This is a genomic window from Streptomyces sp. NRRL WC-3742 (assembly GCF_000720635.1).
Lineage (GTDB): Bacteria > Actinomycetota > Actinomycetes > Streptomycetales > Streptomycetaceae > Kitasatospora.
Genome location: NZ_JOCF01000030.1, coordinates 1 through 57201, shown reverse-complemented (window position 1 = coordinate 57201; position 57201 = coordinate 1). Strand labels below are relative to the sequence as shown.

Below are 57201 nucleotides of genomic sequence, written 5' to 3'. Positions count from 1 at the left end.
AGAAGGTCACCCGCTTCCCGGTGATCCTCTACGGCAGCGCCTACTGGGGCGGCCTCTACGAGTGGCTGAAGGACACCCTGGTCGCGCAGGGCAAGGCGGCCCCGCACGATCTGGAGCTGTTCCACATCACCGACGAGATCGACGAGGTCATGAAGATCCTCGCCGAGACCCGTAGGCCGTCCGCCGGCGGGATCTAGCGCGAGCGAGCGCCCGAAGAAGGTGCCCCCTCACGCCAGCCCCCGGCGGGCGACCGCCGGGGGGCGGGTTCCGCGGATCGAGGCGACCATGTCCAGCACCTGCCGGGTCTCGGCGACCTGGTGCACCCGGTACACCTGCGCGCCCAGCCAGGCCGAGACCGCGGTGGTCGCCAGGGTGCCCAGCAGGCGCTCGTCCACCGGCTTGTCCAGGGTCTCGCCGACGAAGTCCTTGTTGGAGAGCGAGACCAGTACGGGGAAGCCGGTCGCCGTCATCTCCGGCAGCCGCCGGGTGGCCTCCAGGGAGTGCCGGGTGTTCTTGCCGAAGTCGTGCCCGGGGTCGATGATCACCGACTCCCTCGGCACGCCCAGCTCCACCGCCCGCTCGGCCAGGCCCACCGTGACCCGCAGGATGTCCGCCATCACGTCCTCGTACCCGGCCCGGTGCGGCCGGGTGCGCGGCTCGGCGCCGCCCGCGTGGGTGCACACCAGCCCGGCGCCGTACCGGGCGGCCACCTCGGCCAGCCGCGGGTCCACGCCGCCCCAGGCGTCGTTCAGCAGGTCCGCGCCCACCTCGCAGACCGCCTCGCCGACCTCGTGCCGCCAGGTGTCCACGCTGATCACGGCCTCGGGGTGGCGCTTGCGCAGCTCCGCGACGAAGGGCACGGTGCGCCGCAGCTCCTCCTCGACGGTGACCTCGTCACCCGGCCCGGCCTTGACCCCGCCGATGTCCAGGATCGCCGCGCCCTCGGCCACGGCCCGGTCCGCGGCGGCGAACGCGGCCTCGTCGGCGAAGGTCGCACCCCTGTCGAAGAACGAGTCGGGCGTCCGGTTGACGATCGCCATGATCACCAGCTCGTCGTCGCCGAATTCACGCGGTCCCAGGCGCAGTGCCACCGATGTCTCCTCCACAGCTGCTGCGGGTGCGATGATGGCCCCCGGCCTCACCGGGAACCATGCTGTCATGATCAGTTTGATCCCGGGCACCGCAGCGGAGGGCCGTCCGGGAGTTCGGGAGGAGAGCTCGTGTTCTGGGTGATCGTGGTCGCCATGGCCGTGGTGGTCGGCGGCGCCGCGCTGGTGGCGCTCGGCGGAGGCGGCTCGATGCCGGAGGCGGTGCCGGACCGCATCGCCGCCCGGCTGCCGCAGGACCGTCCGCTGAGCAAGGCGGACGTGGACGAGCTGCGCATTCCGATGGCCGTGCGCGGCTACCGGATGGACGAGGTGGACGACGTCCTCGACCGCCTCGGCGCCGAACTCGCCTACCGCGACTCGCGGATCGCCGAACTGGAGGCCGCCGCCCACCTGCGCGGCTCCGTCGAGGCCACCGGCCGCCCGGACACCGACGCCGAGCCGCTGCCGGGCCTGGAAGCCTTCGCCAAGGTCGTCGAGCCGGCCGGGGCCCCGGCCGAGGCCGCGCCGCCGGTCGAGGACGCCAGGCCGGCGGGCGAGAAGTGACGGACGGCGCCGTCCTCGGCGAGGACGGGCTGCGCCGCTGCGGCTGGGGCGAGTCGACGGACGACTACCGGGTCTACCACGACACCGAGTGGGGTCGGCCCGTGCACGGCGACGACGCCCTGTTCGAGCGGATCAGCCTGGAGGCGTTCCAGTCCGGGCTCTCCTGGCTGACGATCCTGCGCCGCCGCGAGGGCTTCCGCGCGGCGTTCGCGGGCTTCGAGATCGCGAAGGTCGCCGAGTTCGGCGACGCGGACCGGGAGCGGCTGCTCGCCGACCCGGGCATCATCCGCAACCGCGCCAAGATCGACGCGACGATCGCCAACGCGGTCGTCGCCCGCGACCTGGACGGCGGCCTGGACGCGCTGATCTGGAGCTTCGCCGCCGACCCGGGCCGGCCGGCCCCCCGCACGCTGGGCGAGGTCCCGGCCGTCACCCCCGAGTCGACGGCGCTGTCCAAGGCGCTCATGAAGGCCGGCTTCCGCTTCGTCGGCCCGACCACCGCCTACGCCCTGATGCAGGCGTGCGGTCTGGTCGACGACCACCTGGCGGACTGTCACGTCCGCACGGGCCGAAAGAACTAGGCCCTGTCCGGGCGCTAGCGGCCCAGGTACTCCGGCTTCTCCTTGGCGATGAAGGCCCGCACCGCGATCCGGTGGTCCTCGCTCTCCCCGGCCAGGGTCTGCAACTCGTCCTCCTTGTCGAGGAGTTCGTCCAGCGAGTGCGAGGCGCCGTAGGCCAGGGACTCCTTGATGGCGCCGTAGGCGACGGTCGGGCCCGCGGCCAGTTCCCGGGCGAACGCCCGGGCGGTGGCGGCGAGTTCCCCGGCCGGCACCACCTTGGTGGCCAGGCCCAGCTCCATCGCCTCGGGGGCCTTGACCGTCCGGGGCAGCATCAGCAGCTCGGTCGCCCGGGCGTGCCCGACCAGCCGGGGCAGCGTCCAGGAGGCGCCCGAGTCGGCCGTCAGGGCGATCCCGGCGAAGGCGGTGTTGAAGCCGGCCTTCTCGGAGAGGATGCGGAAGTCGCAGGCGAAGGCCAGCGAGGCGCCCGCCCCGGCCGCCACCCCGCCGACCGCCGCCACGGTCGGCTTGCGCATCCCGGCCAGCGCCCGCACCAGCGGGTTGTAGTGCTCGGTGACGGTGCGCAGCGCGCCCTCGCCCGTCTCCTCGGCGAGCTTGAGCTGACCGAGGTGCTCGTTGAGGTCCTGCCCGACGCAGAAGGCGCGCTCGCCCGAACCGGTCAGCAGCACCGCCCGCACCGCGGTGTCCTCGGCGGCGCGGACCATCGCGTCGCGCAGGGCGACCTTGGTCGCGACGTCCAGGGCGTTCATCGCCTCCGGGCGGTTGATGGTGACGACGGCCAGGCCGCCGTCCAGTTCGTACAGCACGGAATCGGACATGGGCGAGGGTCTCCCTTGGCGTGTGACGGCTCGGTCACCGGTCATCGGTAGCTGTCAGGATGCCGCAGTGCCCGGGCGGCTGGGGAGTGTGAGCTATCGCACCTTCCGGCGGTGTCCGAACCGCAGCCGCGCCGGGGCTTATGACGCCAAATACGGCGGTTGGGGACGATCCGGCCCTGGATGCACCGAGCGTGATGTTGGTCATCAGGCCGTGGCATGCGGGATAATGGCCTCCGATCAATGCGTTCGATACCGGCGGTGGACGGACTGCCGGTGCGTAGCTGAGCGGTTGCAGGAAGGGGAACGAGCATGGCGGCCATGAAGCCGCGGACGGGTGACGGCCCGCTCGAAGTCACCAAAGAGGGGCGGGGCATCATCATGCGCGTTCCGCTCGAGGGCGGCGGGCGCCTGGTGGTGGAGCTCACGCCTGACGAGGCCGCAGCCCTGGGCGACGCCCTGCTGTTGGTCACGGGCTGAGTCAGCGGGCGCTTCTCAGCCCCCGATGTGTACCGGCGGGCCCGGGTGCGACGTCATGTCGGCCCGGGCCCGTCCGGTGTTCGAGGGCCCGGCGTTCGAGGGCTTGGTGCTCGAGGGCCCGGCGTTCTCGAGGGCCTGGGCAGCCGGGGCGCTCAGCGCTTGACGGCGCAGAGCAGCCCGTCCGAGACGGGCAGCAGCGCCGGAAGCAGCGCGTCGCTCTCCCGCACGTCCCGGACGAGGTCGCGCACCGCGCCCGTCTGCGGGTCCTGGAGCTCCGGCTCGGCGAGCCTGCCCTCCTGGAAGACCCCCTCGAAGCAGACCATCCCGCCCGGCCGCAGCAGCCGCAGCGCCTCCAGCAGGTACTCCCGGGACTCGGCCGGATCGCCGTCGCAGAACACCAGGTCGTACTGGCCGTCCGCGAGGCGCGGCAGCACCTCCAGCGCGCGGCCCGGTATGAACCGGGAGCGGTTCGCCGCGAACCCGGCCGCCTGGTACGCCTCCCGGGCCAGCTGCTGGCGCACGGGCTCGGAGTCCACGGTGGTCAGCACGCCGTCCGGCCGCATCCCGCGCAGCAGGTAGACCCCGGAGACGCCCGTCCCGGTGCCGATCTCGGCCACCGCCTTGGCGTCCAGCGCGGCGGCCAGCAGCCGCAGGCAGGCGCCGCCGCTCGGTCCGATCGCCCGTATGCCGGTGCGCGCGGACTGCGCCCGGGCGTAGGTGAGCACCGCGTCCTCGCCCACGTAGGTGTCGGCGAGGGCCGCGTGTGCGGGCCCGAACTCGCTGATGGCTGCCTCTTTCGGAGCCCCGGGTGGCGGCCCGGTGCGGAGGATGTCGATATTTCCTGCCACAGGTTACTGGCCGGGCGGGAACCGCGTACCGCGGCGGGCCGTTGTCAGTGAGGACCGGGTGTGCAAGAGGTCCCGGGCACTTTTATCCGGGCTTGACGGGTGAGGTGGATATGGTGGTGGCCCTGCTGGGCAGAAGAGCCGACCGAGGAGGTGTGGCCGAGGGCGACGTCCCTGTGCGGCGGCACCACCGCAGCACCGCGTCGGCCCGTACGCCGAAGCCCGTGATGAACCAGCCCGCGCACACCGACATGGACCAGCCCGCCGCCGCCGAGACGCCGGCCGCCGGTACCACCGAGGCGCCCGTCCTCGCGACCTTCGCCGAGGGCCCCGACGCGCAGAGCTGGACTCCGCCCACGTGGGAGGAGATCGTCGAGGCTCACAGCGCCCGCGTCTACCGCCTGGCGTACCGCCTGACGGGCAACCAGCACGACGCCGAGGACCTCACCCAGGAGGTCTTCGTCCGGGTCTTCCGTTCGCTGTCCACCTACACCCCCGGCACGTTCGAGGGCTGGCTGCACCGGATCACCACCAACCTGTTCCTGGACATGGTCCGCCGCCGCCAGCGCATCCGCTTCGACGCGCTCGGCGAGGACGCGGCCGAGCGGCTCGCCTCCCGCGAGCCCAGCCCGGCCCAGCACTTCAGCGACACCCACTTCGACGCCGACGTGCAGCAGGCCCTGGACACCCTCGCCCCCGAGTTCCGCGCCGCCGTGGTGCTCTGCGACATCGAGGGCCTCTCCTACGAGGAGATCGCCGCGACGCTGGGCGTCAAGCTCGGCACCGTCCGCAGCCGCATCCACCGCGGCCGCTCCCACCTGCGCGCCGCCCTCAAGCACCGCGCCCCCGGCCAGGCCCCCGGCCGTGAGCGCCGCGGCGGCTCGGCCGAGCCGGAGCCGGTGGCGGTCGGTGCCGCTGCCGAACCGGCCGTCGCGCCGGGCGGGCGCGGACGGAGGCGATCGTGAGCGGTACCGGCCGGTCCGGGCCGGGCCAGCCGGAGGCGTCCGGCCGGTCCGCCGCCCGACGGGGCTGGGCCCTGCCGGGGCGCCGTGGCGATGCTGACGGCGGCCCCGCCCTCCCGCTGCCCGCGGAGACCTCGCTGCGACCGGTGCCCGTCCGCCCGGTCGAGCCAGGTGCCGAGGAGCACCACCTGGGCGAGCGGCTGTCCGCCTTCCTGGACGGCGAGCTCGGCCACGACTCGCGCGAGCGCATCCAGGCCCACCTGGCGACCTGCCCCCAGTGCCTGGCCGAGGCCGACGAGGCCCGCGCCGTCAAGCACCTGCTGACCCGTACCAGCCCCCCGGGCCCCTCCTCCGGGCTGATGGCCCGGCTGCTGGCCGTCGGCAGCCTCCCCGAGGACGGCCCGGCGGACGGCCCCGCGGGCCGCGATCGGCACACCGGCCGGGGCCGCCGCGACGATGACGACGACCTGCCCGGCGGCGGGGTCGCGGCCGCGGGCACGCTCGGCGGCAGCCGGCTCACCGGCGGCTCCTTCGGCCGCGGTGCGGGCGCCTCCTTCGGCGGCGGCGCGCTCGGCGCCGGCGCCCCGCTGCCCGGCGTCGACCCCCGCGCCTTCGGCCGCGGCGGCTCGGTGCTGCGCCCGCTGATCGGCCGGCGCTCCCCGCGCCCCGGGACGGGGCACGACGACACCGCCGTCCAGCCGCGCGCGGCGGCCGCCGCCGCCGTCCGGAACCCGGCCGCCCGGGGCCGCAGGCTGGTGTTCGCCGCTGCGGGCGCCTTCTCCGTCGCCGCGGTCACGCTCGGCGGCGTCGGGGGCATCGGCGTCCAGGGCGAGGAGGCGCCCGGCACCTCCGTCAGCCCGGCCGGCGGCAACGACCGCAGCGGGTTCGTCCCGATGAACGCCCAGGTCCCCGTGGACTTCCCCGGCCGCCCGGTCGCCGCCACCCGCGCGGCCACCCCCGCACCGACCCCGGAACGGTACGCCGGCGGCCTCGCCGTCCTGCGCCAGCAGACCCGCTGACGGGGCCACCGGCCGCCCGGCCACCGGCGGTTCTTCACCACGGCTTCATCACACCGTGGGCCCTGGACCGACCGGCGGCCATTACCCTGTAGGGACGTCTACCTGTAGGGACGTCGTCCGATTCGCGAGGGAGCCTGGGTGTTCACCGATGTAGGCGGGCTGAAGCTCCTGACCCTCGCCGTGTTGGCGATCATCGTCTTCGGTCCGGACAAGCTGCCCAAGCTCATCCAGGACACCATGGGCTTCATCCGGAAGATCCGTTCCTTCGCCGACACGGCGAAGGAGGACATCCGCAGCGAGCTGGGCCCGGAGTTCAAGGACTTCGAGTTCGAGGACCTCAACCCCAAGACCTTCGTCCGCAAGCAGCTCATGGGCGGCGACGAGGACCCGCTGGGCCTCAAGGGGATGAAGGACAGCCTCGACATCCGCTCGGTGCTGGACGACAGGCCCGCGGCCGCGGTGAACGCCGGCAGCGTCAGCTTCGAGAAGCCCGCCCCGGCCGCCGCGCCCTCCACCGGCTCACCGCTGCAGGCCGGAGAGCGCCCCCCGTTCGACCCCGACGCCACCTGAGAACCCCCCGGATACCCCCCCCGGACTCCGCCCGCATACCCCCTCGCCCCGCGAACCGCCCCGCACGGTTGAGCGGGGCGGCGGCGTGTGCGCCGCTATTGTGCTGATTGCGCACCGCGCAGGCACACAGGCGTTGAGGAGGCCCGGGGATGGACGCGACGAGTCAGGCGGGAGGGGCGACGGCCACGGCCGGGGGCCCGGTGGTCGGCGGGCAGGCCGGTCCGGCGGACCCGCTGGTGCCCTACCTGTCCGCCGACTTCCCCTGGTACGGCCTGGACGAGGGCTGGACCGGCCGCCGCTACCTGATGCAGGCCGGAGCCGGCGGCCCGCGCCCCGGCACGGCGCCCGGCGGCGTCGACTACGGCACGCTCGGCCACGGCGAGGAGCCGGCCCGGCAGTACGAGCCGCGCGACATGCGCCGCTTCGCGGTCGTCGTCACCGTGGCCCGCCGCGACAGCCGCCGCAGCGCCGACAACACCGGCACCCTGGAGGCCACCTCGGCCTCCTCCGCCGCCTGGCTGGCCGGCTCAGGACTGCTCGCCGCCACCTGGCCCGGCCAGCTGGACCGCGCGCTGCGCCAGGACTGGCTGGACCAGCAGAGTTCCCTGGCCTGGGACCTCGCCGACGACCTGGACGGCCCCGGCTGGTCCACGCTGAGCCTGCCGGTCAACGGCCTGCCGCAGCCGTTCCGCTACCGCGAGTCCGAGTACGGCTGGGTGCTGGCCGGCGAGGCCCCCGGCGTGATGCTCGGCGCGTTCGGCCGCGGCGTCAGCGCGTACGGCGCCGGCTTCGCGACGGTGCCCGACCTGGGCGCCTACACCCGCTCCTAGACGTGACGACGGGCCGGGTGCACCCGCACCCGGCCCGTCGTCACGTCTGCGCAAGCCTGCGCACGTCCGTGCGGCGTCAGAACTTGTTCTTCGGGGTCAGCCCCAGCGACAGCCCCGAGAGCCCGCGCTGGCGGCCGCCGAGCTTGCCGGCCACGGCGCGCAGCGCGGCGCCGGCGGGGGAGTCGGGCGCGGCGAGCACGACCGGGCGGCCGTCGTCGCCGCCCTCGCGCAGCCGGACGTCGATCGGGATCGAGCCGAGCACCGGGACGGTCGCGCCGACGGTGCGGGTGAGCGCGTCCGCGACGGTCTGGCCGCCGCCGGTGCCGAAGACGTCGATCATCTCGTCGCAGTGCGGGCACGGCATGCCGGACATGTTCTCGATCACGCCGACGATCTTCTGGTGGGTCTGCACCGCGATGGTGCCCGCCCGCTCGGCCACCTCGGCGGCGGCCATCTGCGGGGTGGTGACGATCAGGATCTCCGCGTTGGGGACGAGCTGCGCCACCGAGATCGCGATGTCGCCGGTGCCGGGCGGCAGGTCCAGCAGCAGCACGTCCAGGTCGCCCCAGTACACGTCGGCGAGGAACTGCTGCAGCGCGCGGTGCAGCATCGGGCCGCGCCAGACCACCGGGGCGTTGCCCGGGGTGAACATGCCGATCGAGATGACCTTCACGCCGTTCGCCTGCGGCGGCATGATCATGTCCTGGACCTGGGTCGGCCGGCCCTCGACGCCCAGCATGCGGGGCACACTGTGGCCGTAGATGTCGGCGTCCACCACGGCGACCTTCAGGCCGTCGGCGGCCATCGCGGCCGCCAGGTTGACCGTCACCGAGGACTTGCCGACGCCGCCCTTGCCGGAGGCGACCGCGTAGACGCGGGTCAGCGTGCCGGGCTTGGCGAACGGGATCTCCCGCTCGGGGGCGCCGCCGCGCAGCAGTTGGGAGAGCTCCTTGCGCTGCTCGTCGCTCATCACGTCGAGCTCGACCTCGACACCGGTCACGCCGGCGACCCTGCCGACCGCCTCGCGGACCCGGGTGACGATCGTCTCGCGCATCGGACAGCCGGAGACGGTCAGGTAGACCGCGACCCGCACCGCGCCGTCCTCGGCGATCCCGACCGATTTCACCATGCCGATCTCGGTGATCGGGCGGTTGATCTCCGGGTCGTTGACGGTCGCCAGCGCCTGGCGTACGGACTCCTCCGTGACGCCGGCCGCGACCTCTGTCTCGTTGGCCATGCCTTGATGGTACGGCGCTGAGGGATTCCCTTAACCCGCCGGTAGCGTGCCGCCGGTCACAGCGTGCTCACCGAGGCGTCACAGCGCCCCGGAGGTGTCCCGGCGCTCGTCCATCTCCTTGAGCAGGGCCTGGAGTTCCGAGCGGACGAAGTCGCGGGTGGCGACCTCGCCCAGGCCCTGCCGCAGGGCCGCGACCTCGCGGGTCAGGTACTCGGTGTCGGCGATGCTGCGGTCGCCGCGGGCCCGGTCGTGCTCCATGTTGACGCGGTCCCGGTTGTCCTGGCGGTTCTGCGCCAGGAGGATCAGCGGGGCCGCGTACGAAGCCTGGAGCGACAGCACCAGGGTCAGGAAGATGAACGGGTACTCGTCGAAGCGCGCGTCCGCCGGCAGCATCGTGTTCCAGAAGACCCAGATGATGATCACCACCGTCATCCAGACGATGAACCGGCCGGTGCCCAGGAAGCGGGCGATCCGCTCGGAGAGGGCGCCGAAGGCTTCCGGGTCGTAGGAGGGCAGGCTGAGCAGGCCCGGGCGGGCGGTGCGCGGCTGGTCGAGCCGGGTGCGGTTGGAGCCGGTGATGGGGGAGGTCTCCAGGCGCTCCCTGTCCCGGCTGCGGCTGTCGCGCCCGCGCAGGTCGCGCAGCTGGCGCAGTTCCCCCTGCAGGCGGCGGCGTACGGAGTCGTCCGGCCGTCCGTTGCGGTCAGTGTCCACCGGCCACCTCTTCCTCCCTCTCGTCGTGCCCGGCCGCCTCGTCGTGGACGTGGTGCGCGGCGTCGCGCCAGTCCTCCGGCAGCAGGTGGTCCAGTACGTCGTCGACGGTCACCGCGCCGAGCAGGTGGTCCGCCTCGTCGACGACGGGTGCGGCGACCAGGTTGTAGGTCGCCAGGTAGCTGGTGACCAGCGTCAGCGGGGCGTCCGGCGGCAGCGGGTCCAGGTCGTCGTCGACCAGCGAGCCGACCAGGACGTACGGGGGCTCGCGCAGCAGCCGCTGGAAGTGCACGGTGCCCAGGTACCGGCCGGTCGGGGTCTCGTTCGGCGGGCGGCACACGAACACCTGGGCGGCCAGCGCCGGCTTGTGGTCGCGCACCCGCACCCGGGCCAGCGCCTCGGCCACCGTCGCGTCGGGCTCCAGCACGATCGGCTCGGTGGTCATCAGACCGCCGGCGGTGTCCTCCTCGTAGCTGAGCAGGCGGCGCACCGGCGCGGCCTCCTCGGGCTCCATCAGCTGGAGCAGCCGCTCGGCCTCCTCGCCCGGCAGCTCGGAGAGCAGGTCGGCGGCGTCGTCCGGGTCCATCGCCTCCAGGACGTCGGCCGCGCGCTCCTCCTGGAGCTTGCCGATGATCTCGACCTGGTCGTCCTCGGGCAGCTCCTCCAGGACGTCCGCGAGCCGCTCGTCGTCCAGCGCGGCGGCGACCTCGCCCCGGCGCTTGGCGGAGAGGTGGTGCATCACGCTCGCGAGGTCCGCCGGGCGCAGCTGCTCGAAGGTGGCGAGCAGGTTGGCGGCGCCCTGGTCCTGCTCGGGCAGCGCGAAGCCGGTGACGTCCTGCCAGTCCAGGGTGAGCCGCTCGCCCTTGGCCTTGCGCAGCCGGCCGGCCCGGCCGATCTGGACGAAGACCTTGCTGATCTCCCACTCGCGCAGCCGGCTCTGCACCATGCCGACGTCCAGCACGGTGACGTCCTCACCGGTCTTCGACCAGGTGACGGTGCGGTCCAGCAGCTCGCCGAGGACGAGGGTCTCGGACGGGCGCTGCTCGAAGCGCCGCAGGTTGATGACGCCGGTGGTGAGCACCTGGCCGGACTCCAGGCTGGTCACCCGGGTCATCGGCAGGAAGATGCGGCGTCGGCCGACCACTTCGACCACCAGGCCCAGCACGCGCGGCGGGCGGCCGCCGAGGCGCAGCGAGACGACCACGTCCCGCACCCGGCCGACCTGGTCGCCGTTGGGGTCGAACACGGCGATCGCGGAGAGGTGGGAGATGAAGACCCTGGTGCCCGGACCCGCCATGAACTCCCTCGACTCGCTCGACGCCGTACGTGCAGGCGCAGCAGCGCACCGCCGCCCAGGCTACCCGTGTGCCAGGAACCCGGCCCGGCGACGGACGTTATCGGGCGCAGGAGTCCTTGGCGTGAACCTTTAACGTCGCTTGAACAGCAGTTTGGGCAGGCCCGCGGGGATCGGGCGGCGGGTCGTGGCCGGGGTCGGCATCGGCGAGGCCGCCTGCGAGCCGTCCGGCATCGCGCCCGGGCGCTCGTCGAGGGCCCCGGCGGGCTCCAGCCGCAGCACCCGGCACTCGCGCGCCCAGCGCTCCGTGATCGCGTCGGTGTCCGGGGCGTTGAGCCGCTTGCCCTTGAGCTCCTCGACGGCCCCCGACCAGGCTTCGCCGCCCGGCGCCAGCTCCGACACCCGGGCGCGCCAGCCGGTCAGCCGTCCGCCCTTGTCCTTGCTGCGCACGGTGACCTGCGCCTCGGCGCCCGCCGTCAGGCCGTGCAGCGGCTGCTCGGCGCCGTCGCCGACGACCACCACGGCGCCGTCGTGCCAGGCGTGCCAGAGCGGGCGGGAGTGCTCCTGGCCGTCGGCCCGCACCCACAGCAGGCCGGACTTCTTCGCGGCCTCCTCCAGCAGGGCCCGGTCGAGGAAGGCGTCGGCGGTGGCGGCGGGCGTACGGTCCATGGCGCACAGCGTACTGGGGCGGTCCGGGTGCCGGGGCCGCACGGGACGGAAGGTCTCAGTCACTGAGAGACAGTTCCATCGGACCGTCACGGGCCTTACGGTATGAGCGCCCGATCCACGTGACCAGCGAAGGAGCGCCGTGCCCGCCGCCCGGCCCGCCACCGCCCCCGCAACCGCGACCGCCACCCCCGCCGCCCACCGGCCCCCGGCACACCCGCTGCCCACCGCCGACCTGCTGCTGCTCGCCGTCTCCATCGCGGGCATCTCCCTGTCCGGCCCGCTCATCAGCGCCACCGCCGCGCCCGCCCTGGCCATCGCCCTGTGGCGCAACGTCATGTCGGTCGGCGTGCTCGGCCCGTACGCGCTGCTGCGCCACCGCGCCGAACTGCGCGGCATCTCCCGGCGGGCCCTGCTGCTGGCCGTCGCCGCCGGGGCGCTGCTGGCCGTGCACTTCGCGCTGTGGATGCCCAGCCTGCGGATGACCTCGGTCGCCTCCGCCACCGCGCTGGTCACCACCACACCGCTGTGGACGATCCTGCTGATGCGGCTGATGGGCCACCGGGCGCCGCGGATGGTCTGGCTCGGCACGAGCGTGGCCTTCGCCGGGGTGCTGGTGCTCACCGGCGTCGACCTCTCGCTCTCCCCGCGCGCCCTGCTCGGTGACGCCCTCGCCCTCGCCGCGGGCCTGGCCGCCGCCGGGTACATGCTGCTGGGCGCCGAGGTCCGCAGGAGCGTCAGCACCACCGCGTACACCCTGGTCTGCTACGCCACGACCGCGGCGGGACTGCTGGTCATCTGCCTGGCCACCGGCACCCGCCTGTCGGGCTGGCCGACCGGCGTCTGGTGGCAGATCGTGCTGCTGATGGCCACCGCCCAGCTGCTCGGCCACTCCCTGAGCAACCGCGTGGTGCGCACCCTCGGCCCGTCGATCACCTCCACCGCGATCCTGCTGGAGACCCCGGGCGCGGCGGCGATCGCCGCCGTCTGGCTCGGCCAGTGGCCCCCGGCGGCCGCCTACCCGGCGGTGGTGCTGATCCTGCTCGGCCTGGTCCTCGTCGCCCGCGGGGGCAGGCGCTGACGGCTCAGAGCCAGCCGTTGCGGCGGAAGCCCCGGTACATCCCGATGCAGATCAGGACGATCCCGCCCAGCACCGTCGGATAGCCGTACGGGCTCTTCAGCTCGGGCATGTACTCGAAGTTCATGCCGTACACACCGGTGATCATGGTGGGCACCGCGAAGATCGCCGCCCAGGCGGTGATCTTGCGCATGTCCTCGTTCTGCGCCACCGAGACCTGCGCCAGGTTCGCCTGGAGCAGCGAGTTCAGCAGCTCGTCGAAGCCCTGCACCTGCTCCGTCACCCGGGCCAGGTGGTCGGCGACGTCGCGGAAGTACTTCTGCACCTCCGGGTTCACCAGGCTCTGCTGCGGCTCGGACAACTGCTGCATCGGGCGCAGCAGCGGCACCACCGCGCGCTTGAACTCCAGGACCTCGCGCTTGAGTTGGTACACCCGGCCGACGTCCGCGCTGCGGCCGCCCTTGGCCGAGAAGACGCCGTACTCGATGTCGTCCACGTCCGTCTGCAGCCGCTCGGCGACCAGCAGGTAGTTGTCCACCACGTGGTCGGCGATCGCGTGCAGCACGGCGGAGGGGCCTCTGGTGAGCAGCCCCGAGTCGTCCGCCTCCAGCCGGTGGCGCAGCTCCTGCAGCGAGCCGTGGCCGCCGTGCCGGACGGTGATCACGAAGTCGCGCCCGACGAAGGCCATCAGCTCGCCCGTCTCCACCACCTCGCTGGTGGGCGTGAGTTGGTCGTGCTCGACGTAGCGGACGGTCTTGAAGACGGCGAAGAGGACGTCGTCGTAGCGCTCGACCTTGGGGCGCTGGTGGGCGTGCACCGCGTCCTCCACCGCGAGCGGGTGCAGGCCGAAGCGCTGGGCGATCCCCTCGAACTCGGCCTCCGTCGGCTCGTGCAGCCCGATCCAGCTGAAGGAGCCCGCGGCCTCGGGGAACTGGTGCGCCGCCTTGACCCGGCGGGCGGCCTCGCGGGGGCTGCAGCTGTCGCCGGTCCGCCGACCGTGCTGGTAGACCGCGCAGTCCACGACGGCCGAGCCGGCGCCCTCCGGAAGGGCGTCGTACGAACCGGCCACCGGACGGCGGCGGTTGGGGCGGACGGCGGCGCGCAGGTTGTTGATCATCGACAAGGCAGGCTCCCTGGGCAGGAGCCGTCGCACGGCGCGGCACGGAGAAAGCTCGGGTGGCGGCGGGACGACGGCGAGGAACACCGGGTGAAGGGACGAAAGTGCTCTCCCGACCGGGTCGTTCGCCGATCAGCCGCCCGGGCCTACCGCAGGATCAGCCTGCGGAGCGGGGGGTGCGGGGACGACGGGGCCGGGCAGAGCTGCCGGTACTGCATGGTCGGCCGGTATCCACCGCAACCACCTCCTTCGCGCCGCCGCCCCGGGGGCAAGGCGTCCCGGTGGCCAGTCGCTCACCCTAACACCCGAAGGCGCCACCCCGCTCCGGGGTTTACCCAGCCTTGACGCGGCCCGCCCGGAGCAGCCCCTCGGAAGGGCCGCGGGTTACGCTCACCGGCATGGCGCACGACTTCCCGCTCTTCGGCGACTTCCACGGCGACTCCCCGGACCTGACCAGGGAGGCGGTGCTGGCCGCCGTCGAGGCCCGGCTGATCGCCACCCTCGGCGAACCGAGCGGCCGCGCCGCCGTCACCTTCCTCGGCGCCGACCGCATCGAGGTGCTGCGCTTCGGCCCGGACGCCGAGGGCCTCGTCCGGTACTCGACCCTCGGCATGGCCGCCGCGCCGATGGCCGACCCGACCTCGCCTGTCGCCGACCAGGTGCGCGGCCCGCGCGTCGAACTGCTGCTGACCGTGCGCGGCGGCCGTGACGACGTGCTGCGCTCCCTCGCCACCTTCGCCGCGACCCCGCAGGTCGAGGGCCTGGTCGTGGCCCCCGGCGGCTCGCTGGACCTCGGCGCCCCGCTCTGGGAGGGCGCCCCCTTCACCTCGGTGCTCGCCGCCGAGCCGGGCGGCCTGGTCGAGGACCTCGAACTGGCCGAACCCGCCGAGCCCGTACGGTTCCTGCCCCTGCTGCCGATGACGCCCAACGAGGCCGGCTGGAAGCGGGTGCACGGCGCCGCCGCCCTCCAGGAGCGCTGGCTGAACCACGGCACCGACCTGCGCGACCCGCAGCGCCGCGGCGTCCCACTGGACTGACGGCCCTACCTTTCGATCGGCTTCGCGCCGCTCGCCTGCGCCAGCAGGGCCTCGTACACCGCCGGGTCGGTGGTGTGCTCGCCCAGGCGGACGGTCTTGCGCTCGCCGTGGTAGTCGCTGGAGCCGGTGACCAGCAGCCCCAGCTCCCCGGCCAGGCCGCGCAGGTGCGCCCTGGTCTCCTCGTCGTGGTCGGTGTGGTCCACCTCCAGGCCGCCGAGCCCGGCCGCCGCGAGGTCGGCGATCACGTGCTCCGGCACCGTACGGCCGCGCTTGACCGCGCCCGGGTGGGCGAAGACCGGCACCCCGCCGGCCGCCCGGACCAGCCGCACGGCCTCCAGCGGATCGGTCTCGTGCTTGCGCACGTCCGCCCGGCCGCCGTTGGCCAGCCACTCGGGGGTGAAGGCGTCCGAGACGGTGGCCACCACACCCGCCTCCACCAGCGCGCTGGCGATGTGCGGCCGCCCGACCGAGCCGGCCCCGGCGATGCGCTGCACCTGCTCCCAGGTGATGTCGGCCCCCAGTTCGCGGCAGCGCTCGACGACCGCCCGCCCGCGCCGGAACCGGTCGGTGCGCACCAGCTCCCGCTCGCGCGCGAACTCCGGCTCCTCGGGGTCGAACAGGTACGCCAGCAGGTGCATGCTGACGCCGTCCACCACGCAGGACAGCTCGGCGCCCGGCACCACGGTCAGCCGGGTGCCGGCCGGCAGCGCGTGCACCGCCTCGGCGGCCTCGGCGTGGCCGGCCACCGTGTCGTGGTCGGTCAGCGCGACGACGTCGAGTCCGGCGGCCACCGCCGCCGCGACCAGCTCGGCCGGGCTGTCGGTGCCGTCGGAGGCGTTGCTGTGGGCGTGCAGGTCGATGCGCACGGGGCGTACTCCTGGGGCTCGTGGAATGCCGCCCAGGATAGGGGAGCCGGGCCGTGTGCCCCGGCCTACCCCAGCAGCCGGGGGGAGAGGGCTCCGCAGGGCAGCAGGTCCAGCTCGGCGCCGGCCTCGCGCAGGTCGGTGAGCACCAGTTCGTCGTACATCACCAGCGCCGACTGCTCGGGCCAGGCGACCGCCCAGAGCCAGAGCCCGCGGGCCTCGCCGACGAACACCGCGCGGTCGGCGGGCGCGTCCGGGACGTGGAACATCGGGGTGGGCCGCCCGGCGGCCATCAGCTTGGCGTCGGCGGGCTTGTACAGGCCGACGGAGTCGCCCGGGTCCGGACCCGGGAGCCCGGCGTAGCGGGCGCCGAGCCCGACCCCGAGCTCCTCGGCGACGAGCACCAGCTCCCCGAAGCCGCCCAGCGGCGCGGGCCCGGCGCAGGCGACGGCGGTGGCCCGGGCGCCCGAGACGTCGTCCCCCACGTGCGCGATGCCGGTGTAGAGCCAGCCGACCGGGAGCGGCCAGGGCATCCAGACGGGGACCTGGGAGCGGGCCACGGCGACGCCGAGGGCCTCCACGCTCGGAGGCAGCACGGGCTGCATCGGGTGCACGGCTCCGTGCCGGTCGCACTGCCAGGTGTCCGAAAACAGACCGGGGGCGCGGACCCGACCGGCGCACCTCGGGCAGCTTGGCTCGCCCCTCATAGCCGACAACGCTCCTCCCTCCGGACCGCCGCGTCAAGGACGATCACCCGTACGGAGGGCTCGGCCGCACCTGTCGGTGGCACAAGCCCGGTCGGCGCGGGGTGGGCGAGGTCCGGGCGGTTCCCGTTGGGGGATGTCCCGTCGCGGAGGGCGGCAAACGTCGGGGGCGGCGGGGACGGCCGGGGTTCGAGCGGGCGTCGAACGCGCCCCGAACGCACTGACGCCCCGTCATCGGCGATTGCGGTGACGGGGCGTCAGTCGGGTATCGGCACGTCCGGGTCGGACGGCCCCTGCTCATCGGCGGCGGGTGTGACCTCCCGGTCGCGGGCGCCGCGCAGGGTCAGACGGTCGGGCACGGACGGATGAGCAGGCGCTCGCCGGTGCGGGCGGCGGCCTGGACGACCTCGCGGACGGTCTCGGCGTCGGCGATCTGGCGGCCGGTGGCGGAGCCGTTGGCATCGTCCAGTCGGACGATCTCGAAACGCATGGACTTGGTCATGGGCGTCTCCTTTCCTGTCCCCGTCGGGCGGGGAGATCGGGGCTGAGTCGGGATCAGCCCTCTCGGGGTCCTGCGGGTCCGGCGAAGCGGCCGGACCGGACGATTCGTACGTTCGGCGGTCTGCTGCGGCAAGGGCTCCCCCTGGGCTTGCCCGGTGCGTCTTCTGCCTCGTGAACCACGATGACGTGGCGGTGCTGCCGGGCCGTTGCCCGTCCGTTACGTCCAGGTTTCGACCCGCGGGCGACCTGGTGCGGGCAGCGATGATTCCCGGACAGAATCAAAGATTACCGTAACTAACGAATTTTGTCGCGCGAACAAGAACGATCGGATCACGAAAGTGGTTCAGACCACTGCGGCGACGGTGGAGCTCAGCCCCAGAATCCGGCCAGCGCCCGCGCCGTCTCCACCGGCCGCTCCGCGGCGGGGGAGTGCCCCGAGTCCTCCACCACCACCCGGCGCGCGCCCAGCCGCTCGGCCATCTCGCTCTGCTGCGGCACCGGCCACGCGTAGTCCCGCACCCCCGACATCACCAGCACCGGCAGCGCCCGGGCCCGGACCGCCCCGGCCAGCTCGGCCACCCGGTCCGGCGCGGCCATGAGATGGCCGCCGGTGACGCTCAGCGAGGCCGGCACGTTCGCCACCCAGCGGCGGTGCATGAACTCCGCGATCTCCGGGGCGAGCTCCGGCTTCGGCTGCGGGCTCTGCGCGTCCAGCTGCTGGATCACCTGCCAGATCTCCTCCAGGCTCATCACCGGCAGCACGTCCAGCAGCAGCTTGGTACGGGCCGCCTCGGACGGCTCGATGGCGCCCGGGCCGGTGGACATCAGCGTCAGCGAACGCCACGGCACCGGGCCCGGCCCGGCGGCGAGCACCGCCTCGCGCACGACCTGCCCGCCGAAGGAGTGCCCCAGCAGGTGCACCGGGCCGCCGCCCTCGGCCGCCAGCGCCTCGGCCAGCGCCCGCACGTCCTCGCCCAGCGCGGCGACGGTGTAGGCGGCGGGATCGTCCGGCCCGCCCGTCTCGTACTGGCCCCGCTGGTCCACGGCCGTCACCCGGTACCCGGCGGCCGCCAGCGGCTCCAGCAGCGCGATGAAGTCCTCCTTGCTGCCCGTGAACCCCGGCACCAGCAACGCCGACCCCCGCACCGCCCCCGCCGGCTCCGCCCGCAACGCCGCGAACGCCCCCCGGCCCGTCCCCACCCGCTCCGCCCGCGCGCACCCGGGCAACACCAGAAACGGCGGCGTACTCATCCCCCGCACCTCCCACCTCGACGACCCACCTTGTTCGAGCCTAGAGCCGCGAACGACCGCGCCGCCCGACACCAGGGGGTGTCGGGCGGCGCGGGGGTGGGGCCGAGGGGGTGCTCAGCTCTCCGTGGCCGGGGTGGCCTTGCGGGTGCGGGTGCGCTTGCGGGGGGCCGGGACCTCGGCGGGGGTCTCGGTGGCCGGGGCCGCCTCGGGGGCGGTCTCGGCCGTGGCCTTGGGCTTGCGCGTACGCGTCCGGGTGGCCGGCTTCGGCTCGGCGGCCTCGGTGACGGTCTCGGCGACGGCCTCGGTGGCAGGGGCCTCGACGGCCTCGGCCTTCGGCTTGCGGGTCCGGGCGCGGGTCGCCTTCTTCGCCACCGGGGCCTCGACGGCCTCGACGGTCTCGGCGACCGCGGTGGTCTCGACGGCCTCGACCACGGCCTCGGCCTCGGTCTCGGCCTTGGGCTTGCGGGTACGGGTCCGGGTGGCCCGCTTCGGCTCCGCCGCCTCGGCGACGGCCTCGGCGACCGGCTCGGCGACCGCGACCGGGGCCGCAGCCTCGGCCACCGGGGCCTCGGCCGTCACGGCGGCAGCCTCGACGGCCTCCGCCGCGGCCGAACCGGCGCGCGAGCGGCGACGACGACGGCGCGGCGCTGCGGCCTCCTCGGCGTCGGCGCCCTCGACGGCCGGAACCGTCTCCGCGGCCACCGCGATCTCGGCCGCGCCCTCCTCGGCGACCGTCGAACCGCGGCGGGTGCGACGGCGCTCACGGGTGCGGCGCGGCTTCTCCTCCGCCGCCGGGGTCTCGACGGCGGGGCCGCTCGTGCGGTCCCGGCCGCCGCGACCGCGGGCGGCGCCGGTGCGGGCACCGCGTCCGCCGGTCTCGCCGAGGTCCTCGATGACCTCGGCGCCGAGCCCGGCCCGGGTGCGCTCCGAGCGGGGCAGCACGCCCTTGGTGCCCGGCGCGATCTTGAGCAGCTCGTACAGGTGCGGCGAGGTGGAGTAGGTCTCCTCCGGCTCGTTGAACGGCAGGTCCAGCGCCTTGTTGATCAGCTGCCAGCGCGGGATGTCGTCCCAGTCGACCAGGGTGACGGCCGTGCCCGAGGCGCCGGCGCGGCCGGTGCGGCCGATCCGGTGCAGGTAGGTCTTCTCGTCCTCGGGGCACTGGTAGTTGACGACGTGGGTCACGCCCTCGACGTCGATGCCGCGGGCGGCGACGTCGGTGCAGACCAGCACGTCGACCTTGCCGTTGCGGAAGGCCCGCAGGGCCTGCTCGCGGGCGCCCTGGCCCAGGTCGCCGTGGACGGCGCCGGCGGCGAAGCCGCGCTGGGTCAGCTGGTCGGAGACGTCGGCGGCGGTGCGCTTGGTGCGGCAGAAGATCATCGCCAGCCCGCGGCCGTCGGCCTGCAGGATGCGCGAGACCGTCTCGACCTTGTCGAGCGAGTGCGCACGGAAGATGTGCTGCTCGATGTTGGCGACGGTCGCGCCGGTGTCGTCCGGGGCGGCGGCGCGGATGTGGGTCGGCTGGCTCATGTACCGGCGGGCGAGGTTGATGACCTGGCCCGGCATGGTGGCCGAGAACAGCAGGGTCTGCCGCTTGGCCGGCAGCATGGTGATGATCTTCTCGACGTCCGGCAGGAAGCCGAGGTCGAGCATCTCGTCGGCCTCGTCGAGGACCAGCGCGCGGACCTTGGACAGGTTCAGCTTCTTCTGCCCGGCGAGGTCGAGCAGACGCCCCGGGGTGCCGACGACGATGTCGACGCCCTTGTTGAGCGCCTCGACCTGCGGCTCGTACGCCCGGCCGCCGTAGACGGCGAGCACACGGACGTTGCGGACCTTGCCGGCGGTCTGCAGGTCGTTGGTGACCTGGGTGCACAGCTCGCGCGTCGGGACGACGATCAGCGCCTGCGGGAAGTCGGAGAGCTGCTCCTCCGTGGCCCGGCCGGCGTCGACGTCGGCGCGCACGATGGCCCGCTCGATCAGGGGGAGGCCGAAACCGAGGGTCTTGCCGGTGCCGGTCTTGGCCTGGCCGATGACGTCGTGGCCGGTCAGGGCCACGGGGAGGGTCATCTCCTGGATCGGGAAGGGATGGACGATGCCGACGGCCTCCAGGGCCTCCGCGGTCTCGGCGAGGATGCCGAGATCTCGGAACGTCGTCTTGATGGGTTCAGCGGTGGTGGACAGGGTGCTGCCTCTTCCGTGTGGGAGGGGCCGAGAGCGAGCGGCGGGCGGGCGCGCGCGGCTGCGTACGGGCCTGGTCGGCCCGCAGTACAGCTGCGCGGACGCACAACCGCGCCGGTCCCTGCGGCCGGCCGGTGCGCGCGGCCCGGAGTGCGGGGCGCGTCGCCGGCGGCGTCGGGGAGGAATCCCGTGAGGGACCTGCGCGGGACCTCCGCGGGGGGCGGGGTCTCGGCGGCCCTCGCTCGGCCACTGATGCGGTGCCAAGGCTTGAGGTCCAAACCCTGGTCGGAGCCGATCGGCTCTCCGACCGGGCATCCGCGTACGTGAGTACCCGTGCCTTCGGTGCGGACACGTCTGAGGGGACGGTGCCGCCACCGGAGGGCCTGCGCGGGGCACCGAGACGGCGGTGACTCCGTGCGAGCACGACGGGGCTCCGTACCACCATACAGTCAGGCGACGACTCGAACACGTGACGCGTCTGACATCGACCCCCGCGACCGGCCGGGAACGGCACGATCCGGCCGGTCACCCGGGTGCGCCCGGGGTGGGGAGGGGGCCCCGGCCGGACTGGGGACCGACAGGCGAACGGGGGGTCGCGAGGCCGCCCCCCGTGCGCAGGTCGGTCTAAAGTGGCGGGTCATGGAGACCCATGGTGAGACGCAGGACGACGGCGTGGCCGGTTCGATCGGCGACTGGGCGACGTGCTCGGCCGACCCCGGCTACCGCGCCGCGGTGCTGGATCTGCTCGGCGCGCTCGCGTACGGCGAACTGAGCGCCTTCGAGCGGCTCGCCGAGGACGCCAAGCTGGCCCCCGACCTCGCCGACAAGGCGGCCCTGGCCCGGATGGCCTCCGCCGAGTTCCAGCACTACCAGCGGCTGCACGACCGCCTCGCCGAGGTCGGCGCCGACCCGCAGGAGGCCATGCGCCCCTTCGTCGAGCCGCTGGAGCTGTTCCACCGGATGACGGCGCCCTCGGACTGGCTGGAGGGCCTGGTCAAGGCGTACGTCGGCGACGCCATCGCCACCGACTTCTACCGCGAGGTCGCCGTCCGCCTCGACGACGACACCCGGGACCTGGTGCTCGGCGTCATGTCCGACACCGGCCACGGCCAGTTCGCCGTCGACAAGGTCCGCCAGGCCATCGAGGCCGACCCCCGCGCCGGAGGCCGGCTCGCCCTGTGGGGCCGGCGGCTGATGGGCGAGGCGCTCAGCCAGGCCCAGCGGGTGGTCGCCGAGCGCGACGCGCTGTCCAACCTGCTGGTCGGCGGCGTACAGGTGCAGGGCTTCGACCTCGTCGAGGTCGGCAAGATGTTCAACCGGATCACCGAGGCGCACACCAAGCGCATGGCCGCCCTTGGCCTCGCCAGCTGAGGTCGGGCCAAGGTCGGGCCGAGGTCGGGCCGAGATCCGGCTGAGGTCCGGCGGGCGCTACGCCGCCCGGTGCCGCCGCTGAGCGCGGTGGGCGCCGGGTCGGTGGCGGTGCGCCGGGGCGCGTCCGGCCGCGAGGTCGGGCCGGGCCAGCAGCGAGGTGAGCACCCCCGAGGCCAGCGCCGCGGCGACCACCGAGCCGACCGGGTAGCGCCCGTCCAGGCAGAAGTGCGCGACCGTCCCGCCCAGCAGCGCCGAGGCCAGGGCCGTCCCCGCCGTCAGCACCCTGGGCGCGCGGAAGTAGGCGGGCAGGCCCAGCAGCGCGAGGGCGCCGGTGGCCAGGCCGACGAGGGCGAAGGCGATCGATTCGACCAGCAAGGCGGCCTCCCGGGGGGACGGGCGTGCGGCTTGCGGCGCCGCACCACCGCCGTACCCCGCCCGAGCGGCCCGTACACGCGCCGGTGCCCCGCTCCCAGGGGGAACGGGGCACCGTGACGCGATGCTCGCGCGACCTCTCAGAGGGCGCCGAAACCGACCTTGCGGACGGCCTGCTCGCCGATCTCCACGTACGCCAGGCGCTCGGCCGGGACGAGGATCCGGCGGCCGTGCTCGTCGGTCAGCGACAGGAGCTTCGAGTCGCCCTCCAGCGCCTTCGCGACCGCGCCCTCGACCTCATCGGCACTCTGCGAGCTCTCGATCACGATCTCGCGCGGCGCGTTCTGCACGCCGATCTTGACCTCCACGGCTTCCCTCCGGGGTTGCAGCCTCCACGCACGGGCACCGGAGCGCCTGGAACAAGCGTTCTCGGCGACCCGCGCCGTACCGGTTCACCATAGAGCACGCGATCACCGGCCAGGCGAAGGTCGCCCGGATCAGCCCTGCTGGGAGGTACCCTCGGCGCCCTGCTCGTTCGGGTGCATGGGGAAGCCCTTCAGGCCGCGCCAGGCCAGGCTGGCGACCAGGCGCACCGCCTCGTCGCGCGGGATCTCCAGGCCCTGCGAGAGCCAGTACCGGGCGGTGATCTGCGCCAGGCCGCAGACGCCGGCGGCCAGCAGCTTGGACTCGGCCTCGGGCAGGTCGGTGTCCTCCTGGATCACCTTGCTGACCAGCGTCGCGCTCGCCTCGGAGGCCCGCTCGACCCGCTCGCGCACGGCCGGCTCGTTCGTCAGGTCCGACTCGAAGACCAGCCGGAACGCGCCCGACTCGCTGGAGACGTAGTTGAAGTACGCCTCCATCGTGTTCGCGACCCGCTGCTTGTTGTCGATGGTCGCCGACAGGGCCTCGCGCGTCGACTCGACGAGTGCGTCGCAGTGCTTGTCCAGCAGGGCCAGGTACAGCTCCAGCTTCCCGGGGAAGTGCTGGTACAGCACCGGCTTGCTGACCCCGGCGCGGTCGGCGATGTCGTCCATGGCGGCCGAGTGGTAACCCTGCGCGACGAACACCTCCTGGGCGGCACCGAGCAGTTGTTCACGGCGGGCGCTTCGCGGCAGGCGGGCACCGCGCGGGCGCTCCTGCGCCTCCTGGATGGCCGTCACGGCGCTCCTCACTTCGGGGTTCTTCGGGGTCGACGAGACGGCCGATTCTACTTTTCGGTAACCGCGCCCGCGTTCGGGCGAGGGCGAGAAAACTGATCGGCAGGCTTGTCAGGAGCCCACAATACGGCGCTGACCTCGGCCCCGGCAGTGCTGTGACGAGGCAGAAGCAGTGCTGTGACGAGGGGGAAGACGATCAGGGCCACCCCGGGCGCCCCCGGCCCCCGCTCACTACCATCGTCCACCATGAGCAGCCCTGAGCAGCAGGTCCGTACGGTCGAGGTCCCCGGAGCGGTGCTGGCCGTCCACCGGGGCACGGACGGTGACGGCCCGGACGGGCGCGAGCCCGCCCTCTTCGTGCACGGTCTCGGCGGCTCGGCCGCCAACTGGACGGCCCTCATGGACCGCCTCGGCGACCGGCTCGACGGCGAGGCCGTCGACCTGCCCGGCTTCGGCCGCTCCGGCCCGCCCAGCGACGGCAACCTCAGCCTCTCCGGCCACGTGCGCGCCGTCATCGGCCTGCTCGAGGCGGCCGGGCGCGGGCCCGTCCACCTGTTCGGCAACTCGCTCGGCGGTGCCGTCTCCGTCCGCCTCGCCGCGCTGCGCCCCGACCTGGTGCGCAGCCTCACCCTCGTCTCGCCCGCCCTGCCCGAGCTGCCCCCGCAGCGCTCCGCCTGGCCGACCGGACTGCTCGCCCTGCCGGGGCTGCCCGCCCTGGTCGGGCGGCTGTCGGCCGGGCGGCGCGACGTCGAGGCGGCCACCGAGGACCTGCTGCGCCTGGTCTACGGCGACCCGGCGGGCCTGAGCCCCACCGCCCGGGCCCAGGCGGTGGCCGAGTACCGGCGCCGGCTGGAGGTGCCGCACGCCATGGCGGCGCTGATCGGCTCGGCCCGCGGCATCGTCTCCGCGTACACCGAGCGCGGCGAGCAGGCGCTGTGGCGCCAGGCCGAGCGGGTCCAGGCGCCGGTGCTGCTGGTGTACGGGCTGCGCGACAAGCTCGTCGCCTACCGCTCGGCCCGCCGGGCCTGCGCGGCCTTCGCCGACGCCCGGTTGCTGGTGCTGCCCGAGTCCGGGCACGTCGCGATGATGGAGCACCCGGACGCGGTGGCCCGCGCCGTACGGGAGCTGATCGGGCACCCCGCGCGCTGACCCGCACGCCTCTCGCGCCCGTACCGCGCGGTAACGGCGCCGTGCGGCGGGAAGTCACGCCGGTTCACTCGTTCAGGTGGCAACCAGGCAGGTGAGCGATGGTGGGCCGCGGGCCGGTCCTACCTTTCTGCTGCCGGACCGAACAGGTGTGGGGGAGGGCCGCGGACGCCGGAGCGATCGGCAGGCGGCGGCGCGAGGAAGGCTTCCGGCGTACGGCCCCGCGGCTCCCGTGGCCCCGATCCGGGGCGGCTGACTAGGAGGTCTCCCGTGCGCGTTGCCCTGCTCACCGAGGGTGCCCGTCCGCATCCGAGGCGTGGCGCCGGCGCCTGGTGCGACCGGCTCGCCGAGGGCCTGCCGGAGCACGAGTTCGAGCTGTACCTGCTCACCGGCCCGCAGGGGCTGGACGCCGTCGAGCGGCTCTCACCCGCCTGGCGGGGGGCGCGCGACCTGGGGCTCTGGGGCCGCCGCCCGCGCGGCCGCGCCCCGGGCGCCCTGCGCAGACGCCAGTACGCCCGGGCGTACGAGGAGCTGGTGCGCGCCCTGGTGCTGCCCCGCGAGCGGGCCGGATTCGCCGCCGGGCTCTACCGGCTGGCCGAACTCGCCCGCGAGGACGCCACCCTGCCCGTCTTCCTCGCCTCCGCCCACGCCCGCCGCGTCCTGGAGCGGGTCTGGCGCCTGCCCGGCGCGGACACCTCTGCCGGCCACCCGCTGGTGTGCGACGTGCTCGTCGCCGCCGACCTGCTCGAACAGTGCCTGCGCCCGCTGTCCGCGCCCTGGTACGGCACCGGCCCCGGGAGCCCCGGACAGGGCCTGGCCGCCGCCGACCTGTGCCACGTCGTCGGCGCGGGCCCGGCGGCCCTGCCCGCGCTCGTGGCCCGGCACCTGCACGGCGTGCCCTTCGTCGTCACCGAGCACGGCCTGCACCTGCGCGAGCAGTACCTCGGCTACCGCGAGGCCCCCTACCGCTGGCCCGTCCGCGCCCTGCTGCTCGCCTTCTTCCGGGCACTCACCGAGGAGACCTACCGGCAGGCGGCGATACTGACCCCCGGCAGCGCCCACGACCAGCAGTGGCAGCGCCGCTGCGGCGCCGACCCGGCCCGCACCCGGGTGGTGTACGAGGGCACGGACGCCGTCGAGCGCCCGGCCGCCGGGGCCGAGCCCGATGTGCCGACGCTGGTGTGGGCCGGCGCCCTGGAGCCCGGCCGGGACCTCGAACTGATGCTGCACGCCTTCGCGAAGGTCCGCGCCGACCTGCCCGGGGCCCGGCTGGTGGTGCACGGGGAGGAGGCCAACCCCGGCTACCGGGCGCACTGCGAGGCGCTCGCCGGGCGGCTCGGGGCGGCGGAGGCGGTGGAGTTCGCCGGCCGGCCCGGCTCGCTCGCCGACGCCTGGGCGGGCGGCACCGTCGCCGTGTTCTCCGCGCTCTCCCAGCGCGGCCCCGGACTCCTCGCCGACGCCATGCTCAGCGGCCGCGCCGTCGTCTCCACCGACGTCGGCGTCGCCCGGGAGGTGGTCGGCCCGACCGGTCTGCTGGTGCCCGCCCGCGACCCCCACGCCCTGGCCGGGGCCTGCCTGGCGCTGCTGCGCGACGAGGAGCGCCGCGACCGGCTGGGCCTGGCCGGTCGGCTGCGGGCGCAGGAACGCTTCGCCGTCGAGCCCGTCATCGGCGCCTTCCGGGAGATCTACCTGGAACTGGTCTCCCAGTACCCGGCCTTCCCCGGCGGCGCGGCCGACGGGAGCGGCCGCACGCCGCGCCCCTTCGCCCGGCCCGCCGAGTTCTGGCTCGCCGACGGGCCGCGCACCCCCGGTGCCGAGGACACCGGGCACGCGGCGGACGCGGTGGACGCGGTGGACACGGAAGACGCGGCGGACGCGGGGGACGGTGAGGGTTCCGGCGAGGCCCCACGCAGCCCCGCGCTCGCGGAGGCCGTCTGATGACCGGCGGCGCGGCGGTGGGCGCCAGTGCCGACCCGGTGCGTGAACTCATGGCCGAACACCGGGAGTTGTGCGAGCGCGCCGTCGATCCGCTGGAGATCGCCGCCGGGCTGGAGGAGGCCGGGCTCGGCCCGGACGCCGCCGCCCGCTGCCGGCACGGCGACCTGTTCGCCCTCGCCGAGGAGCTGTACGCCCGCGTCCCGCGCCGCCCGCCCCCGCCCGAGGCGGCCCCGCCCAGGCAGTGCGCGGCCACGAGCCGGGCCACCCTGCTCGCCGCCGCCCTCGCCGCCCTGCCCTGCGCGGCGGTCGCCGCCCTCGGCACCGGCCCGGCGGTGCTGCTGCCCGCCGCCGTCCCCCTCGCCCTGCTGCCCGCCCTCATCACCGACCCGCCCGCCGCGCCCGGCCCGCCCTGGTACGGGCCCGCCGCACCCCACGCCGGTCTCGGCCCAGGCCCGTACGCACCCCCGCGCCCCGAGCCCGCCTCCCGGTGGAGCCCGGCCCTGCTCGGCTACGGGCTGGGACTGGCCGCGCTGCTGCTGCTCCCGCTGTGCGCGCCCGGGGCCGACCGGCCGCTGAGCGCCGCGCTGGTGCTGGCGGCGGCCGTGTCGGCCGGGGTCGCCGAGCGGGCCGCCCGCTGGTACCGGCAGGTAGGGCGCGGGCACCTCGGCTCGGCCGCCACCCTGGCGGAGTTCCGGGCCCGGATGCGCCCGGTGCTGCCCGTCGCCGTGGCGCTGCACCTGGCGGTCCTCACGGTGCTGACCTTCGCCGCGCTGGCCGTGCTCACCGCCCTCGCGCCGCGCCCCGGCCCCGGCCACGGCGGCGGCCTGCTGCACCTGGCCGTCGAGCGGGCCGGCCCCGGGCCGTGGGCGGCGCAGGGCGTGCTCGGCCTGCTGCTGGTGCTGACCGCCCTGCTGGCCCGCTGCGGCCGGGCCCCGGCGGCGGCGCTCGGCGCGCTCGCCGCGGCCGCCGCCACCGGGGCGCTGCTCGCCGTCGGGCGGGGCGCGCCGACGGCCCTGGCGCTGGGCGGCGGAGCCGTCGCGGCGGTGCTGCTCGGCTACGCCTGGGCCGTGCTCGGCCGGGCCGGAGCCCACCGGTGACCGCGCCGACCCCCCTGGCGCCGACTCCCCTGACATTCACGTTCGTTCGCTTTTCAGTCCGCCAGGTCGATCCCGACCTCGCTTCGTGGAAGGACACCCCCGATGAGGGTGCTGCTGCTGGGCGCCGACGGCTTCATCGGCCGCCGGGTCACCGACCGTCTGCTGTTGGACCAGGAGTTGCAGGTGACGGTGCTCGGCCGGCGCGACTCGGCCGACATCCGCTTCGACCTGACCACCGGGAGCCCGGGCGCGCTCGCCCGCTTCCTGGACGCGGTCGCGCCGCAGGTGGTGATCAACTGCGCGGGCGCCACCTACGGCAGCTCGCGCACCCTGATCCGGTCGAACACGCTGGCCGTCGCGACGGTCTGCGAGGCGATCCGCCGCAGCCGGGAGCCGGCCCGGCTGGTGCACGTCGGCTCGGCCGCCGAGTACGGGCCGGTGCCCGGCGGGGTGCCGGTCTCCGAGCAGGCCGAGCCGCGCCCGGTCGGCCCGTACGGGGTGTCCAAGCTCGCCGGGACGGAGCTGGTGCTCGCCTCCGGGCTGGACGCGGCGGTGCTGCGGGTCTTCGACGTGGTCGGGCCGGGGGCGCCGACCGCCTCGCTGTTCGGGCGGCTCGCGGAGGGGCTGCGCCGGGCGCTGGAGCGGGACGAGAGCCAGGTGCGGATGCCGGACCTGTCCGGATACCGGGATTTCGTCGACGTGCGGGACGTCGCCCGGGCGATCCAGGCGGCGGCGGTCTCGGCCGCCACCGGGGTGATCAACATCGGCAGCGGGCACGCCGTCCGGGCCCGGGACGCGGCCCAGCTGCTGGTGCGGGCCTCGGGCTTCGAGGGCACCATCGTCGAGGAGAACCGGCAGGTCCTGCTGCCCGCGCAGGCCGCCGGGGCGCACGGCGACCACCTGCCCGGCCACCACGCCCCGGGCCACCGCTCGGAGGGCCACCTGCCGGGCCACCGCCCGGAGGGCAGGCCCGCCCCGGGGGAGCCGGTGCCCTGGCGCCAGGCCGACGTGCGCACCGCCAGGGACCGTCTCGGCTGGCGGACACAGGTGCCGCTGGAGGAGTCGCTCGGGGACGTCTGGCTGGAGACGGCCTGCCGGGTGTGAGCACCGCATGAAGGCGCCGCGAAGGCGTCCCGGGCCCGAAACCGCAGGCCCGGGGCGCCTTCGCGCCGTGTCCGGCCGGTCTCGGATTCCGGCGCGACCCGTCTCGCCCATCGGACGAGCTGTCTCGGAATACCGGAGGAGCGTGACACTGTTGGCCTAGACAGCCACCCGCGTGGCGGAGCAACCACCCCGTACGAGGCTGGCCCCGGCCACCTGAACGAGACCCATCGGAGTCCCCGTGTCGTTGCCACCCCTGGTAGAGCCGGCCGACGAGCTCACCGTCGACGAGGTCCGCCGGTACTCCCGCCACCTGATCATCCCGGACGTCGGGATGGCCGGGCAGAAGCGGCTGAAGAACGCCAAGGTGCTGTGCGTCGGCGCCGGGGGTCTCGGCTCGCCGGCCCTGCTGTACCTGGCCGCCGCCGGTGTCGGCACGCTGGGCATCGTGGAGTTCGACGTGGTCGACGAGTCGAACCTGCAGCGCCAGATCATCCACGGCCAGTCGGACGTGGGCCGTTCCAAGGCGGAGTCGGCCCGGGACTCGGTCAAGGAGATCAACCCCTACGTCGACGTGATCCTCCACGAGGAGCGCCTCGACAACTCCAACGTGATGGAGATCTTCTCCGGCTACGACCTGATCGTGGACGGCACCGACAACTTCGCCACCCGCTACCTGGTGAACGACGCCGCGGTGCTGCTCGGCAAGCCGTACGTGTGGGGCTCGATCTACCGCTTCGACGGCCAGGCCAGCGTCTTCTGGGCCGAGCACGGCCCCTGCTACCGCTGCCTCTACCCGGAGGCCCCGCCGCCGGGCATGGTCCCCTCCTGCGCCGAGGGCGGCGTGCTGGGCGTGCTGTGCGCGTCCATCGGCTCGATCCAGGTCAACGAGGCGATCAAGCTGCTCGCCGGCATCGGCGACCCGCTGGTCGGCCGTCTGATGATCTACGACGCCCTGGAGATGAACTACCGCCAGGTGAAGGTCCGCAAGGACCCGAACTGCGCGGTCTGCGGCGAGAACCCGACCGTCACCGAGCTGATCGACTACGAGGCGTTCTGCGGCGTCGTGTCGGAGGAGGCCCAGGCGGCCGCCGCCGGGTCGACGATCACCTCCAAGCAGCTCAAGCAGTGGCAGGACGACGAGGAGGACATCTACCTCATCGACGTCCGCGAGCCGGGCGAGTACGAGATCGTCAACATCCCCGGCGCGGTGCTGATCCCCAAGAACGAGTTCCTCATGGGCGACGCGCTGGAGAAGCTGCCGCAGGACCGCAAGATCGTGCTGCACTGCAAGTCGGGCGTGCGCTCGGCCGAGGTGCTGGCCGTGGTCAAGTCCGCCGGCTTCGCCAACGCCGTCCACCTGGGCGGCGGCGTGCTCGGCTGGGTGAACCAGGTCGAGCCGCACAAGCCGGTCTACTAGCAGTCCCAGGAGAAGGGGCCCGCCGTGAACGCTCGCGGCGGGCCCCTTCTCCGTTCTTCCGTTCTTCTGTTTTCCGTACGGACGGTCAGAGCGCGCCCCTGCGCTGCAGCACGTTGTAGGCGATCCAGCCCGGCAGCACCGGCAGCCAGAAGGTGAGCGCCCGGTAGAGGAAGACCGCCGGGGTGGCGACGGCGGGGGAGACGTCCGCGACGGTCAGGGCGCCGATCAGGGCGACCTCGACGGGGCCGATGCCGCCCGGGGTGGGGATCGCCGAGCCGGCCGCGTTGGCCGTCAGGAACACCACGGCGACGGCGGAGAAGCTGACGCTGCCGCCGAACGCCTGCACCGAGAAGTCCAGGCAGGCGGTGAAGGAGAGCGTCAGCAGCAGGATGCCGCCGAAGCCGGTGATCAGCTTGCTGGGCGTCTGCATCAGGTCGAGCATGCGCGGCACCACGCCGAAGAACAGCGAGCGCAGCCGCCCCAGCACGAACCGGCGCAGCGGCGCCACGGCCGCCACCACCAGGGCGAGCACCGCCGCCGAGAGCACACCGATGATCACCGCCCGGGAGGCGGAGAGGTCTCCGTTGGTCTGGCTTCCGGTGATCAGGCCGAAGCTGAACAGCAGCAGCAGGTGCCCGGCCAGGCCCGCCAGCTGGGAGGCGCCCACCGAGGCGACCGACTGCCCGGAGCGGATGCCGGCCTTCTGCAGGTAGCGGGTGTTGAGCGCCATGCCGCCGATCGCCGCCGGGGCGACCAGCTTGACGAAGGACCCGGCCAGCTGGGCGGCGACCGTACGCCGGAACGGCAGCTTCTCCGGGACGAAACCGGTCAGGCTCATCGCGGCGGCCACGTAGCTGAACGCCGCCGCGAGCAGGGCCGCCGCCGCCCAGGCCCAGTTCATCTGGGAGAGCTTGAGCTGCGCCGGCTTGATGGTGGTCAGCGCCAGGTACGCGGCGAAGGTGAGCGCGATCACCATGATCAGGCTCTTGGGCTTGAGCCGCTCCAGCTTCGCCGGCGCCATCGGCGCCTCCGGGGCGATCTGGAGGATCTGGCCGCGCAGCCGGCTCAGCAGGTCCTCGCCGGCCACGGCGATGTCCTCCTCCGCCTGCTGCTGGGTGCGCTCGCCGGAGGCGACCTGCTCCAGGGCCCTGGCCCGGGCGGCGGTCTTGCGCTCCTTGGTCAGCTTGGCCAGGTCGACCCTGGTGGAGCGGCTCATCCCCACCGGCTGGAGCAGCGGCAGCGCCTGCGCGACCCGCTCGGCGCCGAGCACCGCGTTGGCCACGGCCACGGCCCGCTCCGGGCCGATCCGCAGCGCGAAGGTGGTGAGCAGCTGGGCGACGTCGATGCGAAGCGTCAGGTCGGTGGCGGCGATGTCCCCGCCGGAGAGGTTGACCAGGCAGCCGGCCTCCTCGTCCACGACCAGCAGGGACTCGCCGGTGAGGCGGCGGTGGGCGATGCGGCGCTCGTGCAGGGCGGCCACCGACTGCCACAGCGAGGCCATCGTCCGGTCCGAGACGTCCTCGTCGGCCAGCTCGTCGAGGGTCCGCCCCTCCACGTACTCGTACACCAGGATCGCGGCGTCCGGGCCCAGCTCGGAGGTGGCGACCAGCTGCGGCGCCCGGGCCCCGGAGGCGGCGGCCGCGTACGCGATCAGCGCCTCCTGCTCCAGCGCCTGCCGCAGCGACTGGGGGCTTCGGCGCACCGCCACCGAGCGCAGCCGCAGCCGGCGCCAGGCGCGGTAGAAGAAGCCGGAAGCCTGCTGCTCGCGGTCGATGATGTGGACGTCCAGCGGCGGGCCGTCCTGCTGGGTGACGTGGTAGCGGCGGGTGCCGCCGGGCGCGTCGGGGGCGCGCAGCGCCGAGTCCGGGGTGAAGCCGACCTTGCGCAGGCCGATCATCAGGTGCTGGCCGGTGGGGCGGATGTTCGGCGAGCCGATCGCGTACAGGGTGCCGTAGGCGACGGACCAGCCGATCAGCACGGTCAGCATCAGCGACAGCGGGGTGGTGTAGCCGCCGAGCAGCTCGGTGATCCCGCTGAACAGCACCACCGCCCACAGGGCGACCCGCCAGCGCGGTCTGCTCGACATGCCGACGGCCGTCATGTAGGCGATCACCGGCGCCAGGTACCCGTGGACCGGGTCGGTCAGGGTGCCGCTGCTGCTGGTGGGCATCCGCGTCAGGGCGTCCCTGATGTGGTCGGAGGCGCCCTCCGCCACCCACCAGTCGATGCCCAGCGAGACGCCGTACGCCAGCACCGAGGCGAGCACGCCGTCGGCGACCCGCAGGCCGTCGCGTTTGATCAGCCGCTCCACCGCGAAGGACAGCGGCACGGCCAGCACGGCGACGCTGGACAGCAGGCCCGTGATGGTGGACAGCACCGCGGAGAAGTGCGGCGCGTTGGTGGCGATGTCCTGCTCGATGCCGCTGGTGGTCGAGGTGGCGATGCCCGCCAGCACGAAGACGGCGACGATGCCGAAGACGCCGGCCAGGAAGCGGATCAGGTCGGAGGGGCGGTGCGCGCGGGCGGCGAGCAGCGGCTCGTCCACGTCCAGCGGCGGGGCGTCGTCCAGCGGGTCGTGGTCGGGGGCGGGCGCGCGGGGCGGGCGGGCGGTGGGCACCTCGCCCTGGGCGGGGACCTCGGGGGCCCTCTCCCTCGGCCGCTTGACCAGTGACACCTGCGGCGCGGGCTCCTCCTCGGAGGGGCTCCCGGGCACCTCCCGGGGCTCCGCGGGTACGGCGGCGGCGGACTCGTCGGAGTCCTTCTCCACGCCCACGTCAGCCGTCCCGGTCATCTGGTCTTGTCCTCGTATCACCACTCACCGCCCCGGAAGATGGTGGCATGCCCCGCGCCCCCGCGCTGGACAGGGGCCGGATCGGGCGCGGCGGATCGTACGGACCGGCCCCGCCGCGCACCCCGGTGAGGAAGAATGCCGCAGGTGACGGACGTGACACAGGAAGGCCCGCCGGGCGCCCTTCCCGCCTTCGCCGAACTCGTGCTCGACCTGACCGAGCGGATTCCACCCGGCAGGGTGATGACCTACGGGGACGTCGCCGAATACCTCGGACAGGGCGGCCCCCGGCAGGTCGGCCGCGTCATGGCACTCTACGGCGCCTCCGTGCCCTGGTGGCGGGTCATCCGCGCCGACGGCCGCCTCCTGCCCGGCCACGAGCACCGCGCCCTCGCCCACTACGGCGACGAGGGCACCCCGCTGCGCGACCTCGCCGACCCGCCCCGCGTCGACCTGCGCCGCGCCCGCTGGGACGGCCTCGAGCCGTCACCGGAAACGGCGAAAGCGCCACACGGACGGGATTGACGGGGCAGGATCGTAGGCTCGATGCGGGCGGGCCCCACGCGGGCCCGCCCACCCGATCGCCCGAAACGCCCCAGGACATGGTGTGACCTCCCCCTACCGGCTCGTGCGCAGCCCGCTCGCCCAGCCCGACCCGCCCGCCCTGGACGAGTACCAGCGCGCCGTCGTCGAGCACCGCGGCGGCCCGCTGCTCGTCCTCGCCGGGCCGGGCACCGGCAAGACCACCACCCTCGTCGAGGCCGTCGCCCGCCGCATCGAGGAGGGCACCGACCCCGAGCGCATCCTGGTCCTCACCTTCAGCCGCAAGGCCGCCATGGAACTGCGCGACCGGATGTCCGGGCGCCTGGGCGCCAGCGCCGCCGCCCCCCAGGCCACCACCTTCCACTCCTTCTGCTACGCCCTCCTGCGCGCCCACCAGGCCCCCGGGGACTACGCCGAGCCGCTGCGGCTGCTCTCCGGCCCCGAACAGGACGTCATGGTCCGCGAACTGCTCGCCGGCGGCGCCGAGGACGCCAAGGCGGGCCGGGGCCGCATCGCCTGGCCGCTGGACCTGCGCGCCTGCCTCACCACGCGCGGCTTCGCCGACGAGGTCCGCGCCGTCCTCGCCCGCAGCCGCGAGCTCGGCCTCGGCGAACGGGAACTGGAACGCTTCGCCCAGGGCGTCCAGCGCCCCGACTGGGCCGCCGCCGCCCACTTCCTCGCCGACTACCTCGACGTCCTCGACCTGCGCGGCGTCCTCGACTACGCCGAACTCGTCCACCGCGCCGTCCTGCTCGCCGAGCGCCCCGACGTCGAGGAGGACCTGCGCCGGCGCTACGAGGTCGTCTTCGTCGACGAGTACCAGGACACCGACCCCAGCCAGGTCCGGCTGCTGCGCCGCCTCGCCGGGCAGGGCCGCGACCTCGTCGCCGTCGGCGACCCCGACCAGTCGATCTACGCCTTCCGCGGCGCCGACATCAACGGCATCCTCGACTTCCCCCACACCTTCCGCCGCGCCGACGGCGCCCCCGCCGACGTCAAGGTGCTGCGCGTCTCCCGCCGCTCCGGCGCCGTGCTGCTTGCCGCCTCCCGCGAGATCGCCCGCCGCATGCCCATGGGCCGACTGCCCGCCGACAAGCTCGCCCAGCACCGGGGACTGCTCCCCTCCCGCGAGGGCGGCCGCGTCGAGGTGTACACCTACCCCACCCCCGGCGCCGAGCTCGACTCCGTCGCCGACCTGCTGCGCCGCGCCCACCTGGAGGACGGGGTGCCCTGGGGCGAGATGGCCGTCCTGGTGCGCGCCGGCGCCCGCTCCATACCGGGTGTGCGGCGGGCCCTCGGCGCCGCCGGCGTCCCCCTGGAGATCGACGGCGACGACCTGCCGCTGCGCGAGGAGCCCGCCGTCGCCCAGCTGCTGCTCGCCCTGCGGGTCTGCGCCGAGCAGGCCGCCCGCGACAAGGCCGGCGACCTCGACACACCCGACCCGCTCACCGTCGACCTCGCCCACACCCTGCTCACCGGCCCCCTCGGCGGACTCGACGGCGCCGACCTGCGCCGCCTCGGCCGCGCCCTGCGTGAGGAGGAACGCGCCGCCCTGCGCGCCGACGGCGTCCCCGGCGTGCCCCGCCCCGCCGGGGAGCTCATCCGCGAGGCCCTCGCCGAACCCGAGCGCCTCGTCGCCCTCGACCCCGCCCACGCCCGGCGCGCCCGCGACCTCGGCACCCTGCTGCGCAAGGTCCGCGAACGCCTCGCAGGCGGCTGCACCGCCGAGGAGGCCCTGTGGGAGCTGTGGGACGGCAGCCGCCGCTGGCGCGAGCGCCTGGAGCGCGCCGCCCTGCGCGGCGGCGCCGCCGGCCGCAACGCCGACCGCGACCTCGACGCCCTGTGCGCCCTGTTCGAGACCGCCGCCCGCGCCGAGGAGCAGGTCACCGGCCACCGCAGCGCCCTCGACCTGCTCGCCGAACTCGACGCCCAGGACATCGCCGCCGACACCCTCACCGTGCGCACCGTCCGCCCCGAGGCCGTCCGGCTGATGACCGCCCACCGCTCCAAGGGCCTCGAGTGGCGCCTCGTCGTCGTCGCCGGCGTCCAGGACGGCCTCTGGCCCGACCTGCGCCGCCGCGGCTCCCTCCTCGAAGCCGACCGCATCGGCCGTGACGGCCTCGCCGAACCCCTTTCCCCGGCCGCCCTCCTCGGCGAGGAACGCCGCCTCTTCTACGTCGCCGCCACCCGCGCCAAGGACCGGCTGATCGTCACCGCCGTCAAGGCCCCGGCCGACGACGGCGACGAACCCTCCCGCTTCCTGCGCGAGCTCTACCGCGAGGACGTCGACCCCAGGACCGGCAAGGTCGTGCGCCGCACCCCGCCCGTCACCGTCGAGGACGTCACCCACCGCCCGCGCCGCCCGCTCTCCGTCGCCGCCCTCGTCGCCGAGCTGCGCGCCGTCACCGTCGACCCCGCCCGCAGCCCCGAACTGCGCCGCGCCGCCGCCGAACGCCTCGCCGTCCTCGCCGCCGCCACCGACGAGGACGGGCTGCCGCTCGTGCCCGCCGCCCACCCCGACCGCTGGTGGGGCCTGGACGAGCCCACCACCGCCCCCGAGCCCCTGCGCAGCCCCGACCTGCCCGTACGGCTGTCCGGCAGCGGCCTCGAACAGCTCGAGAACTGCTCCCTGCAGTGGTTCCTCGACAAGGAGGTCAAGGCCCGCGCCCCCGGCTCCGCCGCCCAGGGCTTCGGCAACGTCGTCCACGCCCTCGCCGACGAGGTCGGCTCCGGCCGCACCCCCGCCGACCTCGCCGTCCTCATGGAACGCCTCGACACCGTCTGGGACGCCCTCGCCTTCGACGCCCCCTGGAAGTCCCAGCAGGAGAAGACCGCCGCCCGCGACGCCCTGGAACGCTTCCTCAACTGGCACGTCCTCGAACGCGGCCGCGACCTCGTCGCCACCGAGCACGGCTTCGACCTCACCCTCGACGTCGGCGGCGTCTCCGTACGCATCCGCGGCTCCATGGACCGCGTCGAGAAGGACGCGGCCGGGCGCGCCTACGTCGTCGACTTCAAGACCGGCAAGCAGATCCCCAGCGACAAGTCCCTGCCCGACCACAAGCAGCTCGCCGTCTACCAGCTCGCCGTCCGCGCCGGGGCCCTCAACGAGCTGCCCGGCTTCGACGCCCGGCCCCCGGCCGCCGGCGGCGCCGAACTCGTCCACCTGCGCGAGGCCGCCGCCAAGGCCGACCAGGACAGCCCCAAGGTCCAGCGCCAGGAACCGCCCGAGGGCGATCCCTGGATCGAGAACCTGCTCGCCGAGGCCGCCGGCAAGGTCCTCGCCGAACGGTTCGTCCCCCAGACCGGGGGCGGCTGCGACCGCTGCTCCTTCCGCCGCAGCTGCTCCGCCCAGCGCGACGGGGCCCAGCTGGTGGAGTGACGGCCGGGCGCCGGTCGAGCGGCGCCCGCCGGGTGAAGCCTGTCCGAAGCTCCGGTTACGGTTGCGGGGTGACCGCCGTGCTCAGCCATCCCGACCAGCTCAAGGAGCTGCTCGGCATCCCGTTCAACCGGGAGCAGATGGCCGCCATCGGCGCCCCCCTCGCACCCGCCGTGATCGTCGCCGGAGCCGGCTCCGGCAAGACCACCGTCATGGCCGCCCGCGTCGTCTGGCTCGTCGGCTCCGGCGCCGTACGCCCCGACGAGGTCCTCGGCCTCACCTTCACCAACAAGGCCGCCGGCGAACTCGCCGAACGCGTGCGCACCGCCCTGCTGCGCGCCGGCGTCACCGACCGCGACGACACCGACCCCCTCGGCGAACCCGAGATCTCCACCTACCACGCCTTCGCCGGCCGCCTCCTCAAGGAACACGGCCTGCGCATCGGCATCGAGCCGGACGTACGGCTGCTCGCCGACGCCACCCGCTTCCAGCTCGCCGCCAAGGTGCTGCGCACCGCCAAGGGACCCTTCCCCGCCCTCACCGGCACCTTCGCCAACCTCGTCGCCGACCTCACCGCCCTCGACGGCGAACTCGCCGAACACCTCGTCGAACCCGCCGCCCTGCGCGCCTTCGACGAGGACCTCCTCGACACCCTCGCCACCGTCAAGCTCACCAACGACGACCTGCGGGCCGTGCCCGCCACCGCCCGCGCCCGGCTCGAACTGCTGCGCCTCGTCGAGGACTACCGCCGTCGCAAGCACACCGCGGGCCTCATGGACTTCGGCGACCAGATAGCGGCCGCCGCCCGCCTCGCCCAGCAGCGCCCCGAGGTCGGCGAACTGCTGCGCGGCCAGTCCAGGGTCGTCCTGCTCGACGAGTACCAGGACACCTCCGTCGCCCAGCGCCTCATGCTCGCGGGCCTGTTCGGCGCCACCCGCGACGGCAGGGGCACCGGCCACCCCGTCACCGCCGTCGGCGACCCCTGCCAGGCCATCTACGGCTGGCGCGGCGCCTCCGTCGCCAACCTCGACGACTTCCCCCGGCACTTCCCGAACGCCGACGGCAGCCCCGCCGCGCGGTACGCGCTCAGCGAGAACCGCCGCAGCGGCGGGCGGCTGCTCGCCTTCGCCAACGAACTCGCCGCCCCCCTGCGCGCCATGCACGAGGGCGTCGAGGCGCTGCGCCCCGCCCCCGGCGCCGAGCAGGACGGCTACGTGCGCGCCGCACTGCTCGACACCCACGCCGAGGAGATCGACTGGCTCGCCGACTCCATCGCCCACCTGGTGCGCACCGGCACCGCGCCCGGGCGCATCGCCGTGCTGTGCCGCGGCGGCGCCGCCTTCCCCGACATCCACGCCGCCCTCGTCGCCCGTGAGGTGCCCGTGGAGGTCGTGGGCCTGGGCGGGCTGCTCCAACTCCCGGAGGTGGCCGACCTGGTGGCCGTCTGCGAGGTACTCCAGGACCCGACCGCCAACGCCGCCCTCGTGCGCCTGCTGATCGGCCCGCGCTGGCGCATCGGCCCGCGAGACCTCGCCCTGCTCGGGCGCCGCGCCGCCGACCTGGTGCACACCGAACGCCCCGGCGGCACGGAGGCGCTGGCCGCCGCCGTCGCCGAGGCCGACCCGACCGAGGTCGTCTCGCTGGCCGACGCCGTCGAGACCTTCCTGGAAGTGGACCAGTCCGACGAGCTGCCCTTCTCCGCCGAGGCCCGGGTGCGCTTCGCCCGCCTCGCCCGCGAACTGCGGGAACTGCGCCGCTCGCTGGCCGACCCGCTGATGGACGTGCTCCACCGGGTGCTGACCGTCACGGGCCTGGAGGTCGAACTCGCCGCCTCCCCGCAGGCCCTGGCCGCCCGCCGGCGCGAGACCCTGCACGCCTTCCTCGACGTCGCCGCCTCCTTCGCCGACCTCGACGGCGACCCCGGGCTGCCCGCCTTCCTCGGCTTCCTGCGCGCCGCCCAGGAGTACGAACGCGGCCTCGACTCCAGCCTGCCCGGCGGCGAGGACACCGTGAAGGTGCTCACCGCCCACAAGTCCAAGGGCCTGGAGTGGGACGTGGTGGCCGTCCCCGGCCTGGTCAAGGGGGCGTTCCCCTCCACCGGCACGCGCGAACGCTGGACCAGCACCAAGCGCGTGCTCCCGCACGCCCTGCGCGGCGACGCCGCCACCCTGCCCGACGTGCACGGCGGCTGGACCTCCAAGTCCATGACGGCGTTCCGCAAACAGCTCGCCGAGCACTCCGCCACCGAGGAACTGCGCCTGGGCTACGTCGCGTTCACCCGCCCCCGCTCGCTGCTGCTCGCCTCCGGGCACTGGTGGGGGCCCAGCCAGAAGACCGTCCGGGGCCCGTCCCCCTTCCTGGAGCTGTTGCGCGAGCACTGCGAGCGGCCCGGCGCCGGGGAGGTGGAGCACTGGGCCGAGCCGCCGGTCAAGGGCGCCGAGAACCCGGCGCTGGCCGCCCCCGTCGAACGCCCCTGGCCGCTGCCGCTCGACCCCGCCGCCCAGCACGCCCGCCGCCGCGTCGCCGAGGTCGTGCACGCCCGCCTCGCCGGAGCGCCCGCCCCCGAGGCGGAACCCATGGCGGTGGAGGACCAGCGCCAGGTCGCCTCCTGGGACCGCGACCTGACCGCCCTGCTCGGCGAGCTGGAGCGCTCCCGGCGCACCGCCCGCGACGTGCCGCTGCCCGGGGCGCTGTCCGCCACCCAGCTGCTGCGCCTGGCCGCCGACCCCGACGGCTTCGCCCACGATTTGGCCCGCCCGATGCCCCGCCCGCCGCAGCCCGCCGCCCGGCGCGGCACCCGCTTCCACGCCTGGGTGCAGTCCCGGATCGAGCCGCTGCTGCTGATCGAGCCCGGCGCGCTGCCCGGCGCCGACGACGACGGCATCGAGGACGAGCAGGACCTGGAGCGCCTCAAGGAGGCGTTCCTGCGCACCCCGTACGCGCAGCGCAAGCCGTTGCGGGTGGAGGCGCCGTTCCAGCTGGTGCTGGCCGGGCGGGTGGTGCGCGGCCGGATCGACGCGGTCTACCGGGAAGGTGACGCAGTGTCGGAATCCGGTGGTGCGTCACGCTACGAAGTGGTGGACTGGAAGACTCACCGCGAGGAGAGCGCCGACCCGTTGCAGCTCGCGGTCTACCGGCTCGCCTGGGCCGAGCAGGCGGGGGTCGATCCCGAGCAGGTCACGGCCTCGTTCCTGTACGTCCGCAGCGGACGGATCGTGCGCCCGGAAGGACTTCCCGACCGAAAAGAGTTGGAACGGCTCCTGATCGGGAACAGTGAAGAATGAGTCACACAGAGCATCCAACTCATCACGCCGATGTCCGAAACCTGTGCGTCATGCACGTTTCGCGCCTATTGTGGGGTCGGTAACCGGTCAACCCCCGTGCTCCGGCCGCCAGCGAGGACCACACCTCCTAACCCTCAGTCATCACCGCAGGTGCCCACGGGCATCCGCGACTTCTGCTGGAGAGACCGAAGTTGAGCGCGACCGGATGGATCAGAGAGCGGTTCACCGGACCGACCCCGGGCACCGCCGCGGGAACGACCGGCACCTGGCCGAGGACGGCGCTCGCGCTGCCCTTCATCGGCATGGCGCTGATCGTCGCCCTCGACTACCTCAGTGGCACCGAGGTGACCGTCGAACCGGCCCTCACCGCCGTCCCCGCGCTGGCCGCCGTGGTCAGCCGCCGCACCTGGTACCCGCTCGCCATCGGCCTGTGCACCGAGGCCGTGGCCTTCCTGATGGCCTTCCGCAGCGACGCGCTCGGCCAGTCCGTGCACGCCGCCAGCGTCTTCGCGATCCTGCTCGTCGCCGCGATCGGCTGGGTCAGCGCCACCCTGAGGCTGCGCCAGGAACGGGCGCTCGCCGACGCCCAGCTCGTCGCCTCCATCGCCCGCCGCGTCCTGCTGCGGCCCGTCCCCGAGCGGGTCGGCACCGTACGGGCCGCCGTCCACTACGAGGCCGCCGCCGCGCACGCCCGCATCGGCGGGGACCTGTACGAGGTCGTCAACACCCGGCACGGGGTGCGGGCCGTGGTCGGCGACGTCCGCGGCAAGGGCCTCGGCGCGGTGGAGACCGCCGCCGCCGTCCTCGGCGCCTTCCGCGAGGCCGCCCACCAGGAGGCGGCCCTGGACCGGGTCGCCGGCTGGCTGGCCGTCAGCCTTGACCGGGCCCTGCACGAGAACGAGCACCCGGGCGTGGAGGAGGAGTTCGTCACCCTGGTCCTGATCGGCGTCGGCCCCGACGGCACCGCCGAACTCGTCAACTGCGGCCACCCCTCGCCGCTGCTGCTGCGCGGCGGCGACGTCCAGACCCTCGAACTCGACCAGACCGTACCGCCGTTGGGCGTCCTCGACCCGGCCGACGTACGCCCGCCGGTGCACCGGGTGGCGCTGCGCGGCGGGGACCGGGTGCTGCTGTTCACCGACGGCGTGATCGAGGCCCGCGACCGCGCCGGCACCTTCTACCCGCTCGCCGAACGCCTCCCGCTCTGCGCGGCCGGCCACCCGGCGGACGTCCTGGAGCGCCTCCACGAGGACGTGGTGCGCCACGTCGGCCGCCAGCTCGGCGACGACGCGGCGATGCTGCTCCTGCAGTACGAGCCCCCGGGCGGCACGGGCCTGCCCCACCAGGTCGGCCTGTCGGCCCACCAGGGCCAGAGCCAGAACCAGAGCCAGAAGCAGAACCAGTAGCAGGGCCGGAGCCGGGACTAGAGGCTGACCTCCACCAGCAGCGGCCGGTGGTCCGAGACCGCCGCGCGCGGCGCCGCCGCCGGGCCCACCGCCGTGCGCGGCACGCCCACGGCCAGCACGTGGTCGAACTGGACCGCCGGCCGGTGCGAGGGGTAGGTCGGCGTGCGCGCCAGGTCGTACCAGCCCTGCAGCCGGGCGCGCGGCTCGCGCACCCGGCGCCGGCGCGGCTCGGCGGCGGCCGCCGCCCGGGCCCGCCGGGTCGTGCGCAGCCGGCGTACCTGCGCCCGGGGCGCGGTGCGCTCCAGCGCCGTCGCCCCGCCCATCACCGTGCGGGGCACGGCGCCGATCAGGTTGAAGTCCCCCAGCACCAGGTAGGGCTGCGGCAGGTCGGCGATCCAGCGGCGGATGCCGGCCAGCTGCGCCATGTTCCAGCCGGGGACGAAGGACAGGTGCGCGGCGACCACGGTGAACGGGCCGCGCTCGCCCTCCAGCACCGCCGCCAGGGCAGCCCGGGGCTCGTCCGGCACGGGGGTCAGTCCGCGCCGCCCGGCCACCCGCAGCGGCAGCCCGAACGGGGCGGGGGCGAAGCGCCGGGCCCGCCAGTGGTGCACCGGGAGCCGGGTCAGCAGCGCCGTGCCGTACGAGGGCGGGGCGCCGTCGCCCGTCTCGCCCGGCCCGTACACCCGCAGGCCCCCGGGTGCGGAGGGCTCGGGCAGCCAGCCGGCCACCGGGGCGGGGCGCCCGTGCAGGGCGGCGGCGAAGCGCCAGTCGGCGGCGCCCATCGCCGCGGCGGCCACGGCGGCCTGGTCGGCGCCGCCCGAGCGGGCCTGGTGGCGGTCCACCTCCTGCAGGGCCAGTACGTCGGCGTCCAGCGCGGCGACCGCCTCGGCCAGCGGGGCGCCCGGGTCGGCCGGGTAGGGCCGCGGGGCGCCGTCCGGGGCGAGGGGCTGACCGTGCAGCAGGTTGAAGGTGGCGATGCGCAGCTGGCTCACCCGGACGACGGTACCCGCTCGCCGGGGGAGGGGGGCGCGGCTTGAGGCGGCGGGGCATACCGGGTATACATACTGAGTATGTCCATCCGCCACGGTCTGCTCGCCCTGCTCGACCAGGGCCCCCGCTACGGCTACCAGCTGCGCGTCGAATTCGAGGCGCGCACCGGCGCCACCTGGCCACTCAACGTCGGGCAGGTCTACACCACCCTCGCCCGGCTGGAGCGCGACGGCCTCGTCGAACCCGCGGGGGAGGACGAGGAGGGCCACCAGTTCTACGCCGTCACCGACGCCGGCCGGGCCGAACTGCGGGCCTGGTTCGACACCCCGGTGCCCCGAACCAACCCGCCGCGCGACGAACTGGCGATCAAGCTCGCCATGGCCGTCACCGTCCCCGGCGTCGACGTCTCCGCCGTCGTCCAGGGCCAGCGCCGGCACAGCATCAAGGCCCTGCAGGACTACACCCGGCTCAAGGGCCGGGCCCTGGCCGCCGAACCGGCGGACGGGCCCACCGCCGGCAACGACCTCGCCTGGCTGCTCGTCCTCGACCAGCTGATCTTCCAGACCGAGGCCGAGATCCGCTGGCTCGACCACTGCGAGACCCGGCTCGCCAAGCAGGCCGAACTGCGCCAGGCCCGCGCCGCCCAGGCGGCCCGCGACGGAGTCGCCGCCCCGCCCGCCAAGGGCCTGCGCCGCACCCGCCGCTAGCGCCTGCCCCGGAACCACCGGGCTCGGCCCGACCCGAGCCCACAATCAGCAACAAGGGGGGAATCGTGTCCCACGATCCACACGGCCGGCCCGAGCCGGTGCTGCACCTGGAGAACGTCACCCGGGTCCACGGCCAGGGCGCCGCCCAGGTCCACGCCCTGCGCGGAGTCGACCTCAAGGTCCACCCCGGCGAGTTCGTCGCCGTCATGGGCCCGTCCGGCTCCGGCAAGTCCACCCTGCTCACCCTCGCCGGGGGCCTCGACAGCCCCACCGAGGGACAGGTCCTCGTCGAGGGCGTCGCCCTCGGCGGCCTCAGCCGCAAGCGGCTCGCCCAGGTCCGCCGCCGCTCCATCGGCTACGTCTTCCAGGACTACAACCTCATCCCGGCCCTGACCGCCGCCGAGAACATCTCGCTGCCGCGCGAACTCGACGGCCTCTCCAGCCGCGCCGCCCGCCGCGAGGCCCTCGCCGCGCTGGAGGAACTGGGCATCCTCGAACTCGCCGACCGCTTCCCCGACGACATGTCCGGCGGCCAGCAACAGCGCGTCGCCATCGCCCGCGCCCTCATCGGCGACCGCCGCCTCGTCCTGGCCGACGAGCCCACCGGCGCCCTGGACTCCACCACCGGCGAGGCCGTCCTCGCCGTGCTGCGCGCCCGCTGCGACGCCGGCGCCGCCGCCATGATGGTCACCCACGAGGCCCGCCACGCCGCCTGGGCCGACCGCGTCGTCTTCCTGCGCGACGGGAGGATGGTCGACGAGTCCGTCAGCCAGGACGCCGCCAGCCTCCTCGTCGCGGCCGCCGCCAACAGCAAGCAGGTGGACGAGTGAAGCTCGGAGCCTGGCGGGTCGCCCTGCGCATCGCCCGCCGGGACGCCCTGCGTGCCAAGGGCCGCAGCGCCCTCGTCATCGCCATGATCGCCCTGCCCGTCCTCGGCGTCACCGGCGCCGACGTCTTCTACCGCAGCGGCGAACTCACGCCCACCGAGCACGTCGCCCGCGTCATGGGGCAGGCCGATGCCGAAGTGCGCATGGCCGAACGCGGATCGCTCGTCCTCCAGGCCCCCGACCCGGACACCGGCATGACGATGCCCCCCGCCGGTCGCGACGCCCAGGGCAGGATCGTCGAGCGGACCCCCGCCCAGAAGCGCAGCCAGGAGACCGAACCCGCCGAACTGGCACGCCAGTTGCTGCCCGCGGGAACCGTCTTCGTCCCCGAGCCCGCGGGAAGCTACGGCGCCGCCAGGAGCGCCGAGGGGCTGCTCACCACCCGCGCCACCGAGAAGGACCTCGCCGACCCCGTCTGGAAGGGCGTCGTCGACCTCCTCGACGGCCGGACCCCCACGGCCGACGACCAGGTCGCCGTCACCAGCGCCTTCCTCAAGCGCTCGCGCCTGAAGCTCGGCGCCACCACCGGCATGCAGGGCGTGGACTCCAGGACCTTCACCATCACCGCCGTCGTCGAGTACCCCGGCGAACTCGACGCCACCGAGATCATCGCCCGCCCCGGCGCCCTCCTCGCCTCCCTCGCCCAGGCGGCCGGCACGAGCCGGAAGGTGGACGGGGTCACCGCCCCCGGCACGGTCGACAAATGGCTCGTCAAGCTCCCGGGCGGCGCCACCCTCGACTGGAACAAGGTCGTCGAGCTCAACTCCTACGGGTTCGCCGCCACCTCCCGGGCCGTCCTGCTCGATCCGCCCGCCCGCGCCGACGTCCCCTACTACGTCGAGGCCGACCGGCGCGGCGGCGGCGACCGGCTCTCCTTCTTCAACCGCACCTCCGTCGTCATCCTCGGCACCGTCATCGGCATGGCCCTGCTGGAGATCGTCCTGCTCGCGGGCCCCGCCTTCGCCGTCGGCGCCAGGAGGTCCCGGCGGCAGCTCGGCCTGCTCGCCGCCGCCGGCGGTGAACGCGCCAACGTGCGCGCCGTCGTCCTCGGCGGCGGCATCGTCCTCGGCCTCACCGGCGCCGCCGTCGGCATCGCCGTCGGCCTCGGCCTGACCGCCGCGCTGCAGACCGCCGCGGAGGAACGCGCCGGATCCCGCTTCGGCCACTTCAACGTCCAGCCGCTCGACCTGATCGGCATCCTGGCGGTCGGCCTCGTCACCGGGCTGCTCGCCGCCGTCGTCCCCGCCGTCCAGGCATCCCGCCAGGAGGTCGTCTCCGCGCTCACCAGCCGCGACTCCGTCAAGCCGCCGAGCCGCCGCCTCGCCGTCCTCGGCCTGCTCATGCTCGGCGGCGGCGCGGCCGCCGCCCTGCTCGGCGCGACCAGCAAGTCCACCAACCGCAGCCTCACCGTCATCGGCGGCTCGGCCCTCGCCGAACTCGGCATGGTCGTCCTCACGCCGTTCCTCGTCGGCCTCTTCGGCAGGCTCGGCCGCTGGCTCCCCCTCGGACCCCGCCTCGCCCTGCGCGACTCCGTCCGCCACCGCGGCCGCACCGCGCCCGCCGTCGCCGCCGTCATGGCCGCCGTCGCGGGCTCCGTCGCCGTCGGCATCTACATCGCCAGCTTCGAGGAGCAGTACCGCCGCGACTACACGGCCGCCGGCCCGTCCAACGCCGTCATGCTCGGAGCCGGCTGGGCCCCCGACACCAACCGCCAGATGCTCCCGCAGCTGCGCGACGCCGTCGAGCGGAACATCCCCGACCTGGGCCCGCGCGCCGACGTCCGGCGCGTCAACTACAAGGGCGACTGCTCCGGCAACGGCGCCTGCGGCTACATCGCGGTCATCAAGCCCAAGGCCACGCGCTGCCCCGCCCAGGACCTGGCCGACTCGGCCCAGCCCGGCGAGTACGTCCGTGTCCTCGAGAGCGACCAGCGCTGCCGCGACGACGAACGCCGCGGCAGCCGCTTCGGCGACCTCACCGCCGGTGACGCCACCCTCCTGCGCAACCTCTACGGCGTCACCGACCCGGCCGCCGGGCAGGCCCTGGCCGCCGGCAAGGCCGTCGTCTTCGACCCCGGCTACCTCGACAAGGACGGCAAGGTCACCCTCCGCCTCGGCGAACCCGTGGACCCGACCCCCGGGGCGAGCGGCGCCAAGCGGCCCGCCCCCACCGACGTGCTCGTCGACGCCGTCCTCTCCCCGGCCGTGCTCCCCGCCCACCGCCAGGCCGTCATCACCCCCGAGACCGCCACCAGGCTCGGCCTCACCACCACCCCGATCGGCTCCGTCTGGCTGCCCGGCGCCGCACCCAGCGACGGCGACGAACAGAAGGCCGCCGGCGCGCTCGGCCGGTACACCGACTACAACCAGCTGAACATCGAACGCGGCTACCAGAGCAAGGCCGGCCTCATCAGCATCGGCCTCAGCGCCTTCGCCGCCCTCGTCGCCCTCGGCGCCGCCGGCATCGCCACCGGGCTGGCCGCCACCGACTCCCAGCGCGACCTCACCACCCTCGCCGCCATCGGCGCCGAACCGCGCATCCGGCGCACCCTGTCCGGCTTCCAGTGCGGGGTCATCGCCGCCATGGGCACCCTGCTCGGCGTCGTCTGCGGCGTCGTGCCGGCCATCGCCCTGCGCAAGCTCAACTCCACCGGCTACCCCGGCATGAGCACGCAGGAGCTCGCCAACCAGACCCTGATCGCCGTCCCCTGGACCAACATCCTGGTCACCGTCGTCGTGCTGCCGCTGCTCGCGGCGGGCCTCGCGGCGCTGCTCACCCGCTCGCGGATCACCCTGCTGCGCCGCTCCGGCTGAGGCCCGTGCGACCCTGCGTCACCCCCGTCACGGCCACCCGCCGTGACGGGGGTGACGGATGTTACAGGCGGTCGCGGGCCCGCCGGGCGAATGGCCGGGGCGGGCACCCGTACGGGCGAACTACAGTCGTCGTCATGACGAGAACCCCGGACAGCGCCGTCCGCTCCCACATCGCGGAGCACCGGGCCGCCTTCCTCGCCGACCTGTGCGAGTGGCTGGCCATCCCCTCCGTCTCCGCCGACCCCGAGCGCGCCGACGACGTGCGCCGCTCCGCCGAGTGGCTCGCCGCCAAGCTGCGCGACACCGGCTTCCCGGTCGCCGAGGTGTGGGAGACGGACGGCCTGCCGGCCGTGTTCGCCGAGTGGCCCTCCGGGGACCCGTCCGCGCCGACCGTCCTGGTCTACGGCCACCACGACGTGCAGCCCGCCGCGAAGGAGGACGGCTGGGCCACCGAGCCGTTCACCCCGACCTTCGTGGAGGACCGCCTCCACGCCCGCGGCGCCGCCGACGACAAGGGCCAGGTGTTCTTCCACACCCTCGGCGTGCGCGCCCACCTCGCCGCCACCGGCCGCACCGCGCCCGCCGTCAACCTCAAGCTGCTCGTCGAGGGCGAGGAGGAGTCCGGCTCCCCGCACTTCGCCGACCTGGTGCGCCGTGAGGCCGGGCGGCTCGCCGCCGACGTCGTGATCATCTCCGACACCGGCATGTGGGCCGAGGACACCCCCACCGTCTGCACCGGCATGCGCGGCCTCGCCGACGCCCAGATCGACCTGTACGGGCCGGACACCGACATCCACTCCGGCTCCTTCGGCGGCGCCGTCCCCAACCCGGCGGCCGTCGCGGCCGAACTCGCCGCGGGCCTGCACGACGCCGACCGCAAGGTCGCCGTCCCCGGCTTCTACGACGGCGTCGTCGAACTCACCGACCGCGAGCGCGAACTCTTCGCCGAACTGCCCTTCGACGAGGAGCGGTGGCTGCGCGTCGCCAAGTCCTACGGCCTGCGCGGCGAGGCCGGCTACTCCACCCTGGAGCGGATCTGGGCCCGGCCCACCGCCGAGGTCAACGGCATCTGGGGCGGCTACACCGGCCCCGGCGGCAAGACCATCGTCCCGTCCACCGCCCACCTCAAGCTCTCCTTCCGGCTCGTCGCCGGACAGGAGGTCGAGAAGGTCCGCGAGGCCGTGCGCGCCTGGGTCGCCGAGCGGGTGCCCGCAGGCATCCGTCACGAGATCACCTTCCCCGGCGCCACCCGGCCCTGCCTAACCCCGCTCGACCACCCGGCGCTGCGCTCCACGGTCCGCGCGATGGAGCGGGCCTTCGAACAGCGGGTGCTGTTCACCCGCGAGGGCGGCTCCGGCCCCGCCGCCGACCTGCAGGACGTGCTCGGCGCCCCCGTGCTCTTCCTCGGCATCTCGGTGCCCTCGGACGGCTGGCACTCGGTGGACGAGAAGATCGACCTCGGCCTGCTCGCCAAGGGCGTGGAGACCGCCGCGTACCTGTGGGGCGACCTCGCAGAGAACTTCCGGCCGGGCGCGTGACGCACCCCGGCAGCCAGATCACTCATCCGGATGACTCATCACATATGGGGATGGAACGACGTGAGCACCGTGCCTGAGACCGATCGCACCCCGTACCTGGGCCTGGCCCGGGCCGGGGTGGACAGGGCGGCCGAGCACCGCTTCGACGAGCCCTGGCTGGCCGCCGCCTGGAGCCACCCGAACACCCGGGTGCTTCCGATCGCCGGCGGCGAGGCGTTCGTCGTCGACACCGCGCAGGGCACCGAACTCGTCCTGCTGCCCTCCTTCGAGGCGCCGCAGACCGGGGACCGGTACTTCCTGGGCACCGACGAGGACGGCGTCTCCTACTTCGCGCTCGCCGGGGAGACCCTGCCCGGGCGACTGGACGGCGACGCCCGCCCCGCCGGGCTGCGCGAGGTCGGCGCGCTGCTGTCCGACCGAGACGCCGGGCTGCTGGTGCACGCCGTCGCCCTGGAGCACTGGCACCGGCTGCACAGCTTCTGCTCGCGCTGCGGCCACCCCACCGAGAAGGCCGGCGCCGGGCACATTCGGCGTTGCACCTCCTGCGCGGCCGAGCACTACCCGCGCACCGACCCGGCGGTGATCATGGTGATCACCGACGAGCAGGACCGCTGCCTGCTCGGCCGCCAGGCCCTGTGGCCGGAGGGCCGCTGGTCCACGCTCGCCGGCTTCGTCGAGCCGGGGGAGTCCATCGAGCAGGCCGTGCGCCGCGAGGTGCACGAGGAGGCAGGCGTGGGCGTGGGCGAGGTGCGCTACGTGGCCAGCCAGCCCTGGCCGTTCCCGTCCAGCCTGATGCTCGGCTTCAGCGGGCGCGCCCTGCCGGACGGGACGGAGATCACCGTGGACGGCGAGGAACTGGCCGAGGCGCGCTGGTTCTCCCGGGAGGAGCTGCGCGCGGGGATGGAGGCGGGGGAGATCCTGCCGCCCTCCGGCATCTCGATCGCCCGCCACCTCGTCGAGCTCTGGTACGGGGAACCTCTTCCTGCGGCGGCCCGCTGGTAATCCTGTACGAATTCCGCGGGCGGTTTCCGCCGATCCCGTGGAGAGGGGGCGTGCGATTCATATCGTGCGCCCCCATTCTTCATTCCCACCCCTGCGCGAAACCGTCACCCCCTGAGGTTCGTGGCCGGACGGGCCAGTTGTGCTACCCCAGGACACCCTTCGGCCCCGCCCGTCAACCCGCCCGGACGACATTGCCGGAAACGGCTGAAAACGCCTCACCGCGCTCGCTACATTCACTCGGGTGACGATTCCGAGGGGCACCGCCCAATCCCCCAAATACCAGCGGCTCGCCGCCGACCTGCGCCGCCGGATCGCCGAAGGCGAATTCACCACCGACGCAGCCCTGCCCGTCGAGGGCGAACTCGAGCGCCAGTACGGCGTCGCGCGCAACACCGTCCGCCTCGCCGTCGACGTCCTCGTCAACGAAGGCCGCCTCGTCCGCCTCCAGGGCAAGGGCACCTACCTGCGCGAACACCCCGTCCTCGACCACCGCGCCTACGGCCCCACCCTCACCCCGGCCCCGCGCGACACCCTCGCCTCGCCCTCCGCCGTCTACCTCGGCGAAGCCGCCGACGCCGGGCGCGACCTCGGCACCGACTTCGAGATGACCATCGTCCGCGCCCGCGTCGACATCGCCGAACGCCTCGGACTGCGCCCCGGCGAGGCCATCGTCGTGCGGCGCCAGCTGCGCCTGCTCGACCGCGAGCCGTACTCCATCGAGGAGAGCCACTACCGCGCCGGACTCGCCGCCGGCACCCCGCTCATGGAACCCGACCCCGTCGAGGGCGGCGACGAGGCCGTCCTCGCCGCCCTCGGGCGCACCGAGATCGGCGCCGTCGACCACCTCGTCGCCCGGATGCCCGGCCCCGAGGAGGCCCAGTGGTTCCAGGGCGGCCCCGGCGTCCCCCTCGTCGTCCAGACCCGCGTCACCTACGACCGGCGCGGGCCCGTGCGCGTCATCGAGACCCGCTACTCCGCCGACCGCTGCCGGCTCGTCTACGGCGTCGGCGACCTCGGCGCCCGCACCAGCCTGCCCGCCCCCGCCGCCCCCGTCGACCCCGCGCGGGCCGACGCGCCCTGACCGCGCGCCGGCCCGTGCCGTGCGTCCGCTCAGGCGGCCAGGGCCTTCTTCACCTGGATCAGGCTCGGGTTCGTCATGACGACCCGCTCGCCACCGCTCTGCGGCGTCACCAGCACCGTCGGGACCGTCTGGTTGCCGTCGTTCACCGACTCCACGAAGTTCGCGGACTCCGGGTCCAGCTCGATGTTGATCTCGGTGTAGGCGATGCCTTCACGGTCCAGCTGGCTCTTGAGGCGGTTGCAGTACCCACACCAGGTCGTGCTGTACATCGTCACGGCGGCGGACATCGAAGGGCTCCTTCTTGTTCGAATCGAGTCGTACGGTCTCACAGCCGCAACACCCACCGGAGGGCGGGCATTCCGGCCGCACCGACCGACGAACGGAAGCGATCATCCTCCGATCACACCGGGCCTGTGGACAACCCCGCCCGCGTTGTCCCACCGGACTGAGAGGATGGAACGCATGCAGGAAGACCTCTTGAGCGGCAGCCCGTACGACGCCCCCGACGGCTGGGCCGACCCCGGCGCCGCCACCGGCCCCGACGCCGTCCTCGCCGGGCTCGACCCCGAACAGCGCGCCGTCGCCACCTCCCTGCACGGCCCCGTCTGCGTCCTCGCCGGCGCCGGCACCGGCAAGACGCGCGCCATCACCCACCGCATCGCCTACGGCGTGCGCAGCGGCGTCTACCAGCCCGCCCAGGTCCTCGCCGTCACCTTCACCGCCCGCGCCGCCGGCGAGATGCGCGGCCGCCTGCGCGAGCTCGGCGCCGAAGGCGTCCAGGCCCGCACCTTCCACGCCGCCGCGCTGCGCCAGCTCCAGTACTTCTGGCCCCGCGCCGTCGGAGGCGCCGTCCCCCAGCTCCTCGAACGCAAGGTCCAGCTCGTCGCCGAATCCGCCGGCCGCTGCGGCCTGCGCGTCCAGCGCACCGAACTGCGCGACCTCACCGCCGAGATCGAATGGGCCAAGGTCACCCAGATCGGCCCCGACGACTACCCCGCCGCCGTCGCGAAGATCGGCCGCGACACCCCCCGCGACCCCGCCGAGACCGCCCAGGTCTACCGCGTCTACGAGGAGACCAAGAGCCGCCGCGGCGCCATCGACTTCGAGGACGTCCTGCTGCTCACCGCCGCCATCCTCGAGGACCGCCCCGACATCGCCGACCAGGTCCGCTCCCAGTACCGGCACTTCACCGTCGACGAGTACCAGGACGTCTCCCCGCTCCAGCAGCGCCTCCTCGACCAGTGGACCGGCCCCGGCGGCGGCGCCAGCCTCTGCGTCGTCGGCGACGCCAGCCAGACCATCTACTCCTTCACCGGCGCCACCCCCGACTACCTCCTCAACTTCCGCACCCGCCACCCCGAGGCCACCGTCGTCAAACTGGTGCGCGACTACCGCTCCACCCCCCAGGTCGTCCACCTCGCCAACGGACTCCTCTCCCAGGCCCGCGGCGAAGCCGCCCGCCACCGCCTCGAACTCGTCTCCCAGCGCGAAGCCGGCCCCGAACCCGTCTACACCGAGTACGAGGACGAACCCACCGAGGCCGAGAACACCGCCCGCCGCATCAAGGACCTCCTCGCCACCGGCGTGCGCGCCAGCGAGATCGCCGTCCTCTTCCGCACCAACGGCCAGTCCGAGGTCTACGAACAGGCCCTCGCCGACCTCGGCGTCCCCTACCAGCTCAAGGGCGCCGAACGGTTCTTCGAACGCCCCGAGGTCCGCGACGCCGGCATCCTGCTGCGCGGCGCCGCCCGCGCCGCCGACGACCCGCTCACCGAGGGCGCCCCCGACCTCGCCGGACAGGTCCGCGCCGTCCTCGCCACCCGCGGCTTCACCCCAGAACCCCCCGCCGGCTCTGGATCCGTCCGCGACCGCTGGGAGTCCCTCGCCGCCCTCGTCCGCCTCGCCGAGGAGTTCCAGCGCACCCGCGCCGCCTCCGGACAGGGCGCCGACCTCGCCGCCTACGTCGCCGAACTCGACGCCCGCGCCGCCGCCCAGCACGCCCCCGCCGTCGAAGGCGTCACCCTCGCCTCCCTGCACGCCGCCAAGGGCCTCGAATGGGACGCCGTCTACCTCGTCGGCCTCACCGAGGGCACCCTGCCGATCATCTACGCCAAGACCGACGAACAGATCGAGGAGGAACGCCGCCTCCTCTACGTCGGCGTCACCCGCGCCCGCAAGTACCTCTCGCTGTCCTGGGCCCTGTCCCGCTCCCCGGGCGGGCGGGCCTCCCGCAAGCCCAGCCGCTTCATGGACGGGCTGCGCCCCGGCTCCTCCGCGCCCGGCGCACGCACCGGCGGGCGCGCGGGCCGGGGGAGCGTCGAGACCGGCGAGCGCTCCGCCGCCCGGCGGGCCCGCGGGCCGGTCAAGTGCCGGGTCTGCGACCGCGTCCTGACCGAGGCGGTCGAACGCAAGCTGCGCCGCTGCGAGGACTGCCCGTCCACCATGGACGAGGGGCTGTACGAGCGGCTGCGCGAGTGGCGGGCCGGGCAGGCGAAGGGCCAGGGCGTCCCCGCCTACGTGGTGTTCACCGACGCGACACTCATGGCGATCGCCGAGGACGTGCCCTCCAGCACCCGGGAACTGGCCCAGATCTCGGGGGTGGGCGCCATGAAGCTGGACAAGTACGGGGCCTCCGTGCTCTCGTTGTGTGCGGGGGAGGAGCCCGAGGAGGCACCGGACGACGTCGAGGACGGCGAGCCGGGCGATCCGGCGTGAGCCGGTCCGGGCGCGGTCGAGGGGCCGCTCGGGGGACTTTCCGACACATGGCGAAACCCGCCCGTGAAAAATAGTTTGCGCGGCGTACCGGGAGCGCAATAGCCTGCCGGAGCGGTCAAGGGGACGCGATCGCACAGGTCACACCTGTGCCGAATCCCCGAGACCACAGAGTCGCAGGGCCTCACGGCCCGGTCGGCCACACAGCTTCACCGAGACAGACATCCGAAGATTCGGAGCCAGGGAGACCAGGCTCCGCGAGACGCCGAGAGGAGGCGAAGACAGTGGGAAACATCATGATCACCAAACTGACTGGCCAGACCGTTGTCGCTGCCTCCCTGCGTGCCGCCCGCCTGCGGGCGCTCGCCGAGCTCGGTGGAACCGGTCTGGGTCTCGACACCACCGGTGTCTCCGTCGTCCCCGCTGTCAGTGCGCTTGGACACACTGATCTCTGCGCCCCGGGCGGCAGGAACGTCGAAGGCACCTCCGTCGAGACCGGTCTGTCCGGTAGCTGGGCGTCGTTCGGCACGTCGCGTCCCATGCGCGATGAGCGACCGACCCAGGCACCGAAGGCGGCCGTAGCCGCCGCCAAGCATGGCGGCTATGCGCAGGTCATCGGTGCCGGAAACACCCAGAAGAAGCAGAACGAGCAGCAGATCGCACTGGCCCAGGCCGCCTTCATCGGCGCCCAGGCCATCCGGATGCGGGCCTTCCGCGGCCCCGAACCCTGGAGAGAACGAACCTGAGTCAGCCTCAGGTCGGCACCCTCCAGGGCCGCGGAACCCGTCACCACCGGGATTCGCGGCCCTTCTGTTTTGTCCGGTACGCAAGACCACCCAGGCCCTCCGGGGCCTCCGGCCGGCACCACCAGTCCACCGAGCCGGAACCACTGAGAAGACGAGGAAGACGCCCAAAGTGTCCACGGTCATCACACCGCCCACCCCGTCCGTACCGACGACAAGCCAGAACACCAAGGCCGACCAGGCCGACCCTCCGGAGGTTCCGTTCATGCAGCTCAACTCGATCGAGCAGGCCGAGGCCCTCGGCCTTCCCATCCCCTGCCGCGCCTTCGACCCCGAGGTCTTCTTCGCCGAGACGCCCGCCGACGTCGAGTACGCGAAGTCCCTCTGCGGCACGTGCCCGGTGAAGGAAGCCTGCCTCACCGGCGCGCTGGAGCGTCGCGAGCCGTGGGGCGTCTGGGGTGGCGAACTGTTCGTTCAGGGTGTCGTCGTGGCCCGCAAGCGGCCCCGTGGGCGTCCGCGCAAGACCGAGGTCATGGCGTGAATCCCGCCGACTCCGCCAGGGCCGTCCGCCGGGGAGAGCAGCCCCCGCTGGACAGCGCCCTCCGCCGATCCGTACGGATCGCCGCAGCCAAGGCCGACGCAGCAGCGGCCCGCACCATTCCGTTCCCGACCACGCACCACGAGCAGGACCACCACATGACCCCCGCCGCCATCGATCCGACCGTCCGCGCAGAGCAGACCACCGAACTTCAGATCCAGAACAGGACCCTCGAGATGCAACTCCTCCACGAATCCCTGGCCCGTGCGCATATGCAAGACAGGCTGCACGAGGCCGAGAACCAACGGCTCGTCACCCGGGTCGTCCGGGCCCGCAAGCTCCGGCAGCGGGCCGAGCGGGCCTCCCTGCGGGCGCGCAAGGCGCTCGCCGTCGCCCTGATGTAGGCGCGGCCGTTCAGTTCCTTCCCCGTCGTGCCGCAGGCCGCCCTCCGATCCTCGTCTCCGAGGACCGGGGAGCGGCCTGCGGCCGTTGGGTCAGCTCTTGCGCTTGGCCTTCGTGCGAGGGGCCGGCGGGGTCGGAGGGGCCGGCGGCTCGTCGGCGAAGCTGGGGAGCCACTCCAGCATCTCCGCCCGGAACGGGGCCTTCGCGCCCAGCTGACACAGCACCCCGATGGTGCTGAGGGTCACCCGGTGGATCAGCAGGTAGGCCGGGGGCAGGTTCAGCTGCTTGCCCAGGTTGTGGGCGGGGGAGCGCGGATCGGCGATCCGGGCCGCCTGGGCGCGCATCCACGTCCGGGTGAAGTGGAAGCTGTCCACCGCGGCCGGCTCGATGATCGGCACCAGGTAGTCCAGCACCGCGTCCGGGTCCAGCCTGATCGAGGGCTTCACGAAGCCCTCCTCGCGCAGCATCTTGAGCACGCCCGCCGCGTCCCCGTCCAGGGCCATCCGCAGGGACGCCCCGATCGGCTCGGGCAGGCCCCCGGGCAGGCGGTCCACCGTGCCGAAGTCCAGCACGCCCAGGCGCCAGCCCGAGACCGGGCCGTCGTCCTTCAGCAGCCGGAAGTTGCCCGGGTGCGGGTCCGCGTGCAGCAGGCCCGTCCGCGCCGGCCCGGCGAACAGGAACCGGGCCAGCAACTGCCCGGCGCGATCGCGCTCCTCCTGGGTGCCGGAGGCGATCACCTCGGCCAGCGGGGTGCCGTCCATCCACTCGGTGACCAGCACCTGGTCGCCCTGCGCCACCACGCCCGGCACCGCGATGTCCGCGTCGTCCGCGAACTCCTCGGCGTGGAGGCGCTGAGCCTGCGCCTCCAGCTCGTAGTCCAGCTCCTCGGAGACCCGCTCGCGCAGCTCGACGATCAGCGGCTTGATGTCCAGGCCCGGGATCAGCGGGCCCAGCAGCCAAGCCACCCGGCTCAGCTGGGCGAGGTCCGCCAGCAGCGCGTCCCCGGCGCCCGGGTACTGCACCTTGACGGCCACGCGGCGCCCGTCGTGCCAGACGGCCCGGTGCACCTGGCCGATCGAGGCGGCCGCCGCCGGGCGGTCGTCGAACTCCAGGAACAGCTCGCGCCAGTCGTCCCCGAGCCGCTGGGCGAGCGCGGTGTGCACCGTTGCGGCGGGCATCGGGGGAGCGGCGTCCTGCAGCTTGGTCAGTGCGGCCCGGTACGGCCCGGCGACCTCCTCGGGCAGCGCGGCCTCGAAGACGGACAGCACCTGCCCGAACTTCATCGCCCCGCCCTTGAGCTCGCCGAGGACCTTGAACAGCTGGTCCGCGGTGGCCTGCTGGAGCTCGGCCGTGACCACCTCGGCGGAGCGGCCGCCGATCCGCTTGCCCAAGCCGAGAGTGGCGCGGCCGGCTATCCCCAGGGGCAGGGCGGCGAGCCGTGCCGTGCGGGTCACTGCCTTGCGCGGAAGATCGCTCACCCGGGCCTCCAAATCCCTGGCCCCCCGACGCCGGACGGGCCCACCATCACTAGGCCATTGTGCCCGTTCCCCGGCCCGGGTCCGGCGGTATTTCGCCGGGCGGGGCAGGCAGTTCGCGTCGGGCTCGGTGAGGTGGGGGGTGGTGGTGCGGAGGGGGTGTGCGCAGGAAGTCGGCGGGGCCGACTTCCTGCGTGTGGTGTCAGGCGGTGGCGCGGCGGTAGGTGGTGACGTGGGTGCCCGTCTTGGCGGTCGTGGTGGAGACCAGCTCGAAGGCGCGCTGCACGCCGTCCGTCGGGAAGATCGTCTTGCCGCCGCCGAGCACGACCGGCATGACGATGAGACGCAGCTCGTCCACGAGATCCTCGGTGAGGAGGGAGCGGACGAGAGTCGGGCTGCCCATGATCAGCAGGTCACCGCCGTCCGCCTCGCGCCGGCGGCGAGCCCAGGAGGCGGCCTCGGGGCCGGGGACGAGGGTGGTGTTCGTCCAGGTGAGGTCGGCCTCGGTGAGGGTGTCGGAGACGACGTACTTCTTGATCGAGTTCATCTGGTCGGCGAACGGGTCGCCGGCGCGCTCGGGCCAGGCGGCGGCCATCGTCTGCCAGGTCCGGCGGCCGAAGAGCAGGGCGTCGGTGGTGCTCATCGTCTCGGCGAGGAAGGGGCCGATGGTGTCCGCGTCGAAGTAGGGGTGCGACCAGCCGCCGTGGGCGAAGCCGCCGTCGGTGTCCTCCTGCGGGCCGCCGGGGGCCTGGACGACGCCGTCGAGGCTGATGAACTGGTTGGTGACGATGCGCATGGGGTGTTCCTTCGGGGTTCTTGGGCTCGGGGCTTCGTAAGGGGAGACCGGCAACCTGCGCGAGAATCATCGCCCCATTCCAGTGATTCAGATCACATTTCACTCTTCCTGGGGCCCCTCCCCCCTCCCCCCC

Annotated in this window: 51 protein-coding genes (1 of these 51 only partly in view); 30 read left to right on the top strand and 21 right to left on the bottom strand. The window is 74.2% G+C overall.

Annotated elements, in window-relative coordinates; all coding sequences use genetic code 11:
• Window positions 1–197, top strand: the final stretch of a protein-coding gene (locus IH61_RS0118005; protein ID WP_078911196.1) for a TIGR00730 family Rossman fold protein. The gene continues 616 nt to the left of window position 1, outside the view; only the last 197 of its 813 coding nucleotides appear in the window; its start codon lies off the left edge, out of view; it ends in the stop codon at window positions 195–197.
• A 30-nt stretch (window positions 198–227) separates the two neighbouring features.
• Here the strand turns inward: IH61_RS0118005 and folP are convergent, their stop codons facing one another.
• Window positions 228–1040 carry a dihydropteroate synthase gene (folP, locus tag IH61_RS0118000; RefSeq protein WP_051837338.1) on the bottom strand — a complete coding sequence of 271 codons (813 nt, stop codon included), beginning with the start codon at window positions 1038–1040 and terminating at the stop codon, window positions 228–230.
• A gap of 180 nt (window positions 1041–1220) precedes the next feature.
• Between folP and IH61_RS0117995 the strand changes: the two genes are divergently transcribed.
• On the top strand, window positions 1221–1652 hold the full coding sequence (locus IH61_RS0117995) for a DivIVA domain-containing protein (RefSeq protein ID WP_031070892.1): 432 nt from the start codon (window positions 1221–1223) through the stop codon (window positions 1650–1652).
• Entirely contained in the window at window positions 1649–2233 is a 585-nt protein-coding gene (locus tag IH61_RS0117990) for a DNA-3-methyladenine glycosylase I (RefSeq protein ID WP_031070890.1), read from the top strand. The genes IH61_RS0117995 and IH61_RS0117990 overlap by 4 nt, the downstream gene beginning before the upstream one ends.
• A gap of 14 nt (window positions 2234–2247) precedes the next feature.
• Here IH61_RS0117990 and IH61_RS0117985 read toward each other — a convergent pair whose 3' ends face one another.
• Entirely contained in the window at window positions 2248–3048 is an 801-nt protein-coding gene (locus IH61_RS0117985; protein ID WP_031070888.1) for an enoyl-CoA hydratase-related protein, read from the bottom strand.
• A gap of 309 nt (window positions 3049–3357) precedes the next feature.
• On the opposite strand from IH61_RS0117985, the gene IH61_RS44615 reads away from it, so the two are divergent.
• On the top strand, window positions 3358–3525 hold the full coding sequence (locus tag IH61_RS44615) for a DUF3117 domain-containing protein (RefSeq protein ID WP_078911195.1): 168 nt from the start codon (window positions 3358–3360) through the stop codon (window positions 3523–3525).
• A 152-nt stretch (window positions 3526–3677) separates the two neighbouring features.
• Here IH61_RS44615 and IH61_RS0117970 read toward each other — a convergent pair whose 3' ends face one another.
• Window positions 3678–4310, bottom strand: a complete 633-nt coding sequence (locus IH61_RS0117970; protein WP_031070885.1) for an O-methyltransferase — start codon at window positions 4308–4310, stop codon at window positions 3678–3680.
• A gap of 311 nt (window positions 4311–4621) precedes the next feature.
• Here IH61_RS0117970 and sigE point away from each other — a divergent pair, with 311 nt between their 5' ends.
• From sigE to IH61_RS0117950, 4 genes are all read left to right on the top strand, one after another.
• A complete protein-coding gene (gene sigE / locus IH61_RS40985; protein ID WP_051837336.1) occupies window positions 4622–5335 on the top strand; it encodes an RNA polymerase sigma factor SigE in 714 nt (237 codons plus the stop codon).
• Window positions 5332–6351: a zf-HC2 domain-containing protein gene (locus IH61_RS46995; RefSeq protein WP_051837320.1), complete on the top strand. Its 1020-nt coding sequence runs from the start codon at window positions 5332–5334 to the stop codon at window positions 6349–6351. The genes sigE and IH61_RS46995 overlap by 4 nt, the downstream gene beginning before the upstream one ends.
• 138 nt (window positions 6352–6489) lie before the next feature.
• Window positions 6490–6921, top strand: coding sequence for a sec-independent translocase (locus IH61_RS0117955; RefSeq protein WP_031070878.1), 432 nt, complete (start codon window positions 6490–6492; stop codon window positions 6919–6921).
• A gap of 149 nt (window positions 6922–7070) precedes the next feature.
• Window positions 7071–7751 (top strand): hypothetical protein, encoded by a 681-nt coding sequence (locus IH61_RS0117950; RefSeq protein WP_031070876.1) that lies wholly within the window; start codon window positions 7071–7073, stop codon window positions 7749–7751.
• A gap of 76 nt (window positions 7752–7827) precedes the next feature.
• On the opposite strand, the gene IH61_RS0117945 is transcribed toward IH61_RS0117950, so the two are convergent.
• The 4 genes from IH61_RS0117945 to IH61_RS0117930 all read right to left on the bottom strand — a co-directional run bounded on the left by IH61_RS0117945 (window position 7828) and on the right by IH61_RS0117930 (window position 11659).
• Entirely contained in the window at window positions 7828–8988 is a 1161-nt protein-coding gene (locus IH61_RS0117945; protein WP_031070874.1) for an Mrp/NBP35 family ATP-binding protein, read from the bottom strand.
• Window positions 8989–9066: 78 nt separating this feature from the next.
• Window positions 9067–9582, bottom strand: a complete 516-nt coding sequence (locus IH61_RS0117940; RefSeq protein WP_051837334.1) for a DUF1003 domain-containing protein — start codon at window positions 9580–9582, stop codon at window positions 9067–9069.
• Window positions 9583–9688: 106 nt separating this feature from the next.
• Window positions 9689–10993, bottom strand: a complete 1305-nt coding sequence (locus IH61_RS0117935; RefSeq protein ID WP_037972966.1) for a magnesium transporter MgtE N-terminal domain-containing protein — start codon at window positions 10991–10993, stop codon at window positions 9689–9691.
• Between the two features lie 129 nt (window positions 10994–11122).
• Window positions 11123–11659 (bottom strand): hypothetical protein, encoded by a 537-nt coding sequence (locus tag IH61_RS0117930; RefSeq protein ID WP_051837318.1) that lies wholly within the window; start codon window positions 11657–11659, stop codon window positions 11123–11125.
• Window positions 11660–11798: 139 nt separating this feature from the next.
• Between IH61_RS0117930 and IH61_RS0117925 the strand changes: the two genes are divergently transcribed.
• The gene (locus tag IH61_RS0117925) at window positions 11799–12737 is read left to right on the top strand and encodes a DMT family transporter (protein ID WP_078911194.1); all 939 of its coding nucleotides are present in this window, start codon (window positions 11799–11801) and stop codon (window positions 12735–12737) included.
• A 4-nt stretch (window positions 12738–12741) separates the two neighbouring features.
• Here IH61_RS0117925 and corA read toward each other — a convergent pair whose 3' ends face one another.
• Entirely contained in the window at window positions 12742–13857 is a 1116-nt protein-coding gene (gene corA / locus IH61_RS0117920) for a magnesium/cobalt transporter CorA (RefSeq protein ID WP_031070864.1), read from the bottom strand.
• A 392-nt stretch (window positions 13858–14249) separates the two neighbouring features.
• Here corA and IH61_RS0117915 point away from each other — a divergent pair, with 392 nt between their 5' ends.
• Window positions 14250–14888 (top strand): suppressor of fused domain protein, encoded by a 639-nt coding sequence (locus IH61_RS0117915; RefSeq protein WP_078911193.1) that lies wholly within the window; start codon window positions 14250–14252, stop codon window positions 14886–14888.
• Between the two features lie 5 nt (window positions 14889–14893).
• Here IH61_RS0117915 and IH61_RS0117910 read toward each other — a convergent pair whose 3' ends face one another.
• From IH61_RS0117910 to IH61_RS0117890, 5 genes are all read right to left on the bottom strand, one after another.
• Complete coding sequence (locus tag IH61_RS0117910) at window positions 14894–15754, bottom strand: PHP domain-containing protein (protein WP_031070861.1); 861 nt, start codon at window positions 15752–15754, stop codon at window positions 14894–14896.
• 65 nt (window positions 15755–15819) lie between these two features.
• Window positions 15820–16458, bottom strand: a complete 639-nt coding sequence (locus IH61_RS0117905; RefSeq protein WP_063763222.1) for a DUF6758 family protein — start codon at window positions 16456–16458, stop codon at window positions 15820–15822.
• A 340-nt stretch (window positions 16459–16798) separates the two neighbouring features.
• Window positions 16799–16957, bottom strand: a complete 159-nt coding sequence (locus IH61_RS46990) for a hypothetical protein (RefSeq protein WP_158845062.1) — start codon at window positions 16955–16957, stop codon at window positions 16799–16801.
• A gap of 368 nt (window positions 16958–17325) precedes the next feature.
• Window positions 17326–18207: an alpha/beta fold hydrolase gene (locus IH61_RS0117895; RefSeq protein ID WP_031070858.1), complete on the bottom strand. Its 882-nt coding sequence runs from the start codon at window positions 18205–18207 to the stop codon at window positions 17326–17328.
• Between the two features lie 114 nt (window positions 18208–18321).
• Entirely contained in the window at window positions 18322–20271 is a 1950-nt protein-coding gene (locus IH61_RS0117890; protein WP_031070856.1) for a DEAD/DEAH box helicase, read from the bottom strand.
• Between the two features lie 750 nt (window positions 20272–21021).
• Between IH61_RS0117890 and IH61_RS0117885 the strand changes: the two genes are divergently transcribed.
• Entirely contained in the window at window positions 21022–21753 is a 732-nt protein-coding gene (locus IH61_RS0117885) for a ferritin-like fold-containing protein (protein WP_031070854.1), read from the top strand.
• Window positions 21754–21810: 57 nt separating this feature from the next.
• On the opposite strand, the gene IH61_RS0117880 is transcribed toward IH61_RS0117885, so the two are convergent.
• From IH61_RS0117880 to IH61_RS0117870, 3 genes are all read right to left on the bottom strand, one after another.
• Entirely contained in the window at window positions 21811–22128 is a 318-nt protein-coding gene (locus IH61_RS0117880) for a hypothetical protein (protein ID WP_031070852.1), read from the bottom strand.
• Window positions 22129–22265: 137 nt separating this feature from the next.
• A complete protein-coding gene (locus IH61_RS0117875; RefSeq protein WP_031070850.1) occupies window positions 22266–22493 on the bottom strand; it encodes a DUF3107 domain-containing protein in 228 nt (75 codons plus the stop codon).
• A 129-nt stretch (window positions 22494–22622) separates the two neighbouring features.
• Window positions 22623–23285 carry a TetR/AcrR family transcriptional regulator gene (locus tag IH61_RS0117870; protein ID WP_031070848.1) on the bottom strand — a complete coding sequence of 221 codons (663 nt, stop codon included), beginning with the start codon at window positions 23283–23285 and terminating at the stop codon, window positions 22623–22625.
• 243 nt (window positions 23286–23528) lie between these two features.
• Here IH61_RS0117870 and IH61_RS0117865 point away from each other — a divergent pair, with 243 nt between their 5' ends.
• The 5 genes from IH61_RS0117865 to moeZ all read left to right on the top strand — a co-directional run bounded on the left by IH61_RS0117865 (window position 23529) and on the right by moeZ (window position 29984).
• The gene (locus IH61_RS0117865; protein ID WP_031070846.1) at window positions 23529–24431 is read left to right on the top strand and encodes an alpha/beta fold hydrolase; all 903 of its coding nucleotides are present in this window, start codon (window positions 23529–23531) and stop codon (window positions 24429–24431) included.
• Window positions 24432–24698: 267 nt separating this feature from the next.
• Window positions 24699–26366: a DUF3492 domain-containing protein gene (locus IH61_RS0117860; RefSeq protein ID WP_051837317.1), complete on the top strand. Its 1668-nt coding sequence runs from the start codon at window positions 24699–24701 to the stop codon at window positions 26364–26366.
• Window positions 26366–27463: a hypothetical protein gene (locus tag IH61_RS42940; RefSeq protein ID WP_051837316.1), complete on the top strand. Its 1098-nt coding sequence runs from the start codon at window positions 26366–26368 to the stop codon at window positions 27461–27463. The genes IH61_RS0117860 and IH61_RS42940 overlap by 1 nt, the downstream gene beginning before the upstream one ends.
• A gap of 102 nt (window positions 27464–27565) precedes the next feature.
• A complete protein-coding gene (locus IH61_RS0117850; protein ID WP_031070841.1) occupies window positions 27566–28567 on the top strand; it encodes an NAD-dependent epimerase/dehydratase family protein in 1002 nt (333 codons plus the stop codon).
• Between the two features lie 238 nt (window positions 28568–28805).
• A complete protein-coding gene (gene moeZ / locus IH61_RS0117845; protein WP_031070838.1) occupies window positions 28806–29984 on the top strand; it encodes an adenylyltransferase/sulfurtransferase MoeZ in 1179 nt (392 codons plus the stop codon).
• Between the two features lie 85 nt (window positions 29985–30069).
• On the opposite strand, the gene IH61_RS0117840 is transcribed toward moeZ, so the two are convergent.
• The gene (locus IH61_RS0117840) at window positions 30070–32775 is read right to left on the bottom strand and encodes a lysylphosphatidylglycerol synthase transmembrane domain-containing protein (protein ID WP_234327229.1); all 2706 of its coding nucleotides are present in this window, start codon (window positions 32773–32775) and stop codon (window positions 30070–30072) included.
• A 135-nt stretch (window positions 32776–32910) separates the two neighbouring features.
• On the opposite strand from IH61_RS0117840, the gene IH61_RS0117835 reads away from it, so the two are divergent.
• The 4 genes from IH61_RS0117835 (at window position 32911) to IH61_RS0117820 (ending at window position 41384) form a co-directional block, all read left to right on the top strand.
• Window positions 32911–33297: an MGMT family protein gene (locus IH61_RS0117835; RefSeq protein WP_031070835.1), complete on the top strand. Its 387-nt coding sequence runs from the start codon at window positions 32911–32913 to the stop codon at window positions 33295–33297.
• Window positions 33298–33379: 82 nt separating this feature from the next.
• Window positions 33380–36697 (top strand): ATP-dependent helicase, encoded by a 3318-nt coding sequence (locus tag IH61_RS0117830; protein ID WP_031070833.1) that lies wholly within the window; start codon window positions 33380–33382, stop codon window positions 36695–36697.
• Window positions 36698–36765: 68 nt separating this feature from the next.
• Window positions 36766–39978 (top strand): ATP-dependent DNA helicase, encoded by a 3213-nt coding sequence (locus tag IH61_RS0117825; RefSeq protein ID WP_031070831.1) that lies wholly within the window; start codon window positions 36766–36768, stop codon window positions 39976–39978.
• 191 nt (window positions 39979–40169) lie between these two features.
• Window positions 40170–41384 carry a PP2C family protein-serine/threonine phosphatase gene (locus IH61_RS0117820; RefSeq protein ID WP_051837315.1) on the top strand — a complete coding sequence of 405 codons (1215 nt, stop codon included), beginning with the start codon at window positions 40170–40172 and terminating at the stop codon, window positions 41382–41384.
• Window positions 41385–41401: 17 nt separating this feature from the next.
• Here IH61_RS0117820 and IH61_RS0117810 read toward each other — a convergent pair whose 3' ends face one another.
• Window positions 41402–42376 carry an endonuclease/exonuclease/phosphatase family protein gene (locus IH61_RS0117810; RefSeq protein WP_063763221.1) on the bottom strand — a complete coding sequence of 325 codons (975 nt, stop codon included), beginning with the start codon at window positions 42374–42376 and terminating at the stop codon, window positions 41402–41404.
• Window positions 42377–42454: 78 nt separating this feature from the next.
• Between IH61_RS0117810 and IH61_RS0117805 the strand changes: the two genes are divergently transcribed.
• From IH61_RS0117805 to IH61_RS0117780, 6 genes are all read left to right on the top strand, one after another.
• Window positions 42455–43081: a PadR family transcriptional regulator gene (locus IH61_RS0117805; RefSeq protein ID WP_031070826.1), complete on the top strand. Its 627-nt coding sequence runs from the start codon at window positions 42455–42457 to the stop codon at window positions 43079–43081.
• A gap of 65 nt (window positions 43082–43146) precedes the next feature.
• Window positions 43147–43911, top strand: a complete 765-nt coding sequence (locus IH61_RS0117800; RefSeq protein ID WP_037972964.1) for an ABC transporter ATP-binding protein — start codon at window positions 43147–43149, stop codon at window positions 43909–43911.
• Complete coding sequence (locus IH61_RS0117795; RefSeq protein ID WP_031070822.1) at window positions 43908–46781, top strand: ABC transporter permease; 2874 nt, start codon at window positions 43908–43910, stop codon at window positions 46779–46781. Before IH61_RS0117800 ends, IH61_RS0117795 begins: the two co-directional genes overlap by 4 nt.
• A gap of 134 nt (window positions 46782–46915) precedes the next feature.
• The gene (locus tag IH61_RS0117790; protein ID WP_031070819.1) at window positions 46916–48319 is read left to right on the top strand and encodes a dipeptidase; all 1404 of its coding nucleotides are present in this window, start codon (window positions 46916–46918) and stop codon (window positions 48317–48319) included.
• A gap of 30 nt (window positions 48320–48349) precedes the next feature.
• Entirely contained in the window at window positions 48350–49321 is a 972-nt protein-coding gene (gene nudC / locus IH61_RS0117785; protein WP_078911191.1) for an NAD(+) diphosphatase, read from the top strand.
• A 241-nt stretch (window positions 49322–49562) separates the two neighbouring features.
• The gene (locus tag IH61_RS0117780; RefSeq protein WP_031070815.1) at window positions 49563–50402 is read left to right on the top strand and encodes a GntR family transcriptional regulator; all 840 of its coding nucleotides are present in this window, start codon (window positions 49563–49565) and stop codon (window positions 50400–50402) included.
• Window positions 50403–50431: 29 nt separating this feature from the next.
• Here the strand turns inward: IH61_RS0117780 and IH61_RS0117775 are convergent, their stop codons facing one another.
• Complete coding sequence (locus IH61_RS0117775) at window positions 50432–50689, bottom strand: mycoredoxin (RefSeq protein WP_031070813.1); 258 nt, start codon at window positions 50687–50689, stop codon at window positions 50432–50434.
• 166 nt (window positions 50690–50855) lie between these two features.
• On the opposite strand from IH61_RS0117775, the gene IH61_RS0117770 reads away from it, so the two are divergent.
• The 4 genes from IH61_RS0117770 to IH61_RS50285 all read left to right on the top strand — a co-directional run bounded on the left by IH61_RS0117770 (window position 50856) and on the right by IH61_RS50285 (window position 54799).
• Window positions 50856–53117: an ATP-dependent DNA helicase UvrD2 gene (locus IH61_RS0117770; protein ID WP_078911190.1), complete on the top strand. Its 2262-nt coding sequence runs from the start codon at window positions 50856–50858 to the stop codon at window positions 53115–53117.
• Window positions 53118–53410: 293 nt separating this feature from the next.
• Window positions 53411–53860 carry a hypothetical protein gene (locus tag IH61_RS0117765; RefSeq protein ID WP_158845059.1) on the top strand — a complete coding sequence of 150 codons (450 nt, stop codon included), beginning with the start codon at window positions 53411–53413 and terminating at the stop codon, window positions 53858–53860.
• Window positions 53861–54029: 169 nt separating this feature from the next.
• Window positions 54030–54398 (top strand): WhiB family transcriptional regulator, encoded by a 369-nt coding sequence (locus IH61_RS0117760; RefSeq protein ID WP_031070809.1) that lies wholly within the window; start codon window positions 54030–54032, stop codon window positions 54396–54398.
• 155 nt (window positions 54399–54553) lie between these two features.
• The gene (locus tag IH61_RS50285; protein ID WP_051837329.1) at window positions 54554–54799 is read left to right on the top strand and encodes a hypothetical protein; all 246 of its coding nucleotides are present in this window, start codon (window positions 54554–54556) and stop codon (window positions 54797–54799) included.
• 90 nt (window positions 54800–54889) lie between these two features.
• Here the strand turns inward: IH61_RS50285 and IH61_RS0117750 are convergent, their stop codons facing one another.
• Both IH61_RS0117750 and IH61_RS0117745 read right to left on the bottom strand, forming a co-directional pair.
• On the bottom strand, window positions 54890–56275 hold the full coding sequence (locus tag IH61_RS0117750; protein WP_031070805.1) for an ABC1 kinase family protein: 1386 nt from the start codon (window positions 56273–56275) through the stop codon (window positions 54890–54892).
• A gap of 199 nt (window positions 56276–56474) precedes the next feature.
• Window positions 56475–57068 (bottom strand): dihydrofolate reductase family protein, encoded by a 594-nt coding sequence (locus IH61_RS0117745; RefSeq protein ID WP_031070803.1) that lies wholly within the window; start codon window positions 57066–57068, stop codon window positions 56475–56477.
• Window positions 57069–57201: the final 133 nt, after the last annotated feature.

What these genes read in the sequence shown, in the direction of transcription:
- IH61_RS0117905 (WP_063763222.1), bottom strand. Translation starts at nt 16,458, where the DNA reads ATGAGGGGCGAGCCAAGCTGCCCGAGGTGCGCCGGTCGGGTCCGCGCC.
- IH61_RS0117890 (WP_031070856.1), bottom strand. Translation starts at nt 20,271, where the DNA reads ATGACCCTCCCCGTGGCCCTGACCGGCCACGACGTCATCGGCCAGGCC.
- IH61_RS0117935 (WP_037972966.1), bottom strand. Translation starts at nt 10,993, where the DNA reads ATGGCGGGTCCGGGCACCAGGGTCTTCATCTCCCACCTCTCCGCGATC.
- IH61_RS0117865 (WP_031070846.1), top strand. Translation starts at nt 23,529, where the DNA reads ATGAGCAGCCCTGAGCAGCAGGTCCGTACGGTCGAGGTCCCCGGAGCG.
- nudC (WP_078911191.1), top strand. Translation starts at nt 48,350, where the DNA reads ATGACTCATCACATATGGGGATGGAACGACGTGAGCACCGTGCCTGAG.
- IH61_RS0117770 (WP_078911190.1), top strand. Translation starts at nt 50,856, where the DNA reads ATGGAACGCATGCAGGAAGACCTCTTGAGCGGCAGCCCGTACGACGCC.
- IH61_RS42940 (WP_051837316.1), top strand. Translation starts at nt 26,366, where the DNA reads ATGACCGGCGGCGCGGCGGTGGGCGCCAGTGCCGACCCGGTGCGTGAA.
- sigE (WP_051837336.1), top strand. Translation starts at nt 4,622, where the DNA reads ATGGACCAGCCCGCCGCCGCCGAGACGCCGGCCGCCGGTACCACCGAG.
- IH61_RS46990 (WP_158845062.1), bottom strand. Translation starts at nt 16,957, where the DNA reads ATGACCAAGTCCATGCGTTTCGAGATCGTCCGACTGGACGATGCCAAC.
- IH61_RS0117765 (WP_158845059.1), top strand. Translation starts at nt 53,411, where the DNA reads ATGATCACCAAACTGACTGGCCAGACCGTTGTCGCTGCCTCCCTGCGT.
- IH61_RS0117745 (WP_031070803.1), bottom strand. Translation starts at nt 57,068, where the DNA reads ATGCGCATCGTCACCAACCAGTTCATCAGCCTCGACGGCGTCGTCCAG.
- IH61_RS0117985 (WP_031070888.1), bottom strand. Translation starts at nt 3,048, where the DNA reads ATGTCCGATTCCGTGCTGTACGAACTGGACGGCGGCCTGGCCGTCGTC.
- IH61_RS0117945 (WP_031070874.1), bottom strand. Translation starts at nt 8,988, where the DNA reads ATGGCCAACGAGACAGAGGTCGCGGCCGGCGTCACGGAGGAGTCCGTA.
- IH61_RS0117805 (WP_031070826.1), top strand. Translation starts at nt 42,455, where the DNA reads ATGTCCATCCGCCACGGTCTGCTCGCCCTGCTCGACCAGGGCCCCCGC.
- IH61_RS44615 (WP_078911195.1), top strand. Translation starts at nt 3,358, where the DNA reads ATGGCGGCCATGAAGCCGCGGACGGGTGACGGCCCGCTCGAAGTCACC.
- IH61_RS0117850 (WP_031070841.1), top strand. Translation starts at nt 27,566, where the DNA reads ATGAGGGTGCTGCTGCTGGGCGCCGACGGCTTCATCGGCCGCCGGGTC.
- IH61_RS0117775 (WP_031070813.1), bottom strand. Translation starts at nt 50,689, where the DNA reads ATGTCCGCCGCCGTGACGATGTACAGCACGACCTGGTGTGGGTACTGC.
- IH61_RS0117930 (WP_051837318.1), bottom strand. Translation starts at nt 11,659, where the DNA reads ATGGACCGTACGCCCGCCGCCACCGCCGACGCCTTCCTCGACCGGGCC.
- IH61_RS0117950 (WP_031070876.1), top strand. Translation starts at nt 7,071, where the DNA reads ATGGACGCGACGAGTCAGGCGGGAGGGGCGACGGCCACGGCCGGGGGC.
- IH61_RS0117835 (WP_031070835.1), top strand. Translation starts at nt 32,911, where the DNA reads ATGCCGCAGGTGACGGACGTGACACAGGAAGGCCCGCCGGGCGCCCTT.
- IH61_RS0117885 (WP_031070854.1), top strand. Translation starts at nt 21,022, where the DNA reads ATGGAGACCCATGGTGAGACGCAGGACGACGGCGTGGCCGGTTCGATC.
- IH61_RS50285 (WP_051837329.1), top strand. Translation starts at nt 54,554, where the DNA reads ATGACCCCCGCCGCCATCGATCCGACCGTCCGCGCAGAGCAGACCACC.
- IH61_RS0117915 (WP_078911193.1), top strand. Translation starts at nt 14,250, where the DNA reads ATGGCGCACGACTTCCCGCTCTTCGGCGACTTCCACGGCGACTCCCCG.
- folP (WP_051837338.1), bottom strand. Translation starts at nt 1,040, where the DNA reads ATGGCGATCGTCAACCGGACGCCCGACTCGTTCTTCGACAGGGGTGCG.
- IH61_RS0117895 (WP_031070858.1), bottom strand. Translation starts at nt 18,207, where the DNA reads ATGAGTACGCCGCCGTTTCTGGTGTTGCCCGGGTGCGCGCGGGCGGAG.
- IH61_RS0117790 (WP_031070819.1), top strand. Translation starts at nt 46,916, where the DNA reads ATGACGAGAACCCCGGACAGCGCCGTCCGCTCCCACATCGCGGAGCAC.
- IH61_RS0117840 (WP_234327229.1), bottom strand. Translation starts at nt 32,775, where the DNA reads ATGACCGGGACGGCTGACGTGGGCGTGGAGAAGGACTCCGACGAGTCC.